Below are 57,671 nucleotides of genomic sequence, written 5' to 3'. Positions count from 1 at the left end.
ATACACAAAGGCGAAATAGCCATAATCGAAGGGAACGAAAGTTTTATTCTGCCATGCTTGTGGCAAGGTTAAGTGGCGGGTATCCACTTGACTTGGGGCGAATAGCCCGGTTTGCTCTGCCGCCTGCACCAGATTGTTATCCAAACCTAAAATGATATCGGCCTGACTGTTTTTTCCTTCCATCCGCAGGCGGTTCAGCAGTGAAACGCCATCTTCCAGCGCCACAAATTTAAGCTGGCAATCACACTGCGCTTCAAAGGCTTTTTTAATGGCAGGCCCCGGCCCCCAGTCAGCAGCAAAGGAGTCATAGGTGTAAACCGTCAATGTCGGTTTATCGGCAGCCACCGCGGCCGCAGACAGCAAGAACAAACAGGGAATAATGCGTTTAAACACTTTGCACTCCTTAACAATTAAAGGTGGCAAAGGTATCTGAGGCGGTAGTTAACATCAGTATCCATGAGGTACAGGCGTTATCTTTCTCAAATCCCTCCGCCGGTGTTAACCGGATCAGGTTCGACGGGTTTGCTCTCAGCAAAAACATGCTGCACCGTGGTTGATACAGTATTGGGCAGTACTCGAAATCCTCACGTAGCCATGATTTACAAGGTCATGTGTACGCTCCGGTTTCTGTGTGCTGTCCGCCACCGTATGAACCCGACTCGCTGTGTTTTTAACACTTGCGACACTAGGTTAAACCTGGCTAGCGATATTCTTGCACCCCGTTGAGACGGCGCTATTGTAGAGATTAATCTGGGCGGGTGAAAGTGGCTTTATCCCTCTGGTGGCGTGAACCAGGCTGATTTGAAATCAAACCAGCCGAGGGTATTCATGCGCACCCCTCGCATACTGTGCTGTCCATATAATTCTAGCCAGTGATGGAACAGCGGATGGAATTGATTTTGGCTAACCAGTCGTTGGCTCCAATCGGCCATGGGTAACGTATTATTGCGCCAAGATTCAACATCTTGATCCAGTTCATCGCCTAGGCAATATTGCAACAGCGGCAGTTCATACAAAGTTGCAAACAGGGAAAACTCCAGCGGCAGATAGAAATTTGCGCTGCCAAGCCAGATATCACTCTGTGCATCGCCTTGATACCACTGAGTGTAATCTAGCACCTGTATGTTTAAGGTAACACCATGAGCCGCTAGCAGTTGGACGAGCGTCTGGCTGATAGCATCAAATTCTGAATGGTCGCTATAAAAGGTCAGTGTCAGTTCGGTTAGCTCGGCGGGTTTCGGCTCCAGTGCCGTGAGCCGGTTGTGATGCCAGCGCGGTAACATGCCATAGGCGGGTGACCAGTAACGTTGATAAAAGGGATCTGCAAAACTGAGTAGGGCGACAGGGGTTATCAGTTCGCATAACCAACGGCGGACTTCTGGATGACAAGTCTGGGGTGAACGCTGGTCAAATAGCAAAAAATAACAGCCTTCTTCCAGCCGACTTTCCAACTCATTTTTACTGGTATCATCAGCCTGCAACTGAACACCGGTATAAATCAGCTCATCAGACAGCTCTGGCAATACCCAGATATTGACTTCATCAATCAATGCTCTGAAACCAAAGTAGTTATCAAATGCCTGAATTTTCAATTGGCTATGGTGATTGCGGATCACGGAGTAAGGGCCAGTCCCAATGGGATGCCGACGAAAATCTGATTGATTTTCCCACTCTTGCGGCAAGATCATGGCGTGAGCACTGCCCAATAACCACGGTAGCCAGCTATCTGGGGTACTAAGATGCACATCAATCACATAGGGTGTTGGTGAGCGTACCGCCGTAATATGCGAAAAAAGAGGCTGGGGGATTAATCGGGTCAGGCTGTTAATCACATCATTCATATCCAGCTCACGGCCATGATGAAAATGAATGGCGGGGCGCAAATAAAAGCGCCAATGCAAGGGGCTAATCGCCTGCCAGTGGTGAGATAAGTCCGGCTCCAGTTCCCCATTTTCCTCATTTATTCGGGTCAAGCCATTAAATATCTGCCGCACCATATGAGTTTCTGAACGGCGCAGTGCGGTGCCGGGTAGCAAGTTTTGTAGCGGGCGATAATAGAGCACGCGCAGGATATGTTTACCTTGCCGGAAGCTACGCCCTAGTTGGGATAACAGCATTTGGCGCACTGCTTTTTTATCCCCGACCAACTGCACTAACTGATCAATATGGTCTTGTTCCAGTAGCTCTTCAGCTCGCTGCTGTTGCAGTGCTAATCCAGAATAGAGGAAGGTTAGTTGTGAGCGCTTACCTCGGCCCGCTTCTGCTTGCCAACTCAACCAACCCTCTTGTTGCATACTGCCCAGTAAAGAACGCACATGGCGGCGCGAGCAGCAGAGCACTTCTGCCAGCTCTTGTAAGGTGGTTTCTGTCGGCTGACCGTTAAAACGTTGCCAGAGTCGAATAAACTGCTGTTGCAAACGTGAGGCTGACATAAAAGAGGAACTCCGCAGCAAATTTCATCAATTTTTCTTTCCCTATATTACGCAGATACTGGTGACCAATGAAAGTGAATAGCCACGACGATGCCAGCGCAGTCACAGCGAAAGGGAGGAATAAGATGATTTTTAACTTACAACGTTATTCCACTCATGACGGCCCAGGAATTCGTAGCGTGGTTTTCCTCAAAGGTTGCTCACTAAGCTGTCGCTGGTGTCAAAATCCAGAAAGCCGCTCACGCAAACCAGAAGTGCTCTTTGACCCTCGTCTTTGCTTATCCGGTTGTGATTTATGTCATCAAACCTGCCCGCAAGCGATTCAACGTATTGACGATCACATTGTGATTCATCGCCAGTTATTGATAGAAGAGGATGTTCAGGCGCTGGCGAAGTGTTGCCCGAGTGGCGCTCTGACACAGTGCGGTAGTCCGATTGATATTGATGCCACGATGGAGACATTACTGCGCGACCTGCCGTTTTATCGGCGCAGTGGGGGCGGCGTAACATTGTCAGGTGGTGAGCCTTTTATGCAACCAGAAGTGGCCGCTGAATTATTACAGCGCTGTCATCAGCTTGGTATTCATACTGCGGTTGAGTCTTGTCTGCATACACCGTGGCGTTATATTGCCCCCTCTCTGCCGTGGCTGGATTTAATGCTGGCAGATTTAAAGCATACCGATGAAACCCGTTTCCAGCAGTGGACTGGCGGTTCAGCCAGGCGAGTGATGGATAACTTTCGCAAACTAGCTGCCGCAGGCACCCATATCACTGTACGGGTGCCGCTTATCCCCGATTTCAATGCGGACAACCGCTCAGTGCAAGGGATTGTTGATTTTGCCGCGGATGAAATTGGCGTGAAAGAGATTCATTTTTTGCCTTATCACACACTGGGCATCAACAAATACTCACTGCTAGGTGAAGCCTATCTGGCAGCAAGCACGCCTTTAGACTCTCCTGACCTGCTGGCCTTCGCGGAAAGTTATGCCCGTGATAAGGGCCTGACCGCAATTTTAAGAGGATGACGCAATGACCACTCTCGATTTGGTAACCTTAAGCGAACGGACAAAACAGCATAAAAACGCGCTGATTCATATTGTAAAACCGCCGGTCTGTACTGAACGGGCGCAGCATTATACCGAGGTTTATCAACAGCATCAGGATAAGCCACTGCCCGTTAGACGCGCACTGGCGCTGGCACACCATTTACAGCAACGCACGGTCTGGATTAAGAATGATGAGCTGATTATCGGTAATCAGGCTAGCCAATTACGTGCCGCGCCGATTTTCCCAGAATATACCGTCAGTTGGATAGAAAATGAGATTGACGAATTAGCCGACCGCCCCGGTGCAGGTTTCTCGGTCAGCGAAGAAGATAAAGCAGTGCTGCACAAGCTGTGCCCGTGGTGGCGCGGCCAAACTGTGCAAGATCGCTGCTATGGCATGTTCACTGACGAACAAAAAGCCTTACTGGCTACCGGTATCATCAAAGCGGAAGGCAATATGACCTCCGGTGATGCACATTTAGCGGTTAACTTCCCACTGTTGTTGGAAAAAGGGCTAGGGGGTTTACGCACTAAAGTTGCCAGCCGTCGCTCCCGCCTGCAATTGACAGACTGGAGTGATCTACATAAAGAGCAATTCCTCAAAGCGATTGATATTTCGCTGGCGGCACTGAGCGAACATATTGAGCGTTATGCCGGCGTGGCACGGCAAATGGCAGAGGAAGAAACTCGTGAATGGCGGCGTGTAGAGTTGCAGACGATCGCTGCAAACTGTGAGTTAATCGCGCACCAGCCGCCACAGACTTTCTGGCAAGCGTTGCAACTGTGTTATTTCATTCAGTTGATTCTGCAAATTGAATCCAATGGTCATTCGGTTTCATTTGGTCGCTTGGATCAGTATTTGTATCCGTGGTATCGCCGTGATGTTGAGCTGGAAAATACCCTCAGCCGCGAGCAAGCCATTGAAATGTTGCATAGCTGCTGGTTGAAATTACTGGAAGTGAACAAAATCCGCTCCGGTTCACACTCTAAGGCTTCGGCGGGCAGTCCGCTTTATCAAAATGTCACCATCGGTGGGCAAAAATTGGTGCAGGGCAAAGCCATTGATGCCGTCAATCCACTCTCTTACGCGGTACTGGAGTCCTGTGGGCGTTTAAGATCAACTCAACCTAATCTTAGTGTTCGCTATCATGCCGGTATCAGTGATGATTTTCTTGATGCTTGTGTACAGGTTATTCGCTGTAGTTTTGGTATGCCTGCCTTTAACAATGACGAAATTGTGATCCCGGAGTTTATTAAGCTGGGTGTCGATCCGCAGGATGCCTACGATTATGCGGCGATTGGCTGTATTGAAACGGCTGTCGGTGGTAAGTGGGGTTATCGCTGTACTGGCATGAGTTTCATTAACTTTGCCCGAGTGATGCTGGCAGCGCTGGAACAAGGCCGTGATGCAACCTCCGGGCAGGTGTTCTTGCCGCAGGAACAGGGGCTGTCGAAAGGGAATTTCACTGATTTTTCGCAAGTGATGGCGCAATGGGACGAGCAGATTCGTTACTACACCCGAAAATCCATTGAGATTGAATGTGTGGTGGATACGGTGCTGGAAGAGAATGCTCACGATATTGTCTGTTCGGCGCTGGTGGATGACTGTATTGAGCGTGGTAAAAGTATCAAACAGGGGGGCGCGCGCTATGACTGGGTTTCCGGTTTACAAGTTGGGATTGCCAATTTGGGGAACAGCTTGGCCGCAGTGCGTAAATTGGTGTTTGAACAACAACTTATTGGTCAGCAGCAATTGGCAACCGCACTAGCCAATGATTTTGCGGGTCTAAATGGCGAGCAGCTACGCCAGCATTTGATTAATTCAGCGCCGAAATATGGCAATGATGTTGATGATGTCGACCAACTGTTAGTGCGTGCATATCAGACATACATTGATGAGCTGAAGCAATATCACAATACCCGGTTTGGCCGTGGTCCTATTGGTGGCACTTATTATGCCGGGACATCATCAATCTCTGCCAACGTGCCATTTGGTGCGGCAACCATGGCAACCCCGGATGGCCGCAAAGCTCACAGTCCATTGGCGGAGGGAGCAAGCCCTGCTTCAGGCACTGACCATTTGGGGCCAACGGCGGTGTTTAACTCACTGTCCAAGTTACCAACGGCCTCAATTCTAGGGGGGGTGTTGCTCAACCAGAAATTGAATCCATCGACGCTGGATAATCCACGGGATCGTGAAAAGTTGATGATGATGCTGCGGACTTTCTTTGAGGAATATCTGGGTTGGCACGTGCAGTATAACATTGTTTCGCGTGAGACTTTGCTTGAGGCCAAGCAACATCCTGATCGTTACCGTGATTTGGTGGTCAGGGTTGCGGGTTACTCGGCATTCTTTACCGCGCTCTCGCCAGATGCGCAAGACGACATCATCGCCCGAACAGAACATACCCTATAGTTTGTTGTTTTAATTGATATTATTGAGTGTTTCAAATCTTGCTGTAGTAGTGAGAATAGCAGTAAAAAGTACCAAAATTTCTGAGTAATGGTGTGTTTCACCAGCCAGTGGGATAACCCACTGGCTTTTTTTCTATTGACTCTGCGCCCTTAACGCCACAGCGTTGTTAGCTACGTTCATTCACCCGAATCACTTACTTGAGTAAGCTCATCGGGATTTATTCACTTGCTGCCTAGCTGTAACGCTAATGACTTTGAGTCATGTTTTGCGCCCTTAACGCCACAGCGTTGTGAGCTACGTTCACTCACCCGAATCACTTACTTGAGTAAGCTCATCGGGATTTATTCACTTGCTGCCTAGCTGTGACGCTAATGACTTTGAGTCATGTTTTGCGTCCTTAATGCTACGATGTTGTTAGCTACGTTCACTCACCCGAATCACTTACTTGAGTAAGCTCATCGGGATTTATTCACTTGCTGCCTAGCTGTAACGCTAATGACTTTGAGTCATGTTTTGCGCCCTTAACGTTACGGCGTTGTGAGCAATAGCAATTATTTGGGTATAAAATCTATTCGGCTTTTCTGTTTATAAATTTATGTACTTCTGTAGCATGGTCAGTCATAGCTGTTTCTGGCGTTGGAGCCTGGAATGAAATCTGCATTAACCGTTTCCCGTCGTATCAACCCGGTTTTTCTCGCGTTTTTTGTGGTGGCTTTTCTCTCCGGTATTGCGGGTGCTTTACAAGCGCCGACGTTAAGTCTATTTCTCAGTACTGAAGTTAAAGTGCGGCCACTGTGGGTTGGACTGTTTTATACCGTCAATGCGATTGCCGGGATCACCGTCAGTTTTGTATTAGCAAAACGCTCCGATTCTCGGGGGGATCGCCGCAAACTTATTTTGCTCTGCTATTTGATGGCAGTGGGGAACTGTCTGTTATTTGCTTTTAATCGTGATTACCTCACTTTGATCACTGCCGGTGTACTGCTCGCATCGGTCGCCAACACGGCGATGCCACAGATTTTTGCCTTGGCACGTGAATATGCCGATAACTCAGCCCGCGAAGTGGTGATGTTCAGCTCCATCATGCGTGCACAGCTATCATTAGCCTGGGTTATTGGGCCGCCGCTATCCTTTATGCTGGCGCTCAATTATGGTTTTACCCTGATGTTCTGCATCGCCGCCGGTATTTTTGTACTCAGCGCACTGGTGGTGTGGTTTATTTTGCCTTCAGTGAAGCGGGCAGAGCCGGTAGCCGATGCCCCAGTTGTGGCTCAGGGCAGCTTGTTTGCTGATAGAGATGTTTTGCTGCTGTTTATTGCCTCGATGCTGATGTGGACGTGCAACACCATGTACATCATTGATATGCCACTGTATATCACCGCAAGTTTGGGGTTACCTGAACGGCTGGCGGGCTTATTGATGGGAACTGCCGCTGGGTTGGAAATCCCTATTATGCTCCTGGCGGGTTATTCGGTTCGGCGTTTTGGTAAGCGTAAAATTATGTTGTTTGCGGTACTGGCTGGCGTGCTGTTTTATACCGGATTAGTGCTGTTTAAATTCAAATCCGCATTGATGTTATTACAGATTTTTAATGCCATCTTTATCGGTATTGTCGCCGGTATCGGTATGCTCTATTTTCAGGATTTAATGCCGGGCAGGGCTGGGGCTGCTACCACACTGTTTACTAACAGTATTTCAACCGGGGTGATTCTGGCTGGGGTGCTACAAGGGGTTTTAACTGAAACGTGGGGGCATAATTCGGTTTATGTGATGGCGATGATCCTAGCCATTCTCTCGCTCATTATCTGTGCGCGGGTACGGGAAGCATAGCGCCCCGCAGGGCGCTGATTATTGGTTTTTAATAGGTCGGCAGCAGATTTAGGCTGGACAGAATATGGGCGATGGCGTTAATCGCCCCAAACAGTAAAATCAAGATAATCAATGGAGTGCCACCCCAGACGCGATACAGCGGGCTACCAAAACGTTTGCGTGAGGCTCGTGCCAACAGTGCTGGTACGATAGCGGCCCAAACCGTAGCCGCCAACCCGGCATAACCGATGGCATAAATAAAACCATCTGGGTAAATCAGCCCACCCAATATCGGGGGTAAGAACGTTATGATAGCCGTTTTTCCGCGCCCTAAGCGGCTGTCGTCAAATTTAAATAAATCAGCAAGATAGTCGAATAATCCCAATGTTACGCCGAGAAATGAACTGGCGACGGCAAAGTTTGAGAATATGGTTAGCAGCAGATCCATCGACGAGCTTTGTAAGATCCCACCCAAGGCGCTCACTAGCACATCAATGTTCCCACCCTGACTGGCTATTTCGCGAAATTGTGGTCGCGGAATATTCCCCATCGTGCCGACTAGCCAGATGATATAGAGGGTCAGAGCCAATAGCGTACCAATTAACAGACAGTTGCGGATGCGGCGGGGATTCTTGCCGTAATACTTCATCAGGCTGGGGACATTACCGTGATAACCAAATGATGCCAGACAGAATGGCAGCGTCATCAGCAGGTAGGGCAGGTAGCTGGGGTTGGCTTCGCTCAGATTGAACAATTTTACGGGTTCGACATGCCCTAATAACCCACCAAAAGTCATAAAAAAGGTGAGGATCTTGGCGCCTAGCACAATGGTAGTCATTCGACTCACTGCGGTGGTACTGAGCCAAACAATAAAAGCGACCAGTAGTGCAAAGAACAGGCCGCCGAGCCGAGCCGAGAAGTCTATTCCCATTCCGCGCAGGGTATGCTGAATCACCGAGCCGCTAGCAGAGATATAGGCGTAAGTCAGAATATAGAGCACAAAGGCGACTGTCAGGCCATTGACGATATTCCAGCCGTTTCCCAGTAAGTCTTTGGTGATGGTGTCGAAACTGGCACCGGTATGGTAGTTGAGGTTGGCTTCGAGGATCATTAATCCCGAGTGAAGCATACAGAACCAAGTAAAAACCAGAACAGCGATAGACCAATAAAACCAGATCCCTGACATCACAACGGGTAATGAAAACATCCCTGCACCGACGATGGTTCCAGCAATAATCATTGCGCCGCCGAGTAGGGAAGGGGTTTTAATTTTTGCTGCTGTGACCTGATCTTCTAGTGTAGTTTGGGCCATAGTAGGGTGTCCTCGTGTGGTTTTACCACTTATAGAGGTAGCGATTTATAGCGGTATTCCCCCTGCCTCATGACAGGGGGCGTGCTATCGAAGTGACGGAGCCATTTATTCGATAGGTTTTAGTCGGGCAACAAAGTGGCGCAGAACAGGGGGTTCGTAGGTGAAGGTGAGACCTTTGATTTCCTCGGCCCGTGATTTGAGGGAAATCAGGGCATCGGCAATATAGTCCATGTGGTCATTGGTGTAGACCCGGCGCGGGATGGTCAGGCGCAGCAGTTCCAATGGCGATGGCTTCTGTTTACCGGTTTCAGGATCACGCCCTAGCAGCAATGAGCCGATTTCAACACTGCGAATACCTGCCTCCAGATACAGCGCATTATTGAGTGCTTGTGCTGGGAATTGCTCTGCCGGAATATGCGGCAGCAAGAGCTTGGCATCAACAAACACCGCGTGGCCGCCGGTAGGGTATTGAATCGGAATGCCCCCTGCACGCAGGCGTTCACCCAGATACTCTACTTGGCCGATACGGTAGGTCAGGAAGTCTTCGTTCATTCCCTCTTCCAGACCGATGGCTAATGCTTCCATATCGCGACCCGCCAGACCACCATAGGTCACAAAACCTTCCATTGGCACACAACGGATACGAACGTCGTTGAACAAGTCTTCATCAGTGCGGAAACAGCATAAGCCCCCAATGTTCACCATCGGATCTTTTTTGGCTGACATGGTCAGCATGTCGCCATACTGATACATTTCTAAAATGATCTCTTTGATCGATTTATCGCCATAACCCGGCTCGCGCTGCTTAATAAACCAAGCGTTTTCACAGAAACGGGCGGAGTCAATAACTACTGGAATATTATGCTGTTGAGCAATGCGATAAACTTCGCGCATATTACTCATTGAGATAGGTTGGCCGCCAGAGCTGTTACAGGTCACTGTGGTAATAATAGATACCACGTTTTCTGCACCATGCTCGGCAATAGTGGCTTTCAGTTGATCTAAATCGAAGTCCCCTTTCCAATCATAATAAGACACGGTATCGAACGCTTTTGGGGTCACCACGTTAATCGCTTTTGCACCGTTCATTTCGACATGAGCGGCCGTGGTATCAAAATGGAAGTTAGAAATAAATACCGGTTTCTTGCCACCGCCTGCTTTTTGTTTTTTTGCAATGAGGCAAGGGAATAGAATTTGTTCAGCACCACGCCCTTGGTGGGTTGGAATAGTAAAGGGGTAGCCAATCAGTTTTTCCACTTGATGACATAAGTTATAATAATTACGTGAACCGGCGTAGGCCTCGTCACCCATCATTAATCCAGCCCACTGACGATCACTCATAGCACCCGTACCAGAGTCAGTCAGTAAATCAATATAGACATCTTCGCTAGGCAGTAAGAATGGGTTATAGCCTGCCTCAATTAATGCTTTCTCACGATCTTCCCGGTTGGTCATCCGAATATTTTCTACCATTTTAATACGGAAGGGTTCAGGAATGCGTTTCATGGCTTATTACTCCAAATATTATTTTTTGGGTATAGTTATGCCGTGGATAATAAGAACCATTAAAATAAGAAATAACAGTTCGTATTGCCCATGATGGCAATAAAAATAAAAGAGATGAGTTTTTTCAGCCGAAGCTGAATAAGCAGCAGGAAACTAGCGAGGGAAATCGTTGGCGAGGCGGTAATCTATATTAAACCAAGCTCGGCTATCGCCGGAGATGCGTGCTTCATAACGCAAGGCTATGCGTGTCATAAGGCGCCCTCTAGGTGTGGATGGAGAGTTGACAGCATACCGTTGTTTAAGAAATAAAAAGTGACGGTTAGCACAAATTACAATCAATATTATCTATATTAGAATGATTAATATGTATGTAAAGCAACGGCTTATTGCTCTGTTCTATAACAGATTGATTGTGCGGGAGTTTATATTTTTAAGTGATGAAATTAAGAGAGAGGGATATCTATTTGATTAATATTCTAGGCGGATTTTAATTGTTGGGCCGGACGAGCCGGACACCAACAATATACTCACATAATGGGTTAGCGTAATATCGCCAACCTTAAAAAGAATTAACGCAGAAACTCGGGTTGTTGTTTTTCGTAGGCTGAAATATTACTTTCATGTTGTAACGTCAAGCCAATACTGTCTAAACCGTTAATCATGCAATGGCGACGGAAGCTGTCTATCTCAAAAGAATAACTTTTTCCGCCAGCATTAACGGTTTGCTTTTCCAAATCGACAATAAACTCAATGCCTTCATTCTCTTTAACCAACTGGAATAAAGTATCAATATCCGCTTCGCTTAATGTTACCGGTAATAACTGGTTATTAAACGAGTTGCCATAAAAGATATCGGCAAAGCTTGGTGCGATAACCACTTTAAAACCAAAATCAGTCAGTGCCCATGGCGCATGCTCACGGGATGAACCACAACCGAAGTTCTCGCGTGCTAACAAAATGGTCGCACCCTGATAGCGAGGTTGATTCAGCACAAACTCAGGGTTTGGTACTTTGCCGGCATCGTCGAGGAAGCGCCAGTCATTAAACAGATGTTGGCCAAAACCAGTACGAGTGACTTTTTGCAAAAACTGTTTTGGGATAATCGCATCAGTATCGACATTCGCCGCATCCAATGGAACGACCAAACCAATGTGTTGAGTAAATTTTGCCATAGTGGTGTCTCCGGTTAGTGAGTGGCGGCAGATAAATCGCGAACATCAGCAAAATGACCACTGACAGCAGCAGCGGCAGCCATTGCTGGGCTAACCAAGTGAGTACGCCCCCCACGGCCCTGACGCCCTTCAAAGTTACGGTTGCTGGTGGATGCGCAACGTTCGCCCGGTTCCAGACGGTCATTATTCATTGCCAGACACATAGAACAACCCGGTAAACGCCACTCAAAACCGGCGTCGATGAAGATTTTATCTAACCCTTCGGCTTCAGCCTGTGCTTTCACCGGACCTGAACCGGGCACCACAATCGCTTGCACGCCACTGGCAACTTTACGCCCTTGTGCCACTGCCGCCGCTGCACGTAAATCTTCAATGCGCGAGTTAGTGCAAGAACCGATAAACACTTTATCTATGGCCACTTCGGTCAACTTGATACCAGGGCGTAAATCCATATAAGCCAAGGCTTTTTCTGCTGAAGCACGCTCTACTGGATCACTGAAGGACTCAGGGGCCGGAATAATTTGATTAACGGCAATCACTTGGCCCGGATTGGTACCCCACGTAACTTGTGGCGCGATCTCTGCGGCATCCAAGGTGACAACCGTATCAAATTTGGCATCTGCATCTGATTTCAAGCTGCGCCAGTAGGTGACGCCTTGTTCCCATTGTTCGCCGGTCGGGGCAAACTGGCGACCTTTCAGATAGTTGAAAGTGGTGTCATCTGGCGCAACCAAACCCGCTTTAGCGCCCATTTCGATGGCCATATTACATAAAGTCATCCGGCCTTCCATGCTCAAGGCTTCAATAGCGCTGCCACAGAATTCCACCACATGACCTGTCCCGCCAGCACTGCCGGTTTTACCGATAATGGCTAACACGATATCTTTCGCGGTAATGCCCGGGCCAACATCGCCATTCACTTCAATTTTCATGGTCTTGGCTCGACCCTGTTTCAGGGTTTGGGTTGCCAGTACATGCTCAACTTCGGAGGTACCGATGCCAAATGCCAATGAACCAAATGCGCCGTGGGTTGCTGTATGGGAGTCACCACACACAATAGTCATGCCCGGTAAGGTCATGCCTTGCTCTGGACCAATGACGTGCACGATGCCTTGGAATGGGTGGTTTAAGTCATATAATGACACACCAAATTCAGCGCAGTTTTTAATCAACTCTTGCATCTGAATGCGGGCCATTTCGCCGCTGGCATTGATATCTTTGGTTTGTGTTGAAACGTTGTGGTCCATGGTGGCAAAGGTTTTGCTCGGCTGACGTACCGGGCGTCCCATCGCTCGCAAGCCATCAAAGGCCTGTGGAGACGTTACTTCATGCACTAAATGGCGGTCGATATATAACAATGGCGTTTCATTCGGCGCTTCGTAAACAATGTGCGCATCATATAATTTTTGGTATAAGGTCTTGCCCATGTTAAACCCCCTCAGCCACGAATTTAGCGATGATATCGCCCATTTCGTTGGTGCCGATTGCTTTGCCATCACCCGCTAAATCAGCCGTGCGATAGCCTTGTTCCAATGCCTGATTAATGGCGTTTTCAATGGCATCAGCAGCATCGTCTTTACCTAAACTAAAGCGCAACAGCAGGGCCAAAGAGAGAATTTGTGCAATTGGATTGGCAATGTTTTTGCCTGCGATATCCGGGGCTGAACCACCGGCTGGTTCGTATAAACCGAAACCTTGCTCATTCAGACTGGCCGACGGCAGCATGCCCATAGAGCCGGTTATCATGGCGCACTCATCTGACAAAATGTCGCCAAATAAGTTAGAACACAGTAAAACGTCGAACTGGGAAGGGTCTTTAATTAACTGCATGGTAGCATTGTCGATATACATATGAGACAACGCGACATCAGGATAGTCCGCGGCAATGGCTGTAACGACTTCACGCCACAGAATTGAACTCTGCAACACATTGGCTTTATCAATTGATGTCACTTTGCCACGGCGCTTGCGAGCAGATTCAAAGGCAATGCGGGCGATCCGTTCAATTTCAAAGCGATGGTAAACTTCGGTATCAAATGCACGTTCGTGCATGCCTTGGCCTTCACGACCTTTGGGTTGACCGAAATAGATGCCACCGGTTAATTCACGCACGCACAGAATATCGAAGCCTTTAGCGGCGATATCACTGCGCAATGGACAGAAATCTTCTAATCCCTGATACAAACGCGCTGGGCGCAAATTACTGAATAATTTGAAATGTTTGCGCAATGGCAGTAAGGCACCACGTTCAGGTTGTTCCGCTGGAGGTAAGTGTTCCCATTTTGGGCCGCCCACAGAGCCGAACAAAATGGCGTCAGCTTGCTCACACCCATTGACGGTCGCTGACGGTAACGGGCTACCATGACGGTCGATAGCTGCACCACCGACATCATAAGCGCTGGTTGAAATCTTAATACCGAAGCGCTGGCGCACAGCATCCAATACTTTATTTGCCTGAGTCATTACTTCAGGGCCAATACCGTCTCCGGGTAAAACGGCAATATGATAAGTCTTCGTCATGTTCACACCATTTCCTGATTATTTTGTTGCAGGCGTTGCTTCTCGATATCGACCTGATGAGCGCGCCAGATGTTATTTAATACGTTAACCAATGCCTTGGCTGATGACTCGACAATATCCGTCGCCAGACCGACACCATGGAAACGGCGGCCTTTATGGTCAACCACGATATCAACCTGACCCAATGCGTCTTTACCCTGACCATTAGCTGACAGTTGATATTTCACCAATTCAATGGGGTAGTCGGTAATGCGGTTAATGGCTTGATACACTGCATCGACCGGACCATTACCTGTGGCGGCTTCTGATTTAATTTCTTCACCACACACCAATTTCACTGATGCCGTCGCCATCACACTGGAACCAGACTGGACACTGAAGTAGTCCAAACGGTAATGTTCCGGTTCTTCCTGCTGCTTATTAATGAACGCCAAGGCTTCCAAATCGTAATCAAAGACTTGACCTTTCTTATCCGCCAACTTCAAGAACGCGTCGTACAAGGAGTCCAGATTGTAATCTTTATCTTGATAACCCATCTCTTCCATACGATGTTTGACTGCCGCGCGGCCAGAGCGTGAGGTCAGGTTCAACTGCACACCTTTCAGGCCAATAGATTCTGGGGTCATGATTTCGTAGTTTTCGCGATTTTTCAGCACGCCATCCTGATGAATACCAGAGGAGTGGGCGAAAGCATTACTACCTACAATGGCTTTGTTAGCCGGTATTGGCATATTGCATAATTTGCTGACCAATTGGCTGGTGCGGTAAATCTCTTGATGATTAATGTTGGTATGCACGCCCAACATGTTTTCGCGCACTTTGATTGCCATGATCACTTCTTCCAGTGAGCAGTTACCTGCGCGCTCGCCTAAACCATTAATGGTGCCTTCGACCTGACGAGCGCCAGCCTGTACCGCAGTGATGGAGTTGGCGACTGACATACCCAAGTCGTCATGGCAGTGGACAGAAATAATAGCTTTATCAATGTTTGGCACTCGCTCATACAAGTCGGTGATGATTCCGCCGAACTGATATGGCGTGGTGTAACCGACGGTATCAGGAATGTTGATGGTCGTCGCACCCGCGTTAATTGCAGCCTCTACGATACGACACAAGTTATCAATTGGCGTACGGCCCGCATCCTCGCAGGAGAATTCAACGTCATTGGTGTAATTACGCGCACGTTTCACGGAGTGCACTGCCATCGCCAGCACATCTTCAAACGAGCGCTTTAATTTAGATTCGATATGTAAAGTGGAGGTCGCCAAGAACACATGAATACGGAAGGCTTCAGCAATACGTAAAGCTTCAGCAGCGACATCAATATCTTTATCCACACAACGAGCCAAAGCACAAACCCGGCTATTTTTAACTTGCTGGGCAATGGTGCGTACGGACTCAAAATCGCCCGGGGAGGAAACCGGGAAACCGACTTCCATTATGTCGACACCCATTCTTTCCAGTGCCAGCGCGATTTGCAGCTTCTCTTTTACACTCAGGCTAGCTTGCAATGCTTGTTCACCGTCACGCAATGTTGTATCGAAAATAATGACTTGCTGGCTCATGGGGTATTCCTTGTCGTGTTTACATTTGCGCTTTGCGGGTAAAAAAAAACCCGCGCATTTGCGCGGGCTTGTTAATCTTGATGGCTGAATCAGTTCTGATTTCCGTCCACCAACATACCGCGCAAGAGAGATGCGTTAAGTAGTAGGCTTAGTAGACGGGTTGAATAGAACATAATTTTCAGTTTCTCATCAGTTAAATTATTGCGTTGCCTAAATTGATACGTGAATTCTATGGGTATGTCAACATTTGTTTAAAATGGCGTGTTCAACTGGTTACAATGATACTTGATTCCTTATAACGACATAAAAAACTTAAAAATTAATTTTTTAGGTTTTTAATTCCAAAAAATTAAGCAGTGAATTTTGCTTTGTTTGGTATAATCCTCAAAGTATGGATTATTGTGCTTTTCCGTGATTTTATGAGCCACTAGACTGTTTACTTCCTCTTTCTGATTCGTTAAAGAGCCTTTTTGCTAGGAATGAAAGAGGAAAATAAGCATCTCTGTAGATTAATAATGAGACGATCTTGGCACATTTTTTTGTTTTAATTTATACATACAATATATTTATATATTAATTATTTCCCCTTAGTCGTTGGTCTTATTATTTATTTTTATCATTCGTGAAGATTGGTGCTAATAATAATGAAATAAAGAGATGTTTTTTACTTTATTTGTATTTTTTTAAATGTAATTAAGGTTTGATAAGTTTTAAATGAAGAATTTATTATTCATTAATGTCATAGTTGTTAATCTTCTCATTTTGTGATGTGATCATATCGTGAGTTCTATTATTGATGCTTATGGTGTGGTGTCTTGGTATTGATTATGTAGATTAGTTATATGCATCATGCAAAATATTTTGCATTTTTTTCTTGTTTATATTTTTATCTATGGTGTTTACTGATTACCAAATGCATTAAGTGTGGTTTATATTTCACGCTTATACAAGGATGAGACTCAATTTTACCTCCTTGAGGTATTAAAGAGAATATTGGCATCATTAATAATAAGTATTCAAAGATATTTTTAAAACCAATAAGTATCTGTGAGATTTTTTATTAGTCACGCCATCTGCATAAAGCTTAGTGGAGTTAAGCATGTTTGAACACAACTTAGTAACCGACAATCAAGTAACTAAAAAGGAAGGCTGTAAGGAGGGCTGTGATGTTCATTTGCGCAGTGTCGACCTTAATTTGCTAACGGTTTTCGATGCTGTGATGCAAATGCACAACGTGACGCGTGCCGCACAGTCGCTTGGCATGTCTCAACCAGCTGTGAGTAATGCGGTTGCTCGCCTAAAAGTGATGTTTAATGATGAACTGTTTGTCCGTTATGGCCGCGGTATTCAACCAACAGTCAGAGCTCGTCAGCTTTTTGGACCCGTTCGACAGGCTCTGCAATTAGTGCAAAATGAGTTACCCGGAGTGGGTTTTGAGGCCAAAAGTAGTACGCGAATATTTAATTTATCTATTTGTAGTCCTTTAGATATCCGGTTAACTGCACAAATAATACAGCGTGTTAAGGCATCCGCACCTCACGTTCAGCTCATTATTAGATCTTATATTAACCAGAATGTTGAACATCAATTACGTTATCAAGATACAGAGTTTGTTATAGGTTATACCAAGTTCAAGCGCCCAGATTTTCATGATATACCACTGTTTAGTGATGAGTCAGTTCTGGTTGTGGCTAAAGATCACCCACGTATTGATAATTCAATCACTCAAGAACAACTTCTTGCTGAATTACATGCAGTCGTTTCATTAGATAAAGTAGGTTCTTTCAGTAATATTTATTATGAATCTACCAGCAGTGCTCAAACGATTGTTTATGAAGGCACAGATATGTATAGCGTGCTGAATATAGTCTCTCAGACTTGTTTTGTTGCCATTGCTCCTCGCTGGATGGCTCAAATATATAGCGAAGCCCTTAATCTGAAAGTTATCCCATTACCTTGGGCGGAGATAAGTTGCCCATGCTATCTCACTTGGCATGAATCTACTGATAGAGACAAAGGACATCAGTGGATGAAAGAACAACTCAGCCAGCTTAGTCTGTCTTCTTAATTATTTCGCTAAGTCCTGCTGCTGGAATCATATACTTCTCAGTAGCAGGCAAGCATCGGTATAGCGTTTAGTGTTATTCTTTTATATTCAATTGTTACCCCATTTTGCAAAAACGATGCTTCATTCTGACTTCACCTCACTTAGCCTAATCGCTGTCTTTTTCATCAAAATCTATTTCAGCTCACACTTCTACGCTGAATTTTATTTGCCATAACCTATAGAGTGGGTAGACTGCGCGAAAAAAAGTGAACGCATGTAAGCTGAATGCCGACAGGCAAGAAGCAGAGGTTCATTTTAACGAATGATTTATTAGCGAGCTGCAATGTTATGACCAATACATTAGATCAATACCATCTTGTGCGCCGTCTGCGCCAACAAATAGGCCAGAGAGCTGACAAAATTGCTTTCCGCGAATGGTCACCTGAAGGCGAAAAGCAACTGAGTTGGCAGCAAGTTGATACGCATGTGACGCGAATTTCAGCCGCATTGTTGTCTCTTGGGGCGGCAATCCAAGAACGTATTGGTATTTTTGCTAATAACAGCATGGCCTGGTCATTGGCTGACTTAGCTATTTTACAATTACGTGGTGTGAGTGTGCCGCTGTACGCCACCAATACCACGGCTCAGGCCGCTTATGTAATTAATGATGCAGATGTACGAATTTTATTCGTTGGTGGGCAAACGCAATTTGATGTGGCCATCACATTAAAATCGCTGTGTCCGCAGTTGACTCATATTATTGTATTAGATCCCTCCGTTGATCTGCGTGGTTGTGAATATGCCCAACATCTGGCTGATTTCGAGCAGCAGCCGGATGCAGTCCAGCAGCATCTCTTAACTACGCGTATTGAAAGTTGTGATTTAAATGACTTATTTACCCTGATTTACACCTCAGGTACCACGGGTGAACCTAAAGGTGTGATGCTGGATTACCGTAATATGGCAGCCCAGCTTTATTTGCATGATCAGCGCTTAACCCTGACAACCGACGATGTCTCTCTGAGTTTTCTGCCGTTATCTCATGTATTTGAGCGTGCCTGGAGTTTCTATGTGATGCATACCGGCGCGCAAAATGTATATCTCAGTAACACCGACTGGGTGCGTGCAGCGATGCAGTCCGCAAAACCGACAGTCATGTGTGCGGTTCCCCGTTTCTACGAGAAAGTATTCAGCGCCATTAATGACAAAGTTGCCCTGGCAAAATGGCATCGGCGGATGCTGTTCCGTTGGGCTGTCGGGTGTGGTGAGCGCAAGTTCCAAAGCCTGCAAAATGGGCAAAAATTATCACTGCTATCTGAACAGATGTATAAGCTGGCAGATCGTTTAGTTTTGAGTAAATTGCGCGGTGTATTAGGCGGGAAAGTGCGCTTTTTACCGGCGGCAGGCGCACGCTTAGATGACAATATCATCCTGTTTTTCCAAGCTATTGGTATCAATATCAAGTATGGCTATGGTATGACCGAAACTTGTGCCACCGTCTCTTGTTGGGAAGAGAAAGATTTCCGTTTTGGTTCTATTGGTAAACCATTACCGGGGATCGAGGTGCGCTTGGGGGCTGAGAACGAAATTCAGGTTCGTGGCCCAATTGTTATGCGCGGTTATTTTAATAAGCCGCAAGAGACAGCCGAATCTTTTACTGAAGATGGATGGCTCAAAACGGGTGATGCCGGTGCGTTAGATGCTCAAGGGAACTTGTTTATCACCGAGCGACTGAAAGATTTGATGAAAACCTCTGGTGGCAAATACATCGCGCCACAAATGATTGAAGGCACGCTGGGTCAGGATCGTTTTATTGAGCAGGTGGCCATTATTGCCGATACTCGCAAATTTGTGTCGGCACTGATTGTTCCGTGTTTTGAATCACTTGAAGAGTATGCTCGCTCGATAAATCTAAAATATCATGACCGGCTAGAGCTATTACGTCATAGCCATATTGTCAGTTTGTTTGAGCAACGGCTGAAAGAGATGCAAAAAGAGTTATCGAAATTTGAGCAGGTTAAGCGTTTTACGCTCTTACCACAGGCGTTTACCATGGAAACGGGTGAGTTGACGCCAACGATGAAGTTACGTCGCAAAATCATTCTCCAGCGTTATCAGAATGAAATTGATTCCATGTATCGCGATTAGCATTTTAAGTGCAACGGTGTATAGAGTGTCGTATATGCCGTTGCTCTCTTTCCGACCTCCTGCCGCATATCCTTACCTATTTTTGCGTAGAATCCCTCATTTTGCCGTATTTAAAACGTAAAAATTCACTGCCTAATTTAGTTCTATAATTAGTGGCTAAAATGGGGCGAAGAACACAGTTATGAATGCTTAGGCAGTGTTTTATATTTTCGATGAGCATAAATTCAGAGCGCACCCCGTAGAATTGCCTTTAGTGCAGAGAATTGCCGTTTGCCTGCCAGAAATTCTGACGTTATGTTAATAAGTTAGGTATGTTAATAAACATTCGAACGATAACAAACAAAGAATAGGATATGGGGCGCAGTGCCTTTCCTACAGGATTTCGTGGAAATGACTTCCCGTGATCCACTGAGCAAACTAAGCCTGGAGGCAAAACCCATGGAGATGTTGTCAGGAGCCGAGATGGTTGTCCGATCGTTAATCGATCAGGGCGTTAAGCATGTATTCGGTTATCCCGGCGGGGCCGTACTTGATATTTACGATGCCCTGCACACGGTCGGAGGCATCGATCACGTGCTGGTGCGCCACGAACAAGGTGCGGTTCACATGGCCGATGGCTATGCGCGGGCAACTGGTGAGGTTGGGGTCGTGCTGGTCACCTCAGGTCCCGGAGCAACCAATGCGATCACTGGCATTGCGACGGCCTATATGGATTCCGTGCCTATGGTGGTGCTTTCTGGTCAGGTACCAAGCTCATTAATTGGCTATGATGCTTTTCAAGAATGCGACATGGTGGGGATTTCTCGCCCGGTAGTGAAACACAGCTTTTTGGTTAAGCGCACCGAAGATATTCCTTCGGTATTGAAAAAGGCATTCTATTTGGCTTCGACTGGTCGTCCTGGTCCCGTTGTCATTGATTTACCAAAAGATATTGTTGGTCCTGCCGTAAAAATGCCTTATGCCTATCCTGAACAGGTTAGCTTGCGTTCTTATAACCCGACGGTGCAGGGGCATCGTGGGCAAATTAAACGTGCATTGCAAACCATTCTGGCTGCGAAAAAACCTATTATGTATGTCGGTGGTGGGGCGATTAATTCAGCTTGTCATGAAGAGTTACTGACATTGGCTGAGAAACTTAATTTGCCAGTGACCAGCTCTCTCATGGGATTGGGTGCCTTCCCCGGTACTCATCGCCAAAGTGTTGGCATGCTAGGGATGCATGGAACTTTTGAGGCCAATATGGCCATGCATAATACCGACCTTATTTTTGCTGTTGGCGTGCGTTTCGATGATCGTACTACCAATAATCTGGCGAAGTATTGCCCAGATGCGACAGTATTGCATATTGATATCGACCCAACCTCAATATCCAAAACCGTCACAGCGGATATCCCTATTGTTGGTGATGCCAAACAAGTCTTGACGCAGATGCTGGATTTGTTATCACAAATTGATTGTGTGCAAGATTTCGATAGCTTACGTGATTGGTGGCAATCTATTGAACAGTGGCGCGCGCGCGATTGCCTGAGCTACAACAACGACAGTGGCAAAATCAAACCTCAGGCCGTGATTGAAACGCTGCACCGCTTGACGAGAGGTGATGCATACGTCACGTCTGATGTTGGCCAACATCAAATGTTCGCTGCACTTTATTACCCGTTTGATAAGCCTCGCCGTTGGATTAACTCCGGTGGACTTGGCACCATGGGCTTTGGTTTACCCGCTGCGCTGGGTGTGAAATTGGCGCTACCGGATGAAACCGTAGTTTGTGTCACAGGCGATGGCAGTATCCAGATGAATATTCAGGAATTATCGACAGCTCTGCAATATAACTTGCCAGTGCTGGTTTTGAACCTGAACAACCGTTACCTCGGGATGGTGAAACAGTGGCAGGATATGATCTATTCAGGCCGACATTCACAATCCTATATGGACTCTCTACCTGATTTCGTCAAATTGGCAGAAGCCTATGGTCATATCGGGGTATCTATCCGTACGCCGGACGAGTTGGAAAGTAAACTCGCTGATGCGCTGACGCAACTATCAGAGAAGAACCGTCTGGTGTTTGTGGATGTGACCGTCGATGAAACAGAACATGTTTACCCGATGCAAATTCGCGGTGGTGGCATGGATGAAATGTGGCTTAGTAAAACGGAGAGGACATAATTATGCGCCGCCGGATTTTATCAGTTTTGCTGGAAAACGAATCAGGTGCCTTATCAAGAGTGGTGGGGCTGTTTTCTCAGCGCGGTTACAATATTGAAAGTTTGACGGTTGCGCCAACCGACGATCCAACTCTATCTCGCATGACAATTCAAACTGTCGGCGACGCTAAGGTTTTGGAGCAAATCGAAAAACAACTGCATAAGCTGGTGGATGTGCTGCGTGTGAGCGAGCTGGTTTCCGGCTCACACGTTGAGCGCGAAATCATGCTGGTGAAATTGCAAGCCAGTGGCTATGGGCGTGAAGAAGTGAAACGCTGTGCTGAGATCTTCCGTGGGCAGATTGTTGATGTGACTGCCACGCTTTACACCGTCCAATTGGCCGGGACGAGCGACAAACTGGATGCATTTTTAAATGCGGTGCGGGAAGTGGCAGAAATTGTTGAAGTTGCCCGCTCCGGTATCGTCGGTGTATCCCGTGGTGACAAAATCATGCGTTAACCATGGTGATTAATACTGACTAATCTCTAATTATCAGGCTCAGCAGGTATGTTGAGCTTTTTTTTTCTTATTTTTTAACCTGTATAGCGTTATATGGCGGTTAAAGCGGTTGCTCAATAGTGAGTTCTGCTGTTAGATCATATCCATGGTTAAACTATGTCTATATCCTTTATTTTAGATTCTATCGGATATGCCAATTTGTTGGTCTAGCCTACAACATCATTTTATTAGGTTTATAAGGGGATAATGTGAAACTGGATGAAATCGCGCGTCTTGCGGGCGTTTCGCGCACAACTGCCAGTTATGTCATTAATGGCAAAGCGAAACAGTACCGAGTCAGCGATAAAACAGTAGACAAAGTTATGGCGGTTGTCAGGGAACATAACTATCACCCAAATGCTGTTGCGGCAGGATTACGTGCGGGCAGAACCCGCTCGATCGGCTTGGTGATCCCGGATCTTGAGAATACCAGCTATACCCGTATTGCTAATTATCTGGAGCGTCAGGCACGTCAACGTGGTTATCAACTCTTGATTGCCTGTTCTGAAGACCAACCTGATAATGAAATGCGCTGTATTGAACACTTGTTACAACGCCAAGTTGACGCCATCATTGTCTCCACCGCTTTACCGCCGGAGCATCCTTTCTATCAGCGCTGGGCTAATGATCCATTGCCCATCATCGCATTAGATCGCGCGCTGGACCGGGAACATTTCATCAGTGTTGTTGGGGCAGACCAAGAAGATGCCATGATGTTGGCGCAAGAGTTACGTTCTTTCCCTGCGGAGTCTGTGTTGTATCTGGGGGCGTTGCCAGAATTATCGGTCAGCTTCTTGCGAGAAATGGGGTTCCGTGAAGCATGGAAAGATGACCCACGCAAAGTTGATTATCTGTATGCCAACAGCTACGAGCGAGAAGCAGCAGGTGTGTTGTTTGCTCAATGGCTGAAGACCCATCCAATGCCGCAGGCATTGTTTACAACCTCATTCCAGTTATTGCAGGGCGTTATGGATGTCACTTTAAAACAGAGTGGGCGTCTACCGAGTAATCTGGCGATCGCGACTTTTGGTGATAATGAGCTATTGGATTTCCTCGAATGTCCTGTACTGGCTGTTGCCCAACGCCATCGGGATGTTGCCGAACGTGTACTGGAGTTAGTCTTAGCCAGTTTAGATGAACCGCATAAGCCGAAACCGGGGCTGACCCGTATTCGACGCAATCTGTTCCGCCGCGGAAGTTTAAGTCGAAAATAGCACGCATTTAAAGAATCAGGGCCGATATTGGCCCTGATTGCTATTCGTTTGCCACCATTGAACTAGCACTATCAAACATATCCCGCAACACGAAATAGCCTACGGCAATATTCCAAAAAGTAACCATAAGCGACGCCCATCGCCATTGAAACCAAAGCGTTACTGGTGACGGCTGTGGCTATCTGTTCTATATCCGCCCCGACAGACCATAAAATCATGGCATAAACGGGTGACTGGAAGCTGACATATGCCAATAAGTCAGCCAAGTTCTTGGCCCAAAAATGCTCACCTGCGTGACGATGTGCAAACCGGATGAACACATCCCGGTAAATACCATAGGGCCAGGCGATAAGGATGTTGACTGGAATTGAAACCAGCCGCGAAGAAAGTGACTGCTGGAACGTCATTCCAGAGATCACGATTTCGATTATCATGCCGATGACAAAACAATACACCACAAGTGCGAAAGTATCGGCTGCAGCACTACGCAGACGGGACCCAGTTGAAAACATTGTCATTAACTCCCTAATTGGGGGAAAAATCTGCCAAAACACCCACCGCCAAAATTTGTGATGGGATTTATGTATTGCTCATCATTTGAAATGCAGGTAATTGTATTGCTGTTTTGCTTTTCGTGTAGTTTACAGTGCTATTGTTTGTAATATAACCAGCTTAAAATTTTTATTTTTAACATTTGTCTGATTTTTATACTTTGTACTGCGAGGATTTAGGCTTTTTGTGGTTTTTTAAATGGCGATGACATTATTTTTATTTTAAAAACAATATGTTATATTTTTGCGAGGGAATGGTAGGAAAACGCAGCACCGGTTAAGGTGCATTAAAAATAACAGGTAAGAAAAATACTAATTTACAGTATTTTCCTAATTTAAGATTTATCTGTCTGAAGCGATTCATATTTCAGTTATGTTCGAAATATGCGTCAATAATTTATTTCAAAATAGATTAATGCTGATCGGTTAATTGAAGTAAAATGTCTTGCCAGTAACACTTGTTGTTATCAAGGGTATTATTGTTTCGCCGTGGATTTTGTTGCCGATCTTCTCGGTTTATCCCTAAGAAACGCCAGCCGCCGCGGGTTTTGTGCTCAGGCTGTCTAATTTTGAAGCGTACAATTTTCATACTGAAAATGAGACATTCCTTGCAGAAGGAAATAATGGGTCAATTAATTGACAATTTATTATTTATTTAAGTTACCGAAATTAGTGGCGGAAAAATAGCCCGTTTATCATGACGTTAATTTCTATTTCAATCCCTAAAATAGCCCCTTATACGAGATATATCTCAAAAACGGCCCATAAATATTGTCAAAGCGCATCTGCTCTGGCTTGACAAGGTTTTCATACCATCCGTAAACTCTTTAATGTGGGGATTTGTGGGATAAAGTGGCGAATTGGGTCATGAAGGGGTAACTCAGTCATGTTTCGTGGGGCAACGATGGTTAACCTCGACAGCAAAGGGCGGCTCGCCGTACCTACCCGTTATCGGGATTTGCTGAACGAGGAATCGCAAGGCCAGATGGTCTGTACCATAGACCTTCACCAACCATGCCTATTGCTTTATCCACTCCCTGAATGGGAAATAATTGAACAAAAATTATCCAGACTGTCGAGCATGAATCCAGCCGAACGTCGAGTTCAGCGTTTGTTGTTAGGGCATGCCAGTGAATGTCAGATGGATGGTGCCGGGCGCTTACTGATTGCAGGAACATTGCGTCAGCACGCCGGGCTGAATAAAGAAGTGATGCTGGTTGGGCAGTTCAATAAATTTGAACTGTGGGATGAACAGACCTGGTATCAACAAGTCAAGGATGACATCGACGCAGAACAGTCCACTCAGGAACCTTTATCTGAGCGGCTACAGGACTTATCGCTATAAGCATGGTAGATAACAACCACAGTGTAGATAACGACTACAAGCACACCAGCGTGTTACTGGATGAGGCAGTTAATGGCCTGAACATCCGTGATAACGGCATCTATATTGACGGAACTTTTGGCCGTGGTGGCCACTCGCGCCTGATTTTGTCCCAACTTGGGCCAGAAGGGCGTTTGATAGCAATTGATCGTGACCCACAAGCTATTGAAGCGGCAAAATCAATAACCGACCCACGTTTTTCTATTGTGCATGGTCCTTTTTCTGATTTGGCGCACTATGTGCAGGAGTTGGATTTAGTCGGTCGCATCGATGGTGTGCTGTTGGATCTAGGTGTTTCATCACCTCAATTGGATGATCCTGAGCGTGGTTTTTCTTTCATGCGCGACGGGCCGTTGGATATGCGCATGGACCCAACCCGCGGACTATCCGCTGCTGACTGGTTAATGAAAGCCAGCGCCGATGATATTGCTTGGGTGCTGAAAACTTTCGGCGAAGAGCGTTTTGCCAAGCGTTTAGCCAAGGCGATTGTTGAGCGTAACCTCACACAACCGATGACGCGTACCAAAGAGTTAGCTGATTTGATTGCTAACGCCAGCCCATTCCGTGAAAAGCACAAACACCCAGCCACTCGCAGCTTCCAGGCTATTCGTATCTATATCAACAGTGAATTGGAAGAGATAGAGCGTGCGCTCGATGGTGCGCTTGAAGTTTTGGCACCGGGTGGTCGTTTATCCGTCATTAGTTTCCACTCTCTTGAAGACCGTATTGTGAAAAACTTTATCCGTCATCACAGCCGTGGCCCACAGGTTCCTGCTGGTTTACCACTGACGGAAGCGCAGTTACGCAGCATGGGGGGGCGCACCTTAAAATCTGTTGGCAAAATGATGCCTCCTGACGCAGAGGTCGCTGAAAACCCACGGGCGCGTAGCTCGGTATTACGTTTTGCCGAGAGGGTTAAGGCGTGATAGGCAACGAGCGCCACGGTCTGGTTGGGGTCATCGGCGGGGACTTACTCCGTAATGCCAAGATCCCGCTAATTTTACTGGTTGCGGTGCTCGTGTCTGCCATTTTTGTTGTGACCACCGCCCACCGCACGCGCTTGCTGACTGCGGAGCGGGAACAGTTAGTGCTGGAGCGAGATGCGCTAGACATTGAATGGCGCAACTTGATTCTGGAAGAGAACGCATTGGGTGACCACAGCCGTGTTGAGAGTATCGCAACCGAAAAGCTGAGAATGCAACATGTTGATCCATCACAAGAAAATATTGTGGTTCAGCAATAGGTTTTTCTAATAAATAAAGGAATTTGTCGCCACCATGACTCGTAGTAGCCAAGGTAACGCATGAAAGCAGCGCGCCCCGGGAAGTTAAAGCGCCAGGAAGAACAAGCCAGCTTTATAAGCTGGCGTTTTGCGTTGCTGTGCGGCTGTATTTTGTTGGCATTAGTCGGCTTGATGTTGCGCACAGCCTATCTGCAAGTGATTAACCCCGACAAGCTGGTACGCGAGGGTGATATGCGCTCTCTGCGGGTACAGGAAGTGCCGACGGCGCGTGGCATGATAAGTGACCGCTCTGGCCGCCCGTTGGCTGTCAGTGTGCCGGTTAATGCAGTTTGGGCTGACCCGAAAGAATTAACCGAACGCGGTGGCATTACGCTGGATACACGCTGGAAAGCGCTGTCTGATGCTTTGGAGATCCCGCTCGACCAACTGGCAACCCGCATCAACGCTAACCCGAAAGGGCGCTTTGTTTATCTGGCGCGTCAGGTCAACCCCGCGATTGGCGATTACATCCACAAGCTGAAATTACCCGGAATCTATTTGCGTCAGGAATCCCGCCGCTACTATCCAGCGGGTCAGGTGATGGCGCACATTATCGGTGTAACAAACATTGATAGCCAAGGTATTGAGGGTGTAGAGAAAAGTTTTGACCGCTGGCTCACTGGGCAACCCGGCGAGCGTACGGTACGTAAAGACCGCTATGGCCGCGTTATTGAGGATATCTCCTCGGTAGACAGTCAGGCCGCGCACAATTTGGTGCTGAGTGTTGATGAACGCTTACAAGCGCTGGTCTACCGCGAATTGAACAACGCAGTGGCCTTTAACAAGGCTGAATCAGGCACGGCTGTGCTGGTCGATGTTAATACCGGCGAAGTGCTGGCGATGGCAAACAGCCCGTCTTACAACCCAAATAACTTAACCGGTACGCCGAAAGACGCAATGCGTAACCGGGCGATAACCGATATTTTTGAACCCGGCTCAACAGTTAAGCCAATGGTAGTGATGACGGCATTGCAGCATGGCGTAGTGAAAGAAAATAGTGTGCTGAATACCTTGCCGTACTTTGTTAACGGTCACCAAATTAAAGACGTGGCCCGTTACGCTGAGCTATCCGTGACCGGGATCTTGCAGAAGTCGAGTAACGTCGGTGTTTCTAAGCTGGCGTTAGCGATGCCATCCTCAGCCTTGGTAGAGACTTACTCAAGGTTTGGGTTTGGGAAAGCGACCAATTTGGGGTTGGTCGGAGAAAGCAGTGGCTTATATCCTAAAAAACAACGGTGGTCTGACATAGAGAGGGCCACCTTCTCTTTCGGCTACGGGCTAATGGTAACACCGTTACAACTAGCGCGAGTCTATGCAACCATCGGCAGCATGGGGATTTATCGCCCGCTGTCGATAACCAAAGTTGACCCGCCAGTGGCCGGTGAACGCGTCTTCCCTGAACCGCTGGTACGTACCGTGGTTCATATGATGGAAAGCGTGGCGTTACCTGGCGGCGGGGGCACTAAAGCTGCCATCAAAGGCTATCGGATTGCTATTAAAACTGGTACCGCCAAAAAAGTCGGGCCAGATGGCAAATATATGGACCGATACCTCGCTTACACCGCTGGCGTAGCGCCTGCGAGTAACCCTAGATTTGCTCTGGTTGTGGTCATCAATGACCCGCAGGCAGGGAAATATTACGGTGGTGCGGTTTCTGCACCAGTGTTCGGTGCCATCATGGGCGGCGTACTGCGCACCATGAACATTGAGCCAGATGCATTACCCACTGGTGATAAAAGCGAATTAGTGATTAATACAAAAGAGGGTTCAGGTGGCAGATCGTAACTTGCGCGACTTACTCGCTCCTTGGGGGCTTGACGTCCCGGAGCGTGCGCTACGGGAAATGACATTAGACAGCCGTGTTGCCGCTGCCGGGGATTTGTTTGTCGCTGTTGTCGGCCACCAGACGGACGGGCGTCGTTATATCCCGCAAGCCATCGCACAAGGTGTGGCGGCCGTGGTCGCTGAAGCTGATGGTGTCGCACCGGATACCAGCATGGTTGAAATGCATGGTGTGCCTGTTATCTATCTGCGTAATTTGAATCAGCACTTATCCAAGCTGGCGGGGCAATTTTATCACCAGCCGGGTGCCGCATTACGTTTGGTGGGTGTGACCGGGACTAACGGCAAAACCACCACTACCCAACTGTTGGCGCAATGGGCTCAGTCGCTGGGCGAAACCAGCGCAGTAATGGGAACAGTAGGTAATGGTTTATTGGGGCATGTTATCCCTACGGAGAACACCACAGGTTCGGCGGTTGATATCCAACATTTGTTGCGTAATTTAGTTGACCAAGGCGCAACTTTCGCGGCAATGGAAGTCTCTTCTCATGGTTTGATTCAAAATCGTGTCGCGGCGTTGCCATTTGCTGCTGCTGTGTTCACTAACTTAAGCCGTGATCATTTGGATTATCACGGCAATATGGCGAGTTATGAAGCGGCGAAGTGGCTGTTGTTCTCTACTCATCAATCCGAGCACAAAATTATCAATGCTGATGACGAAGTGGGGTGCCGCTGGTTAAGTCAGTTGCCGCAAGCGGTAGCCGTCAGCATGGAAAACAACGTTCCTACAGGTTGGAAAGGCCCGTGGTTATCTGCCACCAAAGTTGATTATCACGATAACGGGGCCAGCATCGCCTTTGACTCCAGTTGGGGTGAGGGGCAGTTAGAAAGCCGCCTAATGGGGGCATTTAACGTCAGTAACCTGCTCGTAGCTCTGTCAACATTGCTTTCACTGGGTTACCCGTTGGCACAACTATTAGCTGCTGCACCTCATCTGCAACCTGTGTGTGGGCGGATGGAAGTGTTTAACGCGCCAGGCAAACCGACGGTAGTGGTGGATTATGCCCACACCCCGGATGCGTTGGAAAAAGCGTTGGCAGCGGCTCGTTTACATTGTAAAGGCCAGTTGTGGTGTGTGTTCGGTTGCGGTGGCGACCGAGACAAAGGTAAGCGCCCACTTATGGGCGGTATCGCGGAACAACTGGCTGACCGTGTCGTTGTTACTGACGATAATCCGCGTAGTGAAGAGCCACAGGCTATTGTTGCTGACATTCTTGCCGGTTTAATGGATGCGGGCCGAGCGATGGCGATTCATGGCCGCGCCGAAGCGGTGACCAGTGCCATTATGCAAGCCAACGAAGACGATGTTGTGGTTATTGCTGGTAAAGGACATGAAGATTATCAATTGGTTGGCAATCGTCGGCTGGATTACTCCGACCGTGTGACCGTCGCCCGCTTGTTGGGGGTGATGGCATGATTAAGGTCTCCCTGCAATTCTTGTCCACGTTGCTTAACGCTGAATACATTGTTAATGACAAACAGCGCGATGGTATCGATATCACTGAAGTGACCATTGATACTCGCAAGGTCACTGCGGGGTGTTTGTTTGTTGCGCTGAAAGGCGAGCGTTTTGATGGACATGATTTTGCAGAAGATGCTGTTTCCGCTGGTGCAGGCGCTCTGCTGGTAAGTAAACGCTTACTGGTGGGGGCTCCGCAATTAGTGGTTAAAGACACTCGTTTGGCGCTGGGGCAATTTGCTGCTTGGGTGCGCCAGCAAGTGCCCGCTCGTGTGGTCGCGTTAACCGGCTCCTCTGGTAAAACCTCGGTAAAAGAAATGGTTGCCGCGATTTTGCACCAATGTGGCAATGTGCTGTATACCGCTGGTAACTTTAATAACGATATCGGCGTGCCATTGACTCTGCTACGTCTGACGCCTGAGCATGACTTCGCAGTCATCGAACTGGGTGCCAACCATGTGGGTGAAATTGCCTACACTACCGATTTAAGCCGTCCGGAAAGCGCCTTGGTCAACAATTTGTCTGCCGCACATTTGGAAGGATTTGGCTCACTGGCTGGTGTGGCGCAAGCTAAAGGCGAAATTTTTGCGGGGTTACCTGCTAACGGCACCGCGATTATCAATGCAGACAGCCACGACTGGCCGCATTGGCAAGAAACATTACATAACAAACGAGTATGGCGTTTTTCACCTCAGGCTGCGGAAGATATTGATTTCTATGCCAGTAATGCGCGTATTACGCCGCAAGTGACGTATTTCACCCTGCATTCCCCCTTTGGCTCCGTGGATATCGAATTGCCACTGCCGGGGCGGCATAACATTGCCAATGCGTTAGCCGCAGCGGCATTAGCTATGTCGGTCGGGGCCGATTTAGCGGCTGTCCGTCAAGGGCTGTCTCAGTTACAGGCTGTGCCGGGTCGCTTATTCCCTATTCAACTCGCCGAGAACAAGTTACTGCTTGATGACAGCTATAACGCCAATGTGGGTTCCATGACCGCCGCTGCCCAAGTGCTAGCTGAAATGCCAGGCTATCGGGTGATGGTCGTTGGCGATATGGCTGAATTGGGTGAGACCGCGGTCGATTGCCATCGTCAGGTGGGAGAAGCGGCGAAACAAGCGGGTATCGATAGAGTGCTAAGTGTCGGCATGTTGAGCCAGACGCTGAGTGATGCGAGCGGATGTGGCGAACATTTTCAGGATAAGAACACCTTGGCAGCCCGTGTGAGTGAATTGCTGCAAGAACATCCGGTTATCACCGTCTTAATTAAAGGTTCACGTAGCGCCGCCATGGAAAATGTCGTGCGTGCGTTACAGGAGAAGGCATCATGTTAGTTTGGTTGGCTGAATACTTAGTAAAATTTTACTCCGGCTTTAACGTCTTTTCTTATTTGACGTTCCGCGCCATCGTTAGTCTGTTGACCGCATTAATTATTTCATTGTGGATGGGGCCGCACCTGATTTCTTACTTACAGAAATTACAGATTGGTCAGGTTGTGCGTAATGATGGGCCAGAGTCACATTTCAGCAAACGCGGTACGCCAACGATGGGCGGCCTGATGATTTTGTTCTCCATCACCATCTCGGTTCTGATGTGGGCTTACCCCTCTAACCCATATGTCTGGTGTGTACTGTTCATTCTCGTCGGTTACGGGATTGTCGGTTTTATTGATGACTACCGCAAAGTGGTTCGTAAAAACACCAAGGGGTTAATTGCTCGCTGGAAATACTTCTGGCAGTCGATCATTGCACTGGCGGCCGCTTTCGCCATGTATAGCATCGGTAAAGATACCCCAGCTACTGAACTGGTGGTGCCATTCTTTAAAGACATCATGCCGCAGCTCGGCTTGCTCTATATCCTACTGGCTTACTTTGTCATCGTAGGGACCAGTAATGCGGTCAACTTGACCGATGGGCTGGATGGACTGGCAATTATGCCAACAGTTTTCGTCGCAGGCGGTTTTGCATTGGTGGCTTGGGCGACCGGTAACGTGAATTTCGCTGCATATCTGCATATTCCTTATCTGCGTCATGCCGGTGAGTTGGTGATTGTCTGTACCGCAATTGTTGGGGCCGGGTTGGGCTTTTTGTGGTTTAACACCTATCCGGCTCAAGTATTTATGGGCGATGTCGGCTCGTTAGCATTGGGCGGCGCACTGGGCACTATCGCAGTATTACTGCGCCAAGAGTTCTTGTTAGTGATTATGGGCGGGGTGTTCGTTGTTGAAACGCTGTCGGTTATCTTGCAAGTCGGTTCCTTTAAGTTACGTGGGCAGCGGATTTTCCGCATGGCCCCAATTCATCATCATTACGAACTTAAAGGCTGGCCAGAACCACGGGTGATCGTGCGCTTCTGGATTATTTCGCTGATGCTGGTGCTGATTGGCCTAGCGACGCTGAAGGTGCGGTAATTATGGTTGATTATCAGGGTAAAAAAGTCGTCATTATCGGGTTGGGGCTAACAGGCCTCTCCTGCGTTGATTTCTTTATGGCGCGTGGTGTAACGCCGCGTGTTATGGATACCCGTATCAATCCTCCGGGCCTGGATAAACTGCCTGACAGTGTTGAGCGGCATGTAGGTGGCTTGAATCAGCAATGGCTGTTAGATGCTGATTTGATTGTTGCTAGCCCCGGTATTGCACTGGCACACCCTGCATTAAGCGATGCAGCAGACGCCGGTGTCGAAATTGTCGGTGATATCGAACTGTTCTGTCGTGAGAATCAAGCGCCCGTAGTGGCTATCACTGGCTCTAACGGCAAAAGCACCGTGACTACCTTGGTTGGCGAGATGGCCAAAGCGGCCGGTTGGCCGGTGGGGGTTGGCGGTAACATCGGTGTTCCGGCTCTGTCGCTATTGAAACAGGAAAACCAATTGGTGGTGCTGGAGTTGTCCAGTTTCCAATTGGAGACCACCTCAAGTTTACGCGCTAATGCCGCCACCATACTGAATGTCACGGAAGATCACACAGACCGTTATCCATTCGGGTTGCAGCAATATCGCGCAGCTAAACTGCGGGTGTATGAAAACGCTAAAGTTTGCGTCGTGAATGCCGATGACGCGCTCACCATGCCAGTTCGTGGTGCCGATAGCCGTTGTATCAGTTTTGGTGTTGATGTGGGTGATTACCATCTGAATAAACAGCAAGGTGAAGTTTGGCTGCGAGTGCGTGGTGAGAAGGTACTGAATACTCGGGAAATGAAATTGACCGGGCGTCATAACTACACCAATGCGCTGGCGGCACTGGCGCTGGCTGATGCAGTTGGTATTCCTCGTTCGTCAAGTTTGAAAGCATTGACGACGTTTACTGGCCTTCCACATCGTTTCCAATTGGTGGTTGAGCGCAATGGCGTGCGCTGGATTAATGATTCTAAAGCCACCAACGTGGGTAGCACTGAAGCCGCACTCGATGGTTTACAGGTTGATGGCACTTTGCATCTGTTGCTTGGCGGCGACGGTAAGTCTGCTGATTTCTCCGGGTTGACTCGCTTTTTGCAAGGCGACCATATCAAGATTTACTGCTTTGGTCGTGACGGTGCCCAACTGGCCGAATTACGTCCAGAGGTATCAACGCTCACGGAGACAATGGAGCAAGCCATGGTGCAACTGGCGAAGAGCGTTGCACCGGGGGATATGGTGCTGCTGTCTCCTGCTTGTGCCAGTTTGGACCAGTTCCGAAGCTTTGAGCAACGCGGTGATGAGTTTGCTCGTTTGGCGGAGGAGTTGGGCTGATGCGCATGCCGGGGCTGGGGCTGTTTAATACGGTTAAGCATTTTGTGATGGGGTCTCGGGAGAGCGACACCACCAGCATGGTGCTTTACGACAGAACCTTGCTGTGGCTGACATTCGGTTTGGCGATTATTGGTTTTGTGATGGTGACTTCGGCGTCAATGCCAATTGGCCAGCGGCTGGCGGGTGATCCTTTCCTGTTTGCTAAGCGTGATGCACTGTATCTGGCACTGGCATTCGGTTTGTCGCTGGTCACACTACGTATCCCGATGGAAGTTTGGCAGCGTTATAGCAATATTATGTTGTTGATTTCAATTGTGATGTTGCTGGTGGTTCTGGTCGTCGGTAGCTCGGTAAACGGGGCATCCCGCTGGATTTCTCTGGGGCCACTGCGTATTCAGCCAGCCGAGCTTTCCAAGCTGTCACTGTTTTGTTATCTGGCCAGCTATCTGGTGCGCAAAGTTGAAGAGGTTCGCAGTAACTTCTGGGGCTTCTGTAAACCGATGGGAGTGATGGTCATTCTGGCTGTATTGCTACTGGCACAACCCGATTTAGGGACTGTGGTGGTGCTGTTTATCACCACATTGGCGATGTTGTTTTTGGCTGGTGCAAAAATGTGGCAGTTTCTGGCTATTATCGGCTCCGGTGTTTTTGCCGTGTGTTTACTGATTGTTGCCGAACCTTACCGTATGCGCCGTGTGACATCGTTCTGGAATCCATGGGCGGATCCCTTCGGCAGTGGTTACCAGTTAACCCAGTCATTGATGGCCTTTGGCCGCGGTGAATTATGGGGGCAGGGGCTGGGGAATTCCGTGCAGAAATTAGAGTATTTACCGGAAGCGCATACCGACTTTATTTTCTCGATTTTAGGCGAGGAGCTTGGGTATTTCGGTGTGGTTCTTGCATTGTTAATGGTATTCTTCGTCGCTTTTCGTGCTATGTCCATTGGGCGTCGCGCATTAGAGATTGATCAGCGATTTTCTGGCTTTTTGGCCTGCTCGATCGGCATCTGGTTTAGTTTTCAGGCGCTGGTTAACGTTGGGGCTGCCGCTGGGATGTTGCCAACTAAAGGTTTGACTTTACCACTGATAAGTTACGGCGGTTCGAGCCTGATTATTATGTCAACCGCGATAGTGCTGTTGTTACGTATTGATTTTGAAACACGTTTGGCAAAAGCCCAAGCGTTTGTAAGGAGTGCCCGATGAGTGGCAAAACCAAGCGTTTAATGGTGATGGCAGGTGGCACTGGGGGGCATGTCTTCCCCGGTTTAGCCGTGGCACATCATCTGATGGCGCAAGGCTGGCAGGTGCGTTGGTTAGGCACCGCAGACAGAATGGAAGCGTCATTGGTTCCCAAGCACGGCATTGAAATTGATTTTATCCAGATTTCTGGATTGCGTGGTAAGGGGCTGATGGCCCAATTGACGGCACCGGTACGAATTTATCGTGCCGTGCGTCAGGCGAAGAAAATCATGCGGGATTATCAGCCGGATGTCGTGCTGGGAATGGGTGGTTATGTGTCTGGTCCCGGTGGTTTAGCCGCGTGGTTATGTGGCATTCCGGTGGTGCTGCATGAGCAAAACGGGATTGCGGGTTTGACTAACCGCTGGTTGGCTAAAATCGCGAAAAAGGTTTTACAGGCATTTCCGGGGGCATTTGCGCACGCAGAAGTTGTTGGGAACCCAGTTCGCACAGATGTATTGGCACTGCCATTACCGGCTGAACGTCTTAATGGTCGCGAAGGGCCGATTCGGGTGTTGGTCATCGGTGGTAGTCAAGGGGCGCGAGTGCTGAACCAAACGTTGCCGCAAGTTGCTGCAACATTGGGTGAGCAGATAACGGTTTGGCATCAGGTAGGGAAAGGTGCGTTACCTGATGTATTAGCGGCCTACCAGCAAGTAGGGCAAGGCGAAAAACATCAAATCGTCGAATTTATTGATGATATGGCTGCGGCCTATGCTTGGGCTGATGTGGTGGTTTGCCGCTCCGGGGCATTGACCGTCAGTGAAGTGGCTGCCGCAGGTTTACCGGCAATTTTTGTGCCCTTCCAGCATAAAGACCGGCAGCAATATTGGAATGCATTACCGCTAGAAAAGGCCGGGGCGGCCAAGATTATTGAGCAGCCACAGTTTACGGCGCAAGCCGTGAGCGACCTACTCGCTCAGTGGGACCGAGCAACCTTACTGACGATGGCGGAGCGAGCAAGACTTGTGGCTATCCCGGACGCAACTGAGCGAGTGGCTGCTGAAGTGGTCGCTGTCAGTAAGTGAAATAGATAATGAACAGCTGGCAATAAATGCGGGCTGTGAATATGTAACAGACAAAAAAGTGAAGAGAAACGTGAATACACAACAACTGGCGAAACTACGTACTATCGTGCCCGAGATGCGTCGCGTCCGGCACATTCACTTTGTTGGCATCGGTGGTGCTGGCATGGGTGGTATCGCTGAAGTGTTGGCAAACGAAGGCTATCAGATTAGCGGTTCAGACTTGGCGCCTAACCCGGTTACTCAGCATTTGGCTTCATTGGGCGCACAGATTTATTTCCATCACCGTCCAGAGAACGTGTTGGATGCCAGTGTAGTGGTTGTTTCAACAGCAATTTCTGCGGATAACCCAGAAATTGTTGCCGCTCGTGAGGCGCGAATTCCGGTGATCCGCCGCGCAGAGATGCTGGCAGAGCTGATGCGTTATCGTCATGGGATTGCGGTTGCTGGCACCCATGGCAAAACCACCACCACCGCGATGGTCTCCAGTATTTATGCTGAAGCAGGTCTGGATCCTACGTTTGTGAATGGTGGTTTGGTGAAAGCAGCGGGCACCCACGCACGTTTGGGTTCCAGCCGTTATCTGATTGCGGAAGCGGATGAGAGTGATGCGTCATTCTTACATTTGCAACCGATGGTGGCGATTGTCACCAATATCGAAGCCGACCATATGGATACCTATCAGGGCGACTTTGAGAATTTAAAACAGACATTCATTAACTTTTTGCACAACTTGCCGTTTTATGGCCGTGCAGTGATGTGTATCGATGACCCTGTGGTGCGTGAGTTGCTACCGCGCGTAGGCCGTCATATCACTACTTACGGTTTCAGTGATGACGCAGATGTGCAGATTGCCAGCTACCGTCAGGAAGGCCCACAGGGGCATTTCACATTGAAGCGTCTGGATAAGCCGTTGATGACGGTAACCTTGAATGCTCCGGGTCGTCATAATGCGCTAAATGCAGCGGCGGCGGTTGCAGTCGCAACGGAAGAAGGTATTGAAGACGATGATATCTTGCGTGCGCTGGCAGGATTTCAGGGGACAGGGCGTCGCTTTGATTTTCTCGGTAACTTCCCACTGGCACCCGTCAACGGGAAAGAAGGTAGTGCAATGCTGGTTGATGATTATGGTCATCATCCAACAGAGGTTGATGCGACGATTAAAGCCGCGCGTGCTGGCTGGCCAGATAAACGCATTGTGATGGTTTTCCAGCCGCATCGCTACACGCGTACCCGTGATCTGTATGACGATTTTGCCAATGTATTATTGCAGGTTGATGTTTTGCTGATGTTGGATGTGTATGCCGCCGGTGAGCCGCCGATTCCTGGTGCTGACAGTCGCTCACTGTGCCGCACTATTCGCAATCGTGGCAAATTAGATCCAATTTTGGTTTCTGACAGTGAAACCGTGCCTGAGGTATTGGCGCAAGTGCTTAATGGCGATGATCTGATTCTGGTTCAGGGTGCTGGCAACATCGGTAAGATTGCCCGTAAATTGGCTGAGCTTAAATTGCAGCCGCAGACAAAAGACGAGGAACATCATGGCTGAGAAAGTTGCCGTATTGCTGGGTGGAACCTCCGCTGAACGTGAAGTTTCATTACTTTCAGGCCAGGCTGTTTTGGCGGGTCTAAGAGAGGCGGGTATTGATGCTCATGGCGTTGATACCAAAGATTTTCCGGTGACTCAGCTTAAAGAACAGGGCTTTGATAAGGTATTTATCGCTCTGCACGGTCGAGGGGGCGAGGACGGTACGCTGCAAGGCGTGTTGGAGTTTCTGCAATTACCTTATACCGGCAGCGGCGTGATGGCCTCTGCGCTGACAATGGACAAATTACGCACCAAATTGGTGTGGCAAGCCTCAGGTTTGCCGATTTCTCCTTATGTCGCCTTAAATCGTCAACAGTTTGAAACACTTTCGTCAGAGGAATTAGATGATTGTGTCGCTAAGCTTGGTCTGCCATTAATTGTGAAACCAAGCCACGAAGGCTCTAGCGTCGGGATGAGTAAGGTTAATAAGGCTACTGAGTTACAGGCCGCCTTAGTTGAAGCCTTCCGTCATGATACAGATGTCTTGATTGAAAAATGGTTGAGTGGGCCAGAATTCACGGTCGCTATTTTGGGTGACGAGGTTTTACCGTCGATTCGGATTCAAGCGCCCGGTGTGTTTTATGATTATGAAGCTAAATATCTGTCTGACGAAACTCAATACTTCTGCCCAAGTGGTTTGAGTGCTGAGTTAGAGCAACAGTTGGCGGAGTTGGCATTACAGGCATATCAGGCGCTGGGTTGCAGCGGTTGGGGCCGGGTTGATGTCATGCAAGATAGCGATGGCCGTTTCTACCTGCTGGAAGTGAATACTTCACCGGGTATGACCAGCCACAGCTTGGTGCCGATGGCAGCGCGTGAGTCGGGGTTGAGTTTCTCCCAGTTAGTGGCCCGAATTTTGATGTTGGCTGACTGATATGTCGCAAGCTGCCCTGAATGCGCGTGAACGAGCGGCTGAAAACAGTGCCGCCCGGCGCAGTAACGGAGGACAGTTAGCAGGGTTGATTTTCCTGCTAATGGTTCTGGGTACCATCCTCTGGGGAGGATGGGTAGTCGTCGGTTGGATGAAGGATGCCAGTCGATTGCCGCTGTCGAAACTGGTGGTGACAGGTGAGCGCCATTACACCACCAATGATGATATTCGCCAGGCAATTCTGGCATTGGGCGCACCAGGGACTTTCATGACGCAGGATGTCAATATCATTCAGCAACAGATTGAGAGATTACCTTGGATTCAGCAGGCCAGTGTGCGTAAACAATGGCCGGATGAGCTGAAAATCCATCTGGTGGAGTATGTGCCCTTTGCCCGTTGGAATGATTTACATATGGTGGATGAGCAGGGGCGGTCATTTAGTGTGCCGTCTGAGCGAGTCGGTAAGCAGAAGTTGCCATTATTGTACGGACCGGAAGGCAGTGAACAGGATGTTCTCGAAGGTTACCGGGCAATAAACAAGGTGTTAGCGGCCAATAAGTATCAGCTAAAAATGGTGGCAATGAGTGCCAGACATTCTTGGCAGTTGGCCTTAGATAATGATGTTCGGCTGGAGCTGGGACGGGATGACCGGATGGGGCGTTTGCAGCGTTTCATCAAGTTGTATCCGATGTTGCAACAGCAGCCAGATAAACGGGTCAGTTATGTCGATTTGCGATATGAAACAGGGGCTGCAATAGGTTGGGCTCCGGTATTTATCGGCAGTCAGGGTGTTGAACCATCCATAAATGACCAGCAGAACAGTAATCCGCAACAGAATCAGGCACAGGCAAAACAACAATGATCAAGTCGACGGACAGAAAACTGGTAGTAGGTCTTGAGATCGGAACGGCAAAGGTCTCCGCATTGGTAGGGGAAGTTCTGCCCGATGGCATGGTCAATATTATTGGGGTAGGCAGTTGCCCATCCCGTGGCATGGATAAGGGTGGGGTTAATGATCTTGAATCGGTAGTGAAATGCGTCCAGCGCGCTATCGATCAGGCTGAGTTAATGGCAGATTGCCAAATTTCATCTGTTTATCTGGCGTTGTCGGGTAAACATATCAGTTGTCAGAATGAAATAGGGATGGTTCCTATTTCAGAAGAGGAAGTAACTCAGGAAGATGTAGAAAACGTAGTGCATACCGCGAAGTCGGTACGTGTGCGTGATGAGCATCGTATCTTGCATGTTATTCCGCAGGAGTATGCCATCGATTATCAGGAAGGCATTAAAAATCCTGTTGGTCTTTCGGGCGTGCGGATGCAGGCCAAGGTACACCTGATTACCTGCCATAACGATATGGCAAAGAATATTGTTAAAGCGGTAGAACGTTGTGGTCTGAAAGTGGACCAATTGATTTTCGCCGGTTTGGCAGCCAGTTATGCCGTATTGACCGAAGATGAACGTGAGCTAGGTGTCTGTGTTGTCGACATCGGTGGTGGCACCATGGATATGGCGGTTTATACCGGTGGGGCATTGCGTCATACCAAAGTTATCCCTTACGCCGGGAATGTGGTCACCAGCGATATAGCTTATGCCTTCGGGACTCCGCCGACAGACGCGGAAGCGATTAAAGTTCGACACGGCTGTGCGCTCGGGTCGATTGTCAGCAAGGACGAAAGTGTAGAAGTGCCAAGTGTTGGCGGACGTCCTCCTCGTAGTCTGCAAAGACAGACACTCGCTGAGGTTATAGAACCACGCTACACCGAATTGCTGAATTTGGTTAATGACGAGATTTTACAATTGCAGGAGCAATTACGTCAGCAAGGTGTGAAGCATCATCTGGCAGCCGGTATTGTGCTGACAGGCGGAGCGGCACAAATTGATGGTTTGGCTGAATGTGCGCAACGAGTATTTCATGCTCAGGTGCGTATCGGTCAACCGCTCAATATTACCGGGCTGACGGATTATGCACAGGAACCTTATTACTCCACTGCTGTTGGGTTGTTGCACTATGGTAAAGAATCTCATCTCAGTGGTGAGTCAGAAGTAGAAAAACGTGCCTCAGTGGGCAATTGGTTTAAACGTATCAATAGCTGGCTGAGAAAAGAGTTTTAATGTTTCAACAAAGAGATCATGCTGAACATATTTTTTGATCTCGAAGCGACAGGCACAAAACGGAGAGAAACTATGTTTGAACCTATGGAACTAACCAATGACGCGGTGATTAAAGTCATCGGCGTCGGTGGTGGCGGTGGCAATGCCGTCGAACACATGGTGCGCGAGCGCATCGAAGGTGTTGAATTCTTCGCCGTTAATACAGACGCTCAGGCGCTACGTAAGACGGCTGTTGGCCAAACAATCCAAATTGGTAGCGGTATTACCAAAGGTTTGGGTGCTGGCGCAAACCCAGAAGTGGGTCGCAATTCAGCCGAAGAAGACCGTGAAGCTCTGCGTGCAGCCCTTGAAGGTGCAGACATGGTCTTTATTGCTGCTGGCATGGGCGGTGGTACCGGTACTGGTGCTGCTCCTGTTGTTGCTGAGGTGGCTAAAGATCTGGGTATTCTGACAGTTGCTGTGGTTACCAAGCCTTTCAATTTCGAAGGCAAGAAACGCATGGCATTTGCTGAGCAGGGTATTGCTGAACTGTCCAAGCATGTGGACTCACTGATCACTATCCCGAACGATAAATTATTAAAAGTTCTGGGTCGTGGCATCTCTCTACTGGATGCATTCGGTGCGGCTAACGATGTATTGAAAGGCGCTGTTCAGGGTATCGCTGAACTGATTACCCGCCCAGGCTTGATGAACGTCGACTTTGCTGACGTGCGCACAGTGATGTCCGAAATGGGTTATGCCATGATGGGCTCTGGTGTTGCTTGTGGCGAAGACCGTGCGGAAGAAGCAGCAGAAATGGCTATCTCCAGCCCGTTGCTGGAAGATATCGACTTGTCTGGTGCTCGTGGTGTTCTGGTTAACATCACCGCTGGTTTCGATTTGCGTTTGGATGAATTCGAAACTGTGGGTAACACTATCCGTGCATTTGCGTCTGACAATGCGACCGTTGTTATCGGTACATCATTAGACCCAGAAATGAACGATGAGCTGCGCGTAACTGTTGTTGCGACCGGTATCGGCATGGATAAACGCCCTGAGATAACGCTGGTAACCAACAAGCAAACACAGCCTGTTATGGACCATCGTTACCAGCAGCATGGCATGTCTCCTTTACCTCAGGAAGTTAAACCTGCGGCTAAAGTGGTTAATGACCCAACTGCTCAAACAAATAAAGAGCCCGATTATTTGGATATTCCGGCGTTTTTGCGTAAGCAAGCCGACTAATTATCGAAAATATTGGAATCTCCGCTCTTTGTGCTAAACTGTCCCGCCGATCTTGTTATAAACTTGGTCGGTAGGATGGATAACATTGCGAGATAAAACGATGATCAAACAAAGGACTTTAAAACGTATTGTTCAGGCGACTGGCGTCGGTTTGCACACCGGTAAGAAAGTCACGCTGACAATGCGACCCGCGCCGGCTAATACCGGGGTCATCTATCGTCGCACTGACTTGAATCCACCGGTTGATTTTCCGGCAGATGCAAAATCCGTGCGTGATACCATGCTCTGTACTTGCTTGGTCAATGAGCATGACGTGCGTATTTCTACTGTTGAGCATCTCAACGCTGCTCTGGCAGGGTTAGGGATTGATAACATTATTATTGAAGTTAACGCTCCCGAAGTACCGATTATGGACGGTAGTGCCAGTCCATTTGTGTACTTGCTGCTGGATGCCGGTATCGAAGAGTTAAACTCTGCGAAGAAATTCCTGCGTCTGAAAGAGACTGTGCGGGTTGAAGACGGTGATAAATGGGCTGAATTGTCTCCATTCAATGGATTCCGTTTGGATTTTACCATTGATTTTAATCACCCGGCGATTGACTCAAGTACTCAGCGTTACCGTTTAGATTTTTCGGCCGACTCATTCGTCCGTCAAATTAGCCGAGCGCGTACTTTTGGTTTCATGCGTGATATCGAATATCTGCAGTCCCGTGGTTTGTGCCTGGGCGGTAGTTTCGATTGTGCCATCGTGGTAGATGATTACCGCGTGTTGAACGAAGATGGCCTGCGCTTCGAAGATGAATTTGTTCGTCACAAAATGCTGGACGCCATCGGCGACCTGTTTATGTGTGGTCACAACATTATTGGCGCATTTACTGCGTACAAATCTGGTCATGCACTCAACAACAAGCTATTGCAGGCTGTTTTAGCTAAACAAGAAGCTTGGGAATATGTGACGTTCCAAGACGAAGCCGAAATGCCATTGGCATTCAAAGCTCCGTCTACGGTATTGGCTTACTAAAAGCTATTATTTATCACTTTTGGTTGCGTTGGCACTCTCTCCGGCCAACGCAGCCAATCGTTCCAATATTGTCCTCAGTTTTTCAGGGCTACGGCTCGCTAATCCTCTTAATTCCTTAGCACTTTCTAAACTTAAATGGCGCAATGGCGGCGATTTCTCAGAATTTTGCGTAGATTTTGCGATATCTTGCGTAATGTTATGGCCCTTCGCCATTAACGATGGATTAATCCTGATGTCGATTGAAGACAATGATGGTAGAATTTGCGCTCGTAGTGCAGAGAGCAACGCGGGTTGTTCATAACGTAAGCGCATTAACCAGCTAGCGCTCGCAGTCTCTAGCACTAAAACACTCTGTCGATAGTTAGCGACGCGACACCATGGCTGCAACTGTGAAGGGAGCAATCCTTTTACCGCACGGTTAAGTTTTAACAGTGCTGTAGCGCGTTGCTGTACGTTATGCAGTGGTCCGTTTTCTGCTGCAATAGCATCATCGAACAGAACATCTAATAATTGTGGGCGGCTTTCACGCATTGACAAGGCTCCGGCGGATTTTAAACTCGTGATCGGTATTCTAAATCGTTGGCGACAATTTGGCAGACGTTATTTCTGGCCGCATCTCCTATTGGGGATGGTCGCGGCGAGTCTTGGCGTGCCATCAAACCTGTCTGGCGTTCCTGATCAAGCCGCGATACCGAATACATCCTCTAGCCAAAGCCGTCAGAATCAAGGCGCGACAAACTTTAACAGTTTGGCATTGTTGCATGATATGCATCGTCGCCCTTCATTCAGCGTAGACTACTGGCAACAGCATGCACTGCGCACGGTTATTCGTCATCTTTCATTTGCTCTGGCACCTCAAGCAGCTTATGCACGAGTACAAGAAGATGTAGAAATCGAACAAGTTCAGTCGTCTCAAATTCAACAGCTTGCCTTGTTGGATACACTGAATGCGCTGCTGACACACGAATTTAAACCGCCCGCGATCATTCGTTATACTGAGCAGGTTAAACGTCCCGTTATTTCGCTACACACACCCGGACTTTGGCTTGCACAAGTGCAAGGCATCCGAGCCGGGCCTGCCAATTTGAGTTAATTGTTTTCTTGGTTCACCCCAATTTTATACAACCTTTGGCCGCCGGTTTGGTGGTTTTGTAAGAGATATTAAGAATCATGCTAATTAAATTATTAACCAAAGTTTTTGGCAGCCGTAACGATCGTACACTGCGCCGTATGCGCAAGGTGGTTGATCTTATCAACCGCATGGAACCTGAAGTCGAAAAATTGACTGATGCAGAATTACGCGCTAAAACGGATGAATTTCGTGAGCGTTTGGCAAAAGGTGCTGTGCTGGAAACCTTGATTCCTGAAGCTTTTGCTGTGGTGCGTGAGGCCAGTAAACGTGTGTTTGGTATGCGTCACTTCGACGTACAGTTGCTTGGTGGTATGGTCCTGAACGAACGCTGCATCGCAGAAATGCGTACAGGTGAAGGTAAAACACTGACAGCAACTCTGCCTGCTTACCTGAATGCGTTGACTGGACGTGGTGTTCACGTGGTTACCGTCAATGACTACTTGGCTCAACGTGACGCCGAAAATAACCGTCCATTATTTGAGTTCTTGGGTTTGAGTGTCGGTATCAACCTGCCAAATATGACGGCACCGGCTAAACGTGCTGCTTATGCTGCGGATATCACCTACGGTACTAACAACGAATACGGTTTTGACTACCTGCGCGACAACATGGCGTTTAGCCCTGAAGAGCGTGTGCAACGTAAACTGCACTATGCGCTGGTGGATGAGGTCGACTCCATCTTGATTGATGAAGCTCGTACCCCGCTAATTATCTCTGGCCCGGCTGAAGATAGTTCAGAGATGTATATCCGTGTTAACAAACTGATTCCAAAACTGATTCGTCAGGAAAAAGAGGATTCAGATACCTTCCAGGGTGAAGGGCACTTCTCGGTAGATGAAAAATCACGTCAGGTTCATTTGACTGAGCGTGGTCTGATTCTGATCGAACAAATGTTAGTGGACGCGGGCATCATGGATGAAGGGGAGTCTCTGTATTCTCCAAGCAACATTATGTTAATGCACCACGTCACTGCGGCGCTGCGTGCGCACGTGCTATTTACCCGTGATGTTGACTACATCGTGAAAGACGGTGAGGTTATCATCGTTGATGAGCACACCGGGCGTACCATGCAAGGGCGCCGTTGGTCCGATGGCCTACATCAGGCTGTTGAAGCTAAAGAAGGCGTTGAGATCCAGAACGAAAACCAAACGCTGGCTTCGATTACCTTCCAGAACTACTTCCGACTCTATGAAAAACTGGCCGGTATGACCGGTACAGCGGATACAGAAGCATTTGAATTTAGCTCGATTTATAAGCTGGATACTATTGTTGTACCCACCAACCGCCCAATGATCCGTAAGGATTTGGCTGATTTGGTCTATATGACTGAACAGGAAAAAATTGGTGCCATTATCGAAGATATCCGTGAGCGTACGGCAAACGGCCAACCCGTATTGGTGGGGACAATCTCGATTGAAAAATCCGAAGTCGTCTCTGCGGAGCTAACCAAAGCCGGTATTGAACATAAAGTTCTGAATGCCAAATTCCACGCCATGGAAGCGGAAATCGTTTCTCAAGCCGGTCAGCCTGGGGCGGTGACTATCGCCACCAACATGGCAGGGCGCGGTACCGACATCGTGTTGGGGGGGAGCTGGCAGAGTGAGATTGCACTGCTGGAAGACCCAACTGAAGATCAAATTGCCGCCATTAAAGCGGCATGGCAGGTTCGTCATGATGCAGTGTTGGCATCCGGTGGTTTGCATATCATTGGTACTGAACGTCATGAATCGCGTCGTATTGATAACCAGTTACGTGGTCGTGCGGGCCGTCAGGGGGATGCGGGTTCTTCACGCTTCTACCTATCAATGGAAGATGCTTTGATGCGTATTTTTGCCTCTGACCGTGTGTCTGGCATGATGCGTAAATTGGGTATGAAGCCGGGTGAAGCGATCGAACACCCATGGGTTACCAAAGCTATCGCTAATGCGCAGCGTAAAGTTGAAAGCCGTAACTTTGATATCCGTAAGCAATTACTCGAATATGATGATGTGGCTAACGACCAGCGTCGGGCTATCTACAGCCAGCGTAATGAACTGCTGGACGTGTCTGATGTTAGCGAAACTATCAACAGCATTCGTGAGGATGTCTTCAAAACGGTTATCGACAGCTATATCCCAACCCAGTCTCTGGAAGAAATGTGGGATGTTGAAGGTCTAGAACAACGTCTGAAAAATGATTTTGATCTCGATATGCCGATTGCTCAATGGCTTGAGGACGAGCCACAGTTGCATGAAGAAACATTGCGTGAGCGCATTCTGCAACAGGCTATCGAGGTTTATCAGCGTAAAGAAGAAGTTGTGGGCATTGAAATGATGCGCAACTTCGAAAAAGGCGTGATGCTGCAAACGCTGGATTCCTTGTGGAAAGAGCATTTGGCTGCAATGGACTACCTGCGTCAGGGCATTCATTTACGTGGTTATGCGCAAAAAGATCCTAAGCAAGAATATAAGCGTGAGTCTTTTGCTATGTTTGCTGCCATGCTGGAGTCGCTGAAATATGAAGTGATCAGCGTTCTGAGCAAAGTACAGGTGCGGATGCCGGAAGAGGTTGAAGCCTTGGAAGTCCAGCGCCGTGAAGAAGCTGAACGTTTGGCTAAACAGCAGCAATTAAGCCATCAATCAGATAACAGTGCACTGATGTCACAGGAAGAAGTCAGCGTCGCTGCTAGTCTTGAACGCAAAGTGGGACGTAATGATCCGTGCCCGTGTGGTTCAGGCAAGAAATACAAACAGTGCCATGGCCGGTTGCAGTAATATTTTAGGCTAAGATTGATACTGTTAATGAGGGCGGCGTAAAAACCGCCCTTTATTTTGACTTTTTTTTGTCGTTTTATCCTAGGACAAGCAAGCAGGGATATTCAAAGCCGCAGGAATGCCCTGATCAGGAGAAAGAGAATTGAAACACTTACATATCGCCGTGGGGATTATTCGTAACTCGCAGCAAGAAATTTTTATCACTCAGCGTGCTGCCGATTCCCATATGGCCGGCTTTTGGGAATTCCCCGGAGGCAAGATTGAGCAGGGCGAAACCCCCGAGCTTGCTCTAAGGCGTGAACTGCTGGAGGAAACTGGAATTGAAGTACAAAAGGCGACGTTACTGAAGGTACTTGAACATACTTTTACCGATCGTATCGTGACACTAAGTTTCTATCTAGTTGAGGTTTGGGAGGGAGAACCTTTTGGGCGCGAAGGGCAGCCTATGCGTTGGGTGAAACAATCTGAATTATTGGCGCAAGAATTCCCGCCAGCCAATGCAGCAATCATTGAACTGCTGACGGCATAACGCCGTGGATATGATAGATTTTGATTAATAGTGCGAGAATGGAGCAACATGCCATTTGCTCCACCCTTATGAGACGATAATTGGCTGTTAACGCTGTCAGTGTTTGAGAGGGTCTTCTTCGCTCCACTCATCACTATCAGATTGTTCGCCATGGCTAGGTATGCGTTTTTCTTCATCAGCCCACTCACCTAAGTCAATAAGCTGGCAACGCTTGCAACAGAAAGGGCGATAAGGGCTTTGTTCGCCCCAAACAACGACCTTTCCACATGTTGGGCAGTTAACCTCTATTTCTTCGGTTTCCATGTTTTCTCCTAAAATCTATCAACACCTTCTACCCTGCATTTTGCAATTCTTCGGGTATAGCTGAGTGCACACTCAGCAGCAGGCCAATTCAAACGATAAACGAGCTGGCACGGTACCATTTTCACTGTCGAGTGGTAAGAAGCGAATGGCATATCGTGTTTTATGACCGGAAATCTGCGGATACAGTTGAATGTCCAGTGGCAAACGTAATCTGAGTAAATCCGCCCCTTCAGCATTATCTTGGAAGAAACCATTTAAGCTAATTTGTGCTCGCAGTGGGCCTGACTGCCGAATCAAATCTAAAATGATGGTCAGCGATTGATTCAGTGGCGCTAGACTTTCCAGCAATTTGGCGATGTGTTGATTACGCTGTTCTTGTGGTTGATGTAGCCAAGTATGCAACGTGGGTAAATCAAAACTACAGCAACCACCAGGGATACTTAGGCGCTGGCGAACAACACTGATTAAACGATCTTCTTTTAGTGATTGCCCGATACGGGGTGCTGACATCAATACTGAAGCCCGACTTTTTAGCTGGCCCCGCAGTGATTCTACTCGTGAGACATCGACGCCGGGCATCTCGGCCCATTGCTGTAATTTTTGTTGCTGGCGTTCAAGCTCTTTAAGTAAATCAGTTCGAACTTCACCGCGCTCTAGGACATCAATTAAATCAGATGCGGTTCGGAAAAATGTTAATGCACTGGCAATATTATCTAACGCACGTTGGCTTTCTAATTGTTGTAGTAAAAACTCCATTCTCAGCCAGGTACGCATTTTTTCATTGAGCGGATGTTCAAAAAGTATTGTTGAGGTGAGGTCACTCATCGATGTAGATCCTGTTGGGCCGCAACTGCCAATTTTAAATACTGCTGGTGTAATGAAGCAACTTGCGGGGCGATAACTAATGGATCGCCACTGTTGTCAATAATGTCATCAGCACAGGCCAGCCGCTGTTGTCGCGAAGCCTGTGAGGCTAAAATATGTTCTGCCTGTTGGCGAGTAATACCATCTCTCGCCATCGTTCTAGCGAGTTGTATTTCAGGTGCTACATCTACCACTAACACACGATTGGCACGGTTGTGTAAACCATTTTCGACCAGCAGGGGAACAACCCAAAGTACATATGGCTTATCAATGCTGGCAAGTTGGCGCTGGGTTTCATGCTGAATCAGTGGATGCAACAAGGAATTTAACCATGCTTTTTCTTTCGGCTCACTGAAAATTTTTTCGCGCAATGCCGCTCGGTTCAATGTGCCATCTGCTTGCAAGATAGTTTCACCATAGCGAGACGCTATAGTACCTAATGCCGGCATTCTCGGTTCAACTACCTGACGGGCAATAATATCAGCATCAACCAGGGGCACACCGAGATTGGCGAATGCGTCTGCGACTGTGCTTTTACCGCTGCCAATACCACCGGTGAGGGCCACAATATAGGTCATTGCCTCGCCTTGCATACTGTTAGTGAGTGGCCGGATTGTATCTGAAAGCAGCGGGGAAGGCATAGCATGGGATGCATTCTGTTTGAACTGAGTAGAAAAATAGATGGCGTGAGCATACAGATAAAAGAGCTGCCGCTACTCTTCAGGTAATTTGTGGGATTGTAGCGTAAATAAAGGTGCATTCGCAGTCTTGCCGTAGAAATATTCATGCGTATGATAGCTTCACTGGGATGGCGTGATTTACGCCCGATCACATTTTGCGATCTATCGCCACTAACCAGGAAATAATCAGCCATGCGTATTGAAGAAGGTTTGAAGTTAGGCTTTAAAGATGTGTTAATCCGTCCTAAACGTTCAACGCTGAAAAGCCGCTCTGAAGTAGAACTGGAACGCCAGTTTACCTTCAAACATTCAGGTTGGAATTGGTCTGGTGTACCTATCATCGCCGCTAATATGGATACTGTTGGCACCTTCCGCATGGCAGAAGTTCTGGCATCATTTGACGTACTCACTGCGGTCCATAAACATTATAGCGTTGAGCAATGGGGTGAGTTTGTAAAACGAGTTCCTGAATCAGTATTGCGGCATGTTATGGTCTCAACCGGGACTTCTTCTGCTGATTTCGACAAAATGAAACAAATTCTGGCGTTATCACCTGCATTGAAATTTATCTGTATTGATGTCGCTAATGGCTATTCTGAGCATTTTGTCTCTTTCCTGCAAAAAGCACGTGAAGCTTGCCCGGATAAAGTTATCTGTGCAGGTAATGTGGTGACTGGTGAGATGGTAGAAGAACTGATTCTCTCTGGTGCCGATATTGTTAAAGTGGGTATTGGCCCCGGTTCCGTTTGTACTACACGTGTTAAGACTGGTGTTGGCTATCCACAGTTATCAGCAGTGATTGAATGTGCTGATGCTGCTCATGGCTTAGGTGGGCAGATTGTCAGCGATGGCGGCTGTTCAGTGCCTGGGGATGTAGCTAAAGCCTTTGGTGGCGGAGCTGACTTCGTGATGTTAGGCGGCATGCTTGCCGGGCATGACGAATGCGAAGGCCGAGTTGTTGAAGAGAATGGCGAGAAGTTTATGCTGTTCTACGGTATGAGTTCTGAATCTGCGATGAAACGCCATGTAGGTGGTGTTGCCGAGTACCGCGCCGCAGAAGGCAAAACAGTTAAATTGCCATTGCGTGGTTCAGTCGATAATACGGTACGTGACATCATGGGCGGCTTGCGTTCAGCTTGTACCTACGTAGGTGCTTCTCATTTAAAAGAATTGACTAAGCGCACTACATTTATCCGTGTAGCAGAGCAAGAAAACCGCGTATTCGGCAGTAATTAATCTCAGATTTTTGATGATATTTATGTGTTGAGATAGAAGGGCGTACTTATTGACGCCCTCTTTCTAAAAATACCTCAAGCTTTTTCACCGAATAATGCCCTCTCTGGCAATCTCATTTATCCAATAACATCACCTAACTGAAATATAGGTAAATACATCGCAATCACTAGAGTTCCAACAATGCTGCCAATAACCAGCATTAAAAGTGGCTCTAACATTTGGGTGAGATTATCGGCCAAATCTTGTGTTTGCTGTTGATGCCAATTCGCCAATTTTTCTAATAGTACGTCCAATGCACCTGACTCCTCACCTACACGCACCATTTGTTGGCATAGCGGCGGGAAGAGAGGCTGTTGGGCTAGAGCTTTATATAACGGCAGCCCTTGATTGATCTGAGCTTGGATATGCTTGAGTGCTTGCTGATAACTGCAGTTATGGATGGACATGAGTGCGGCATCTAACCCCGCGGTTAGGGGGATCCCTGCATATTGAGTCATTGCCAGTGTTTGAAAAATTTGGCTCAAACTGCTGCCACGAATTAACGCTGATATGAATGGGAGGCGCAATAGTAGCCTTTGTTCTCGCTGCTTCCAGTGAACTTGATGCCGCCGTATATACAGATATCCAATACACAGTGATGTTACTAATAAGACGATGAATGGCCCATAAGCAGTAAGAAATGCTGATGTCGCAAGTAATGTGGCTGTCAGTGCTGGCAACTCTGTATCGAATGATTGGTAGATTTGTGCAAATTCAGGTAACACCATGACCAGCATAATCATGCTCACAACTAATGCAATAACGCAGACAAATACTGGATATTTGAGTGCCTTAACCACTTTATTTTGTAGTTTTTGCTGCCGTTCTTGATGCTGTACCAACTGGAGGCAACACTGTTCAAGGTTACCAGTCAATTCTCCCATCGCAATCACTGGGGGATAGAGCCGGGGAAAAGTATGAGGGTAGCGCGCCATCACTTCTGATAATGATTGCCCTTGTGAAACCTGAAGACTTATTTCCTGCAATAAACACTGCCACGGGAGATCATCCATTTCTTTTGCCAGCATTCGCAAGCTGTTAACTAAAGGTAGCCCAGCTTGCAGTAAGGTGGCTAATTGGCGAGTAACAGTAATTAGACGCTCCCCTCGCCAATAACGAGCTGATAACTGTTTACCACTTTTAACGCCAAGGGGATGTAATCCCTGACGGAATATATGCTCATAGACAATATTTCGCTCTGTTGCCAATAGTGCACCGGTTTGAAGTTGTCCCTCTGTATTCGTTGCTTTCCAATAGAATAAGCGCTGATGATTCACGGTATTGCCTCAATATTAGTTAGTTGCCCCACGACACGTTTAATCTCACTCAGGCTAGTCACACCACTTTCGACCAATGCCAAGCCAGCAGAAAGCAGTGTCACTTGCTCTTGTTCCAGCGCAATTCGAGTGAGTTCTGGCGGGCTGGCATTATTGAGCAAAGCTTGTTTAATCGGGGGCGTCACATCTAATATTTCGTAAATTCCCGTCCGGCCATAATAGCCTGCACTGCAATGTTCACAGCCGACAGCAAGATAATGCTGTATTGGCTTTATCTGTACATCAGAAGGGGGATGAAAAAGGGAGATAGATGGCTTTCGGCAATGTAAACACAAGCGGCGCACTAAGCGTTGGGCAATGACTAATATCAGGCTGGAGGCGATTAAGTGACGTTCTATACCCATTTGTGTCAGGCGTATTAGTGTCTCAGCCGTTGAGTTGGTATGTAACGTTGAAAGCACCAAATGCCCAGTGAGTGCTGCTTTAACTGCAATTTCTGCCGTCTCATTGTCTCGAATCTCACCTAGCATAATGACATCAGGATCCTGACGTAACATCGCGCGTAATACACCAGAGAAATCTAGCCCTATCTTCTTGTTAGTTTGAGTTTGATTTATGCCATCCACTTGGATTTCTATAGGATCTTCAACACTACAAATGTTTAGCTGCGATTGGTTTAGTTGCTCCATGCTGCAATAAAGGGTGACTGTCTTGCCGCTGCCTGTTGGCCCTGTGACCAGTATTAAGCCTTGTGGAGCCGCTAGTGCTCGCGTTAACTGTTGGTGAGCGATTGGGACTAGCCCTAATTTCTCCAATGTTGGTTGCTGTTGTGCATTAAGTATTCGCAACACCACTTTTTCACCATATTGCACAGGAAGAGTAGCGATTCTCATGGAGTAGCGGATACCGTCTAACAGCAAAGTGAGTTGACCATCTTGTGATAAGCGTTTTTCAGCAATATTCAATTTAGACATGACCTTCAGGCAGCTACTGATTCGACTTGCTAAATCAGCGGGCGGTGAGGGGGATTCATGTAATACGCCGTCGATTCTTAATCGAATGCGGTAGTGATGCTGATAAGGCTCGAAATGGATATCCGATGCACGTTTTGCAATGGCTAACCTGAGTGTTTGGGTTATAAATTGAATAACAGGAATATCGCTTTGATTATCTAGCAATGTCTCATCAGAATCCTGTTGCGGTTGGTTTGATAAAGTAGCCCCAAGTCGTTCTTCCCGCTTCGTGAGTGTACTAGGAGATATTTCTTTGGATTTCCCCTCCTCGAATGGGGCCAAATTTAATGATTGCTCAATCTTGGCTTCTGGCCAATATTCCACTCTGACTTTGCGGCCACAAGTAAAACGTAGTGCTGTTAATAACTCATCATTCACTGGGGTTGGTGACGCTATGAATAGATTCTGACTGTCTAGTTTTAGTGCTATTGCCCTGTGACGGTGGCAAAGTGTGTGTAAATCATCACTGATTATTTGAGGTGGGTATTTCATGAGTTCAGTCATTGGTTAGACCTTGTCATTGAAGCGAAATACACTCTTACAGTTATCTGTAAGGCTGCTATCTACCGCGGTACATGTTCTGGTCCAAACAATATTTCCACTTTTATTTAATGTTGGTGACATAGCCAATGTTAGGTCGGCGAGCGTGTGTTGGCCTGTTAACGTAATGACACCTTTATCAATCATTGTGGTATGAACGTAACGTGACTTTTCCCCTGTAGGTATGCCATGACTGCCTGCATTACAGTTATTGAGGCTGGCATGTTCCAGAACACACAGTTCTACGGCCATTTTGTAAGGGACAATGGTTTGTAACATATCAGTGAGTGCCGCTTTTTGGATATAGCGCTGATAAGACGGAATACCAATGCCACTGAGGACTGCAATGATGGCGATCGCGACCATCAGTTCAATTAATGTAAAACCCCGTTGATTAGCCATATGCCACTTTCCTTGTGTATGAGAAAACGAGGTAAGAGTGCAGGTTTTTCATTCATGGCAATAGCAACACTGCCACGATTTGCGAAGCATACTGTCGAATATTTAGGTTGTTACATAGGCATGACAGATAACTTCGGCGGCGTTCGCAAAACAGAATCAGAGTCTGTTAATGGTTATATTCCGCCGAAGATGATCTGCTAGGATTATTGAAAACGCATGGAAAGGTCTAAGGCGGTGATATGTTTGGTAAGCGCACCCACTGAAATGAAGTCAATGCCTGTTTCAGCATAACTACGCAGTGTTTCCAGTGTGACATTGCCTGAAACTTCCAATTGTGCACTGTTCCCGCCCTTGGCAAATTCATCGCGTTTTTTTACCGCATCACGCATCATTGGAATGGTGAAGTTATCTAGCATAATGATATCTGCCCCCGCTTCCAATGCTTGCTGTAGCTCATCAAGGGATTCCACTTCAACTTCGACAGGGACATCGGCATGTATCCAAAATGCTTTGGCAACAGCTTCTTTAATCGACCCAGCGGCAATAATATGATTTTCCTTAATAAGGAAAGCATCGGATAGGCCAAGCCGATGATTGCTTCCACCACCACAAAGTACGGCATATTTCAGTGCGGTACGCAGTCCTGGCAATGTTTTCCGGGTGTCGAGTAATTGTGTATTTAGCCCTGATAGCATCGCGACATAATGGCTGACTTCCGTGGCGACACCCGAAAGTGTTTGTAGGAAGTTGAGGGCAGTACGTTCGCCTGTTAATAGGATGCGGGCCGGACCAGTCAGATGGCAGAGCACCTGATTAGCTGTCAATTTGTCGCCATCGTTAACGAGCCACTCGACTGATACTTGAGCGCCAAGTTGAATGAACACTTCATTCAACCAGCGTTGACCACAGAAAACACCCTCTTCACGGGTAATAATAGTGGCCTTGGCATGTTTATCCGCTGGGAGCAATTGTGCAGTAAGGTCACGATCGGCATTGACCTCTCCACCCAGATCTTCACTCAGAGCTTGGGCAACAGTAGAAGGGATATCATATTGAATTCGTTCCAATAGCTCGGCGCGGCGGCTGTCGGCATTATAGCTGCGGGTCGGCATAGAAAACTCCGAAATGGCGGATAGATAGTTGTCCAAACATGCTACTCTGTTGCTGGCAGAAGTGCCATATACCCTTCGTACTTGAAGTCGTCGGTGTGTTAACTATAAAGAGCTGGTTGGTGTGTATTAATAAGGGCTAAGGTAAATAATGCAGTTAGATAATGGCTGGATTTCAGGAGTTAAGCGGGTCGTTTCTCCCCATTTTGATCAGCGGCCCGATGGTGAAACTCCTTCCCTGTTGGTGATTCATAATATTAGTCTGCCCCCCGGTGAATTTGGTGGCCCGTATATCGACCAGCTATTCACTGGCACATTGAATGCTAATGAACATCCTTATTTTGCCGATATTGTTCACTTGCGTGTTTCAGCCCATTGTCTGATTCGCCGAGATGGTGAAATTATTCAATATGTTCCTTTTGATAAACGAGCTTGGCATGCTGGCGTCTCCACCTTTGCTGGACGTGAGCGGTGTAACGATTTCTCGATTGGAATCGAGCTGGAAGGGACAGATGTGTTACCGTTTACGCCCGCACAATATTGCAGCCTGACGGAGATAAGTGCATTACTGTTTGCTCATTATCCAATAACCGTCGAGCGGGTGACGGGCCATAGTGATATTGCTCCGGGGCGTAAAACTGATCCTGGCCCCGCTTTTGACTGGGTGTTGTATCAGCAGCATTTAGCATCGCTCTCTTCACCGTCGTAATGTAGAGAGCATTCAATGTGTTAATCAGAATTTACTGCCGAGCGCTTATGGGTTTGTCGCTTCGTCTGCTATTGTCGTATACACATGCCGGGAGGCGTATGCCCTGTTTCAGGGCTGGTTAAGAGCAAAGGGAGAATAAGAGCTAATGACACTGTTTACGCTGTTGCTGGTGCTGGCATGGGAGCGCTTGTTTAAGCTGGGCGAACATTGGCAGCTAGATCATCGCCTTGAAGTGGTATTTGCGCGTTTTCATCGCTTTTCGTTGATACAAACAATTTTACTGACTGTGGTGTGGATGACACTGGTGTGGTTGGTTTTGCAACTCGTGCAAAATATCTTGTTTGGCTTCCCTCTTTTACTGCTTTGGATACTGATTTGTCTGTTGTGTATTGGTGCTGGTGGCATTCGTAAGCATTATCGTGCCTACCTGAAAGCCGCTAAACAGGGCGATGTTCATGCTACTGACAAAATGGCCGAGGAGTTAGCGCTGATTCATGGTTTACCGATGGAGAGTGGTGAGAAGGTCAGGCTGCAATCCCTGCAAAATGCATTGTTATGGATAAACTTCCGCTATTATTTAGCACCTATCTTTTGGTTTGTCGTCTGTGCTAAGTATGGCCCAGTGGCATTAGCTGGGTACGCGATGCTGCGTGGATACCAAACTTGGCTGGCTCGTCATCACACACCTTTGCAGCGTTCTCAATCTGGCATTGATCGTGTCCTACATTGGCTGGACTGGATTCCTGTGCGGTTGGTGGGGGTCGCTTATGCATTATTAGGGCATGGCGAAAGAGCATTGCCAGCCTGGTTCGCTTCATTGGGTGATTTTCACTCACAGCAATATCAGGTATTGACTCGTCTCGCACAGTACTCGTTGGCACGAGAGCCTCATTTAGACCCTGTGCAGACACCAAGAGCGGCGGTTTCTCTGGCGCGAAAAGTTACACTGACAGTGATTGTGGTGGTTGCTTTACTCACGATTTATGGTGCGTTGGTATAGCTAACGTGCTTTCTGTACTGGCCGGAATACTTGCTCCCGGCCAGTGCTATCCCCATAAGATATAAACTATTTTCTGAGTGAATCAGTGATTATCTGCTGGTGGCTCGCCAAATATCGGCATACCTTGCTTATCCCAACTGATAGTCTTGATTCGAGTATGACGATTAGGATCATAAAGCGGATCACCTTCAATTTCAGTGTAGTTACGGGCGTGATAAACCAGCACATCTTCGCCAAACTCATTGCGAGTAAAACTATTGTGGCCGGGGCCGAATTGGCGATTTTGATATTGGGTACGAAACACGGGTTCCGGTAATTTATGCCACTGTGCTGCATCCAAAATATCACTGTTGATATCGGCCCATAGCAGCCCTATGCAGTAGTTTTCATCTGTAGCACTGGCGGAGTAACTGATAAAAATACGCTCCCCATATTTAATAACCGCAGGGCCTTCATTGACCCAAAAACCGATGGTTTCCCAAGGTAATTCTGGTTGGCTCAACATGACTGGTTCACCTTTCAGCGTCCATGGATTGGCCATTTCAGCCAAATATAAATTTGAGTTTCCTTGAATGCGAGGGTCTTTCTGTGCCCACAAATAATAGTGTTTCCCGTTATGTTCAAAGTGCGTTGCATCCAGTGAGAAACTATCCAGTGGTGTGGCAATGCGTCCTTTTTCAACCCACTTTCCGGTCAGTGGATTAGCGGCATCGCACTCTAGTGCGAACATACGGTGCTGGAATAAACCTTCGGCAATGTCAGGTGAATGGGCAGCAGCAAAATAGAGATACCATTTGCCGTCAATAAAATGCAGCTCAGGTGCCCAGATTAACGAGCACATTGGGCCTTGTTGTGGTTTGCGCCACACTG

At 47.7% G+C, this 57,671-nt stretch carries 49 protein-coding genes and 1 riboswitch (2 of these 50 only partly in view); of the genes, 30 read left to right on the top strand and 19 right to left on the bottom strand.

The annotated features are described in order from the left end of the window. Both thiB and sgrR read right to left on the bottom strand, forming a co-directional pair. Positions 1-393, bottom strand: partial view of a thiamine ABC transporter substrate binding subunit gene (gene thiB / locus HUZ92_RS06105; protein WP_145579650.1) — the start only. The gene continues 597 nt to the left of window position 1, outside the view; 393 of the gene's 990 nt are visible here — the first part of the coding sequence; it begins with the start codon at positions 391-393; the stop codon falls past the left edge of the window. Between the two features lie 74 nt (positions 394-467). After that, a riboswitch (TPP riboswitch) is annotated at positions 468-562 on the bottom strand. Between the two features lie 208 nt (positions 563-770). After that, on the bottom strand, positions 771-2,432 hold the full coding sequence (gene sgrR / locus HUZ92_RS06100; RefSeq protein WP_050101777.1) for an HTH-type transcriptional regulator SgrR: 1,662 nt from the start codon (positions 2,430-2,432) through the stop codon (positions 771-773). Positions 2,433-2,557: 125 nt separating this feature from the next. Here sgrR and HUZ92_RS06095 point away from each other — a divergent pair, with 125 nt between their 5' ends. The 3 genes from HUZ92_RS06095 (at position 2,558) to HUZ92_RS06085 (ending at position 7,724) form a co-directional block, all read left to right on the top strand. After that, complete coding sequence (locus HUZ92_RS06095) at positions 2,558-3,457, top strand: glycyl-radical enzyme activating protein (RefSeq protein ID WP_050295886.1); 900 nt, start codon at positions 2,558-2,560, stop codon at positions 3,455-3,457. Positions 3,458-3,461: 4 nt separating this feature from the next. Next, entirely contained in the window at positions 3,462-5,894 is a 2,433-nt protein-coding gene (locus tag HUZ92_RS06090) for a formate C-acetyltransferase/glycerol dehydratase family glycyl radical enzyme (protein ID WP_145579651.1), read from the top strand. 648 nt (positions 5,895-6,542) lie between these two features. Further along, on the top strand, positions 6,543-7,724 hold the full coding sequence (locus HUZ92_RS06085; protein WP_050100509.1) for a sugar efflux transporter: 1,182 nt from the start codon (positions 6,543-6,545) through the stop codon (positions 7,722-7,724). A gap of 28 nt (positions 7,725-7,752) precedes the next feature. Here HUZ92_RS06085 and mtr read toward each other — a convergent pair whose 3' ends face one another. The 7 genes from mtr to leuA form a co-directional block, all read right to left on the bottom strand. Further along, positions 7,753-9,015, bottom strand: coding sequence for a tryptophan permease (gene mtr, locus HUZ92_RS06080; RefSeq protein ID WP_050100508.1), 1,263 nt, complete (start codon positions 9,013-9,015; stop codon positions 7,753-7,755). Positions 9,016-9,120: 105 nt separating this feature from the next. Beyond that, positions 9,121-10,521 (bottom strand): tryptophanase, encoded by a 1,401-nt coding sequence (tnaA, locus tag HUZ92_RS06075; RefSeq protein ID WP_050100506.1) that lies wholly within the window; start codon positions 10,519-10,521, stop codon positions 9,121-9,123. A 153-nt stretch (positions 10,522-10,674) separates the two neighbouring features. Beyond that, complete coding sequence (gene tnaC / locus HUZ92_RS06070; RefSeq protein ID WP_071843463.1) at positions 10,675-10,773, bottom strand: tryptophanase leader peptide; 99 nt, start codon at positions 10,771-10,773, stop codon at positions 10,675-10,677. Positions 10,774-11,090: 317 nt separating this feature from the next. Beyond that, complete coding sequence (leuD, locus tag HUZ92_RS06065) at positions 11,091-11,693, bottom strand: 3-isopropylmalate dehydratase small subunit (protein ID WP_128451279.1); 603 nt, start codon at positions 11,691-11,693, stop codon at positions 11,091-11,093. Between the two features lie 14 nt (positions 11,694-11,707). Continuing rightward, positions 11,708-13,120, bottom strand: coding sequence for a 3-isopropylmalate dehydratase large subunit (gene leuC, locus HUZ92_RS06060; RefSeq protein ID WP_050100503.1), 1,413 nt, complete (start codon positions 13,118-13,120; stop codon positions 11,708-11,710). Between the two features lies 1 nt (position 13,121). Then, a complete protein-coding gene (gene leuB / locus HUZ92_RS06055; protein WP_050100502.1) occupies positions 13,122-14,213 on the bottom strand; it encodes a 3-isopropylmalate dehydrogenase in 1,092 nt (363 codons plus the stop codon). Between the two features lie 2 nt (positions 14,214-14,215). Beyond that, complete coding sequence (gene leuA / locus HUZ92_RS06050) at positions 14,216-15,778, bottom strand: 2-isopropylmalate synthase (RefSeq protein WP_050100500.1); 1,563 nt, start codon at positions 15,776-15,778, stop codon at positions 14,216-14,218. 1,099 nt (positions 15,779-16,877) lie between these two features. Between leuA and leuO the strand changes: the two genes are divergently transcribed. The 5 genes from leuO to cra all read left to right on the top strand — a co-directional run bounded on the left by leuO (position 16,878) and on the right by cra (position 23,889). Beyond that, the gene (gene leuO, locus HUZ92_RS06045; RefSeq protein ID WP_050100498.1) at positions 16,878-17,846 is read left to right on the top strand and encodes a transcriptional regulator LeuO; all 969 of its coding nucleotides are present in this window, start codon (positions 16,878-16,880) and stop codon (positions 17,844-17,846) included. Between the two features lie 327 nt (positions 17,847-18,173). Then, on the top strand, positions 18,174-19,973 hold the full coding sequence (locus tag HUZ92_RS06040; protein WP_145580045.1) for an AMP-dependent synthetase/ligase: 1,800 nt from the start codon (positions 18,174-18,176) through the stop codon (positions 19,971-19,973). A 438-nt stretch (positions 19,974-20,411) separates the two neighbouring features. Then, entirely contained in the window at positions 20,412-22,139 is a 1,728-nt protein-coding gene (gene ilvI, locus HUZ92_RS06035) for an acetolactate synthase 3 large subunit (RefSeq protein ID WP_050100538.1), read from the top strand. Between the two features lie 2 nt (positions 22,140-22,141). Further along, positions 22,142-22,636 (top strand): acetolactate synthase small subunit, encoded by a 495-nt coding sequence (ilvN, locus tag HUZ92_RS06030; protein WP_004388986.1) that lies wholly within the window; start codon positions 22,142-22,144, stop codon positions 22,634-22,636. Between the two features lie 248 nt (positions 22,637-22,884). Beyond that, positions 22,885-23,889, top strand: a complete 1,005-nt coding sequence (gene cra, locus HUZ92_RS06025; protein WP_050100495.1) for a catabolite repressor/activator — start codon at positions 22,885-22,887, stop codon at positions 23,887-23,889. 71 nt (positions 23,890-23,960) lie between these two features. Here cra and HUZ92_RS06020 read toward each other — a convergent pair whose 3' ends face one another. Continuing rightward, the gene (locus HUZ92_RS06020) at positions 23,961-24,401 is read right to left on the bottom strand and encodes an L-alanine exporter AlaE (protein WP_050100493.1); all 441 of its coding nucleotides are present in this window, start codon (positions 24,399-24,401) and stop codon (positions 23,961-23,963) included. Positions 24,402-25,326: 925 nt separating this feature from the next. Here HUZ92_RS06020 and mraZ point away from each other — a divergent pair. The 16 genes from mraZ to lpxC all read left to right on the top strand — a co-directional run bounded on the left by mraZ (position 25,327) and on the right by lpxC (position 43,215). Beyond that, positions 25,327-25,785 carry a division/cell wall cluster transcriptional repressor MraZ gene (gene mraZ / locus HUZ92_RS06015; RefSeq protein WP_004875568.1) on the top strand — a complete coding sequence of 153 codons (459 nt, stop codon included), beginning with the start codon at positions 25,327-25,329 and terminating at the stop codon, positions 25,783-25,785. A gap of 2 nt (positions 25,786-25,787) precedes the next feature. Next, positions 25,788-26,750, top strand: a complete 963-nt coding sequence (gene rsmH / locus HUZ92_RS06010; protein ID WP_050100492.1) for a 16S rRNA (cytosine(1402)-N(4))-methyltransferase RsmH — start codon at positions 25,788-25,790, stop codon at positions 26,748-26,750. Then, the gene (gene ftsL / locus HUZ92_RS06005; protein WP_050100490.1) at positions 26,747-27,067 is read left to right on the top strand and encodes a cell division protein FtsL; all 321 of its coding nucleotides are present in this window, start codon (positions 26,747-26,749) and stop codon (positions 27,065-27,067) included. The genes rsmH and ftsL overlap by 4 nt, the downstream gene beginning before the upstream one ends. Positions 27,068-27,127: 60 nt before the next feature. Further along, entirely contained in the window at positions 27,128-28,891 is a 1,764-nt protein-coding gene (locus tag HUZ92_RS06000) for a peptidoglycan glycosyltransferase FtsI (RefSeq protein ID WP_050100489.1), read from the top strand. Beyond that, positions 28,878-30,365, top strand: a complete 1,488-nt coding sequence (murE, locus tag HUZ92_RS05995; RefSeq protein ID WP_174846799.1) for a UDP-N-acetylmuramoyl-L-alanyl-D-glutamate--2,6-diaminopimelate ligase — start codon at positions 28,878-28,880, stop codon at positions 30,363-30,365. The genes HUZ92_RS06000 and murE overlap by 14 nt, the downstream gene beginning before the upstream one ends. Next, positions 30,362-31,738: a UDP-N-acetylmuramoyl-tripeptide--D-alanyl-D-alanine ligase gene (gene murF / locus HUZ92_RS05990; protein WP_050140446.1), complete on the top strand. Its 1,377-nt coding sequence runs from the start codon at positions 30,362-30,364 to the stop codon at positions 31,736-31,738. The genes murE and murF overlap by 4 nt, the downstream gene beginning before the upstream one ends. Further along, the gene (gene mraY / locus HUZ92_RS05985) at positions 31,732-32,814 is read left to right on the top strand and encodes a phospho-N-acetylmuramoyl-pentapeptide-transferase (RefSeq protein ID WP_050100485.1); all 1,083 of its coding nucleotides are present in this window, start codon (positions 31,732-31,734) and stop codon (positions 32,812-32,814) included. The genes murF and mraY overlap by 7 nt, the downstream gene beginning before the upstream one ends. A 2-nt stretch (positions 32,815-32,816) precedes the next feature. Beyond that, positions 32,817-34,133 (top strand): UDP-N-acetylmuramoyl-L-alanine--D-glutamate ligase, encoded by a 1,317-nt coding sequence (gene murD / locus HUZ92_RS05980; protein ID WP_145580046.1) that lies wholly within the window; start codon positions 32,817-32,819, stop codon positions 34,131-34,133. Beyond that, positions 34,133-35,335: a cell division protein FtsW gene (gene ftsW / locus HUZ92_RS05975; protein ID WP_050100483.1), complete on the top strand. Its 1,203-nt coding sequence runs from the start codon at positions 34,133-34,135 to the stop codon at positions 35,333-35,335. The genes murD and ftsW overlap by 1 nt, the downstream gene beginning before the upstream one ends. Next, positions 35,332-36,399 (top strand): undecaprenyldiphospho-muramoylpentapeptide beta-N-acetylglucosaminyltransferase, encoded by a 1,068-nt coding sequence (murG, locus tag HUZ92_RS05970; protein WP_050100481.1) that lies wholly within the window; start codon positions 35,332-35,334, stop codon positions 36,397-36,399. The genes ftsW and murG overlap by 4 nt, the downstream gene beginning before the upstream one ends. Positions 36,400-36,469: 70 nt before the next feature. Further along, positions 36,470-37,945, top strand: coding sequence for a UDP-N-acetylmuramate--L-alanine ligase (gene murC / locus HUZ92_RS05965; protein WP_145580047.1), 1,476 nt, complete (start codon positions 36,470-36,472; stop codon positions 37,943-37,945). Continuing rightward, complete coding sequence (locus HUZ92_RS05960; RefSeq protein ID WP_145580048.1) at positions 37,938-38,858, top strand: D-alanine--D-alanine ligase; 921 nt, start codon at positions 37,938-37,940, stop codon at positions 38,856-38,858. Before murC ends, HUZ92_RS05960 begins: the two co-directional genes overlap by 8 nt. Before the next feature lies 1 nt (position 38,859). Continuing rightward, complete coding sequence (ftsQ, locus tag HUZ92_RS05955; protein ID WP_050100474.1) at positions 38,860-39,717, top strand: cell division protein FtsQ; 858 nt, start codon at positions 38,860-38,862, stop codon at positions 39,715-39,717. Next, positions 39,714-40,970: a cell division protein FtsA gene (gene ftsA / locus HUZ92_RS05950; RefSeq protein WP_002210431.1), complete on the top strand. Its 1,257-nt coding sequence runs from the start codon at positions 39,714-39,716 to the stop codon at positions 40,968-40,970. The genes ftsQ and ftsA overlap by 4 nt, the downstream gene beginning before the upstream one ends. Before the next feature lie 72 nt (positions 40,971-41,042). Continuing rightward, positions 41,043-42,194: a cell division protein FtsZ gene (ftsZ, locus tag HUZ92_RS05945; protein ID WP_025379504.1), complete on the top strand. Its 1,152-nt coding sequence runs from the start codon at positions 41,043-41,045 to the stop codon at positions 42,192-42,194. A 100-nt stretch (positions 42,195-42,294) separates the two neighbouring features. Beyond that, positions 42,295-43,215 carry a UDP-3-O-acyl-N-acetylglucosamine deacetylase gene (gene lpxC / locus HUZ92_RS05940; RefSeq protein WP_050100472.1) on the top strand — a complete coding sequence of 307 codons (921 nt, stop codon included), beginning with the start codon at positions 42,295-42,297 and terminating at the stop codon, positions 43,213-43,215. 6 nt (positions 43,216-43,221) lie between these two features. Here the strand turns inward: lpxC and HUZ92_RS05935 are convergent, their stop codons facing one another. Further along, entirely contained in the window at positions 43,222-43,746 is a 525-nt protein-coding gene (locus HUZ92_RS05935; RefSeq protein ID WP_050100471.1) for a DUF721 domain-containing protein, read from the bottom strand. A 28-nt stretch (positions 43,747-43,774) separates the two neighbouring features. Between HUZ92_RS05935 and secM the strand changes: the two genes are divergently transcribed. From secM to mutT, 3 genes are all read left to right on the top strand, one after another. Continuing rightward, entirely contained in the window at positions 43,775-44,308 is a 534-nt protein-coding gene (secM, locus tag HUZ92_RS05930) for a secA translation cis-regulator SecM (protein WP_050100469.1), read from the top strand. A gap of 77 nt (positions 44,309-44,385) precedes the next feature. After that, entirely contained in the window at positions 44,386-47,100 is a 2,715-nt protein-coding gene (gene secA / locus HUZ92_RS05925; RefSeq protein WP_050140447.1) for a preprotein translocase subunit SecA, read from the top strand. Positions 47,101-47,242: 142 nt separating this feature from the next. Continuing rightward, positions 47,243-47,629, top strand: coding sequence for an 8-oxo-dGTP diphosphatase MutT (mutT, locus tag HUZ92_RS05920; RefSeq protein WP_050100466.1), 387 nt, complete (start codon positions 47,243-47,245; stop codon positions 47,627-47,629). 96 nt (positions 47,630-47,725) lie between these two features. Here mutT and yacG read toward each other — a convergent pair whose 3' ends face one another. The 3 genes from yacG to coaE form a co-directional block, all read right to left on the bottom strand. Further along, positions 47,726-47,932 (bottom strand): DNA gyrase inhibitor YacG, encoded by a 207-nt coding sequence (gene yacG, locus HUZ92_RS05915; protein WP_050100465.1) that lies wholly within the window; start codon positions 47,930-47,932, stop codon positions 47,726-47,728. Positions 47,933-48,004: 72 nt separating this feature from the next. Beyond that, on the bottom strand, positions 48,005-48,757 hold the full coding sequence (gene zapD, locus HUZ92_RS05910; RefSeq protein WP_050100463.1) for a cell division protein ZapD: 753 nt from the start codon (positions 48,755-48,757) through the stop codon (positions 48,005-48,007). Next, positions 48,754-49,374, bottom strand: a complete 621-nt coding sequence (gene coaE / locus HUZ92_RS05905; RefSeq protein WP_050140449.1) for a dephospho-CoA kinase — start codon at positions 49,372-49,374, stop codon at positions 48,754-48,756. The genes zapD and coaE overlap by 4 nt, the downstream gene beginning before the upstream one ends. Positions 49,375-49,668: 294 nt before the next feature. Between coaE and HUZ92_RS05900 the strand changes: the two genes are divergently transcribed. Further along, positions 49,669-50,712 carry a GMP reductase gene (locus HUZ92_RS05900; RefSeq protein ID WP_004706206.1) on the top strand — a complete coding sequence of 348 codons (1,044 nt, stop codon included), beginning with the start codon at positions 49,669-49,671 and terminating at the stop codon, positions 50,710-50,712. Positions 50,713-50,828: 116 nt separating this feature from the next. On the opposite strand, the gene hofC is transcribed toward HUZ92_RS05900, so the two are convergent. The 4 genes from hofC to nadC all read right to left on the bottom strand — a co-directional run bounded on the left by hofC (position 50,829) and on the right by nadC (position 55,095). Beyond that, a complete protein-coding gene (gene hofC / locus HUZ92_RS05895; RefSeq protein ID WP_050100461.1) occupies positions 50,829-52,028 on the bottom strand; it encodes a protein transport protein HofC in 1,200 nt (399 codons plus the stop codon). Further along, positions 52,025-53,545, bottom strand: coding sequence for a type II secretion system protein GspE (gene gspE / locus HUZ92_RS05890; RefSeq protein ID WP_174846798.1), 1,521 nt, complete (start codon positions 53,543-53,545; stop codon positions 52,025-52,027). Before gspE ends, hofC begins: the two co-directional genes overlap by 4 nt. 3 nt (positions 53,546-53,548) lie before the next feature. Continuing rightward, a complete protein-coding gene (ppdD, locus tag HUZ92_RS05885; protein ID WP_050100459.1) occupies positions 53,549-53,983 on the bottom strand; it encodes a prepilin peptidase-dependent pilin in 435 nt (144 codons plus the stop codon). 203 nt (positions 53,984-54,186) lie between these two features. Continuing rightward, positions 54,187-55,095: a carboxylating nicotinate-nucleotide diphosphorylase gene (gene nadC / locus HUZ92_RS05880; RefSeq protein WP_050100458.1), complete on the bottom strand. Its 909-nt coding sequence runs from the start codon at positions 55,093-55,095 to the stop codon at positions 54,187-54,189. Positions 55,096-55,243: 148 nt separating this feature from the next. On the opposite strand from nadC, the gene ampD reads away from it, so the two are divergent. Both ampD and ampE read left to right on the top strand, forming a co-directional pair. Beyond that, on the top strand, positions 55,244-55,801 hold the full coding sequence (gene ampD, locus HUZ92_RS05875) for a 1,6-anhydro-N-acetylmuramyl-L-alanine amidase AmpD (RefSeq protein ID WP_050100456.1): 558 nt from the start codon (positions 55,244-55,246) through the stop codon (positions 55,799-55,801). A 145-nt stretch (positions 55,802-55,946) separates the two neighbouring features. Next, the gene (gene ampE, locus HUZ92_RS05870; protein ID WP_145580049.1) at positions 55,947-56,801 is read left to right on the top strand and encodes a beta-lactamase regulator AmpE; all 855 of its coding nucleotides are present in this window, start codon (positions 55,947-55,949) and stop codon (positions 56,799-56,801) included. Between the two features lie 82 nt (positions 56,802-56,883). Here the strand turns inward: ampE and HUZ92_RS05865 are convergent, their stop codons facing one another. After that, positions 56,884-57,671: the 3' portion of a glycoside hydrolase family 43 protein gene (locus HUZ92_RS05865; RefSeq protein WP_050100453.1), read on the bottom strand. It continues 169 nt past the right edge of the window; the window shows 788 of its 957 coding nt (coding positions 170-957); its start codon lies off the right edge, out of view — the gene reads right to left on this strand; it ends in the stop codon at positions 56,884-56,886.

Source organism: Yersinia vastinensis, from assembly GCF_902726565.1.
Lineage (GTDB): Bacteria > Pseudomonadota > Gammaproteobacteria > Enterobacterales > Enterobacteriaceae > Yersinia > Yersinia vastinensis.
This window is presented reverse-complemented; position numbering and strand designations above follow the sequence as displayed.

Excerpts from the sequence above, each read along its gene's own strand:
- sgrR (WP_050101777.1), bottom strand. The coding sequence starts at position 2,432 with ATGTCAGCCTCACGTTTGCAACAGCAGTTTATTCGACTCTGGCAACGT.
- HUZ92_RS06095 (WP_050295886.1), top strand. The coding sequence starts at position 2,558 with ATGATTTTTAACTTACAACGTTATTCCACTCATGACGGCCCAGGAATT.
- HUZ92_RS06090 (WP_145579651.1), top strand. The coding sequence starts at position 3,462 with ATGACCACTCTCGATTTGGTAACCTTAAGCGAACGGACAAAACAGCAT.
- HUZ92_RS06085 (WP_050100509.1), top strand. The coding sequence starts at position 6,543 with ATGAAATCTGCATTAACCGTTTCCCGTCGTATCAACCCGGTTTTTCTC.
- mtr (WP_050100508.1), bottom strand. The coding sequence starts at position 9,015 with ATGGCCCAAACTACACTAGAAGATCAGGTCACAGCAGCAAAAATTAAA.
- tnaA (WP_050100506.1), bottom strand. The coding sequence starts at position 10,521 with ATGAAACGCATTCCTGAACCCTTCCGTATTAAAATGGTAGAAAATATT.
- tnaC (WP_071843463.1), bottom strand. The coding sequence starts at position 10,773 with ATGACACGCATAGCCTTGCGTTATGAAGCACGCATCTCCGGCGATAGC.
- leuD (WP_128451279.1), bottom strand. The coding sequence starts at position 11,693 with ATGGCAAAATTTACTCAACACATTGGTTTGGTCGTTCCATTGGATGCG.
- leuC (WP_050100503.1), bottom strand. The coding sequence starts at position 13,120 with ATGGGCAAGACCTTATACCAAAAATTATATGATGCGCACATTGTTTAC.
- leuB (WP_050100502.1), bottom strand. The coding sequence starts at position 14,213 with ATGACGAAGACTTATCATATTGCCGTTTTACCCGGAGACGGTATTGGC.
- leuA (WP_050100500.1), bottom strand. The coding sequence starts at position 15,778 with ATGAGCCAGCAAGTCATTATTTTCGATACAACATTGCGTGACGGTGAA.
- leuO (WP_050100498.1), top strand. The coding sequence starts at position 16,878 with ATGTTTGAACACAACTTAGTAACCGACAATCAAGTAACTAAAAAGGAA.
- HUZ92_RS06040 (WP_145580045.1), top strand. The coding sequence starts at position 18,174 with ATGACCAATACATTAGATCAATACCATCTTGTGCGCCGTCTGCGCCAA.
- ilvI (WP_050100538.1), top strand. The coding sequence starts at position 20,412 with ATGGAGATGTTGTCAGGAGCCGAGATGGTTGTCCGATCGTTAATCGAT.
- ilvN (WP_004388986.1), top strand. The coding sequence starts at position 22,142 with ATGCGCCGCCGGATTTTATCAGTTTTGCTGGAAAACGAATCAGGTGCC.
- HUZ92_RS06020 (WP_050100493.1), bottom strand. The coding sequence starts at position 24,401 with ATGTTTTCAACTGGGTCCCGTCTGCGTAGTGCTGCAGCCGATACTTTC.
- mraZ (WP_004875568.1), top strand. The coding sequence starts at position 25,327 with ATGTTTCGTGGGGCAACGATGGTTAACCTCGACAGCAAAGGGCGGCTC.
- rsmH (WP_050100492.1), top strand. The coding sequence starts at position 25,788 with ATGGTAGATAACAACCACAGTGTAGATAACGACTACAAGCACACCAGC.
- HUZ92_RS06000 (WP_050100489.1), top strand. The coding sequence starts at position 27,128 with ATGAAAGCAGCGCGCCCCGGGAAGTTAAAGCGCCAGGAAGAACAAGCC.
- murF (WP_050140446.1), top strand. The coding sequence starts at position 30,362 with ATGATTAAGGTCTCCCTGCAATTCTTGTCCACGTTGCTTAACGCTGAA.
- mraY (WP_050100485.1), top strand. The coding sequence starts at position 31,732 with ATGTTAGTTTGGTTGGCTGAATACTTAGTAAAATTTTACTCCGGCTTT.
- murD (WP_145580046.1), top strand. The coding sequence starts at position 32,817 with ATGGTTGATTATCAGGGTAAAAAAGTCGTCATTATCGGGTTGGGGCTA.
- ftsW (WP_050100483.1), top strand. The coding sequence starts at position 34,133 with ATGCGCATGCCGGGGCTGGGGCTGTTTAATACGGTTAAGCATTTTGTG.
- murG (WP_050100481.1), top strand. The coding sequence starts at position 35,332 with ATGAGTGGCAAAACCAAGCGTTTAATGGTGATGGCAGGTGGCACTGGG.
- HUZ92_RS05960 (WP_145580048.1), top strand. The coding sequence starts at position 37,938 with ATGGCTGAGAAAGTTGCCGTATTGCTGGGTGGAACCTCCGCTGAACGT.
- ftsQ (WP_050100474.1), top strand. The coding sequence starts at position 38,860 with ATGTCGCAAGCTGCCCTGAATGCGCGTGAACGAGCGGCTGAAAACAGT.
- ftsA (WP_002210431.1), top strand. The coding sequence starts at position 39,714 with ATGATCAAGTCGACGGACAGAAAACTGGTAGTAGGTCTTGAGATCGGA.
- ftsZ (WP_025379504.1), top strand. The coding sequence starts at position 41,043 with ATGTTTGAACCTATGGAACTAACCAATGACGCGGTGATTAAAGTCATC.
- lpxC (WP_050100472.1), top strand. The coding sequence starts at position 42,295 with ATGATCAAACAAAGGACTTTAAAACGTATTGTTCAGGCGACTGGCGTC.
- HUZ92_RS05935 (WP_050100471.1), bottom strand. The coding sequence starts at position 43,746 with ATGCGTGAAAGCCGCCCACAATTATTAGATGTTCTGTTCGATGATGCT.
- secA (WP_050140447.1), top strand. The coding sequence starts at position 44,386 with ATGCTAATTAAATTATTAACCAAAGTTTTTGGCAGCCGTAACGATCGT.
- yacG (WP_050100465.1), bottom strand. The coding sequence starts at position 47,932 with ATGGAAACCGAAGAAATAGAGGTTAACTGCCCAACATGTGGAAAGGTC.
- zapD (WP_050100463.1), bottom strand. The coding sequence starts at position 48,757 with ATGAGTGACCTCACCTCAACAATACTTTTTGAACATCCGCTCAATGAA.
- coaE (WP_050140449.1), bottom strand. The coding sequence starts at position 49,374 with ATGACCTATATTGTGGCCCTCACCGGTGGTATTGGCAGCGGTAAAAGC.
- HUZ92_RS05900 (WP_004706206.1), top strand. The coding sequence starts at position 49,669 with ATGCGTATTGAAGAAGGTTTGAAGTTAGGCTTTAAAGATGTGTTAATC.
- gspE (WP_174846798.1), bottom strand. The coding sequence starts at position 53,545 with ATGACTGAACTCATGAAATACCCACCTCAAATAATCAGTGATGATTTA.
- ppdD (WP_050100459.1), bottom strand. The coding sequence starts at position 53,983 with ATGGCTAATCAACGGGGTTTTACATTAATTGAACTGATGGTCGCGATC.
- nadC (WP_050100458.1), bottom strand. The coding sequence starts at position 55,095 with ATGCCGACCCGCAGCTATAATGCCGACAGCCGCCGCGCCGAGCTATTG.
- ampD (WP_050100456.1), top strand. The coding sequence starts at position 55,244 with ATGCAGTTAGATAATGGCTGGATTTCAGGAGTTAAGCGGGTCGTTTCT.
- ampE (WP_145580049.1), top strand. The coding sequence starts at position 55,947 with ATGACACTGTTTACGCTGTTGCTGGTGCTGGCATGGGAGCGCTTGTTT.